General features: G+C 72.6%; 52 protein-coding genes, 3 tRNA genes and 1 other RNA gene (1 of these 56 only partly in view). 23 read left to right on the top strand and 33 right to left on the bottom strand.

Features of this window, described 5'->3' with window-relative positions:
- Positions 1-706, top strand: partial view of a penicillin-binding protein gene (locus tag ACIA5A_RS26250; RefSeq protein ID WP_396767100.1) — the 3' end only. It extends 1727 nt beyond the left edge of the window; 706 of the gene's 2433 nt are visible here — the last part of the coding sequence; the start codon falls outside the window, past its left edge; its stop codon occupies positions 704-706.
- Between the two features lie 66 nt (positions 707-772).
- Here ACIA5A_RS26250 and ACIA5A_RS26245 read toward each other — a convergent pair whose 3' ends face one another.
- Positions 773-1228, bottom strand: coding sequence for a GatB/YqeY domain-containing protein (locus tag ACIA5A_RS26245; protein ID WP_343444576.1), 456 nt, complete (start codon positions 1226-1228; stop codon positions 773-775).
- A 25-nt stretch (positions 1229-1253) separates the two neighbouring features.
- On the opposite strand from ACIA5A_RS26245, the gene ACIA5A_RS26240 reads away from it, so the two are divergent.
- From ACIA5A_RS26240 to ACIA5A_RS26230, 3 genes are all read left to right on the top strand, one after another.
- On the top strand, positions 1254-2144 hold the full coding sequence (locus ACIA5A_RS26240) for a metallophosphoesterase (protein ID WP_396767099.1): 891 nt from the start codon (positions 1254-1256) through the stop codon (positions 2142-2144).
- A gap of 75 nt (positions 2145-2219) precedes the next feature.
- Positions 2220-2293, top strand: a tRNA-Pro gene (locus ACIA5A_RS26235).
- A 176-nt stretch (positions 2294-2469) separates the two neighbouring features.
- Entirely contained in the window at positions 2470-3576 is a 1107-nt protein-coding gene (locus tag ACIA5A_RS26230) for a calcium:proton antiporter (RefSeq protein ID WP_396767098.1), read from the top strand.
- A gap of 22 nt (positions 3577-3598) precedes the next feature.
- On the opposite strand, the gene ACIA5A_RS26225 is transcribed toward ACIA5A_RS26230, so the two are convergent.
- Positions 3599-4072 (bottom strand): hypothetical protein, encoded by a 474-nt coding sequence (locus tag ACIA5A_RS26225; RefSeq protein WP_396767097.1) that lies wholly within the window; start codon positions 4070-4072, stop codon positions 3599-3601.
- Positions 4073-4181: 109 nt separating this feature from the next.
- Here ACIA5A_RS26225 and ACIA5A_RS26220 point away from each other — a divergent pair, with 109 nt between their 5' ends.
- A complete protein-coding gene (locus ACIA5A_RS26220) occupies positions 4182-5471 on the top strand; it encodes an MFS transporter (protein WP_396767096.1) in 1290 nt (429 codons plus the stop codon).
- A 97-nt stretch (positions 5472-5568) separates the two neighbouring features.
- Here the strand turns inward: ACIA5A_RS26220 and ACIA5A_RS26215 are convergent, their stop codons facing one another.
- The 3 genes from ACIA5A_RS26215 to ACIA5A_RS26205 form a co-directional block, all read right to left on the bottom strand.
- Complete coding sequence (locus ACIA5A_RS26215) at positions 5569-7311, bottom strand: bifunctional metallophosphatase/5'-nucleotidase (protein ID WP_396767095.1); 1743 nt, start codon at positions 7309-7311, stop codon at positions 5569-5571.
- Between the two features lie 310 nt (positions 7312-7621).
- Positions 7622-8392 (bottom strand): histone deacetylase, encoded by a 771-nt coding sequence (locus ACIA5A_RS26210; protein ID WP_396767094.1) that lies wholly within the window; start codon positions 8390-8392, stop codon positions 7622-7624.
- A 5-nt stretch (positions 8393-8397) separates the two neighbouring features.
- Positions 8398-9177: a metallophosphoesterase gene (locus ACIA5A_RS26205; protein ID WP_396767093.1), complete on the bottom strand. Its 780-nt coding sequence runs from the start codon at positions 9175-9177 to the stop codon at positions 8398-8400.
- A 142-nt stretch (positions 9178-9319) separates the two neighbouring features.
- Here ACIA5A_RS26205 and ACIA5A_RS26200 point away from each other — a divergent pair, with 142 nt between their 5' ends.
- Entirely contained in the window at positions 9320-10777 is a 1458-nt protein-coding gene (locus ACIA5A_RS26200; protein ID WP_396767092.1) for a diguanylate cyclase domain-containing protein, read from the top strand.
- Between the two features lie 131 nt (positions 10778-10908).
- Here ACIA5A_RS26200 and ACIA5A_RS26195 read toward each other — a convergent pair whose 3' ends face one another.
- Both ACIA5A_RS26195 and ACIA5A_RS26190 read right to left on the bottom strand, forming a co-directional pair.
- Complete coding sequence (locus ACIA5A_RS26195) at positions 10909-11967, bottom strand: aspartate-semialdehyde dehydrogenase (protein WP_396767091.1); 1059 nt, start codon at positions 11965-11967, stop codon at positions 10909-10911.
- Between the two features lie 5 nt (positions 11968-11972).
- On the bottom strand, positions 11973-13238 hold the full coding sequence (locus ACIA5A_RS26190) for an aspartate kinase (protein ID WP_396767090.1): 1266 nt from the start codon (positions 13236-13238) through the stop codon (positions 11973-11975).
- A gap of 207 nt (positions 13239-13445) precedes the next feature.
- Here ACIA5A_RS26190 and ACIA5A_RS26185 point away from each other — a divergent pair, with 207 nt between their 5' ends.
- Together ACIA5A_RS26185 and ACIA5A_RS26180 are read left to right on the top strand one after the other, a co-directional pair.
- The gene (locus tag ACIA5A_RS26185; protein ID WP_396767089.1) at positions 13446-14198 is read left to right on the top strand and encodes a hypothetical protein; all 753 of its coding nucleotides are present in this window, start codon (positions 13446-13448) and stop codon (positions 14196-14198) included.
- Positions 14199-14281: 83 nt separating this feature from the next.
- The gene (locus ACIA5A_RS26180) at positions 14282-14812 is read left to right on the top strand and encodes a nitroreductase family protein (RefSeq protein WP_396767088.1); all 531 of its coding nucleotides are present in this window, start codon (positions 14282-14284) and stop codon (positions 14810-14812) included.
- 58 nt (positions 14813-14870) lie between these two features.
- Here ACIA5A_RS26180 and ACIA5A_RS26175 read toward each other — a convergent pair whose 3' ends face one another.
- Positions 14871-15848, bottom strand: coding sequence for an ArsR family transcriptional regulator (locus ACIA5A_RS26175; RefSeq protein WP_396767087.1), 978 nt, complete (start codon positions 15846-15848; stop codon positions 14871-14873).
- An 86-nt stretch (positions 15849-15934) separates the two neighbouring features.
- Here ACIA5A_RS26175 and ACIA5A_RS26170 point away from each other — a divergent pair, with 86 nt between their 5' ends.
- Positions 15935-17209 carry an MFS transporter gene (locus ACIA5A_RS26170; protein WP_396767086.1) on the top strand — a complete coding sequence of 425 codons (1275 nt, stop codon included), beginning with the start codon at positions 15935-15937 and terminating at the stop codon, positions 17207-17209.
- Between the two features lie 237 nt (positions 17210-17446).
- A complete protein-coding gene (gene leuA, locus ACIA5A_RS26165; protein WP_396767085.1) occupies positions 17447-19189 on the top strand; it encodes a 2-isopropylmalate synthase in 1743 nt (580 codons plus the stop codon).
- Between the two features lie 143 nt (positions 19190-19332).
- Here leuA and ACIA5A_RS26160 read toward each other — a convergent pair whose 3' ends face one another.
- Entirely contained in the window at positions 19333-20784 is a 1452-nt protein-coding gene (locus ACIA5A_RS26160) for an MFS transporter (protein WP_396767084.1), read from the bottom strand.
- A gap of 102 nt (positions 20785-20886) precedes the next feature.
- Here ACIA5A_RS26160 and ACIA5A_RS26155 point away from each other — a divergent pair, with 102 nt between their 5' ends.
- Entirely contained in the window at positions 20887-21546 is a 660-nt protein-coding gene (locus ACIA5A_RS26155) for an HNH endonuclease family protein (protein ID WP_396767083.1), read from the top strand.
- Positions 21528-22007: a hypothetical protein gene (locus tag ACIA5A_RS26150; protein WP_396767082.1), complete on the top strand. Its 480-nt coding sequence runs from the start codon at positions 21528-21530 to the stop codon at positions 22005-22007. The genes ACIA5A_RS26155 and ACIA5A_RS26150 overlap by 19 nt, the downstream gene beginning before the upstream one ends.
- A gap of 46 nt (positions 22008-22053) precedes the next feature.
- Here ACIA5A_RS26150 and ACIA5A_RS26145 read toward each other — a convergent pair whose 3' ends face one another.
- The 10 genes from ACIA5A_RS26145 to ffs form a co-directional block, all read right to left on the bottom strand.
- Complete coding sequence (locus ACIA5A_RS26145) at positions 22054-23160, bottom strand: ABC transporter ATP-binding protein (RefSeq protein ID WP_396767081.1); 1107 nt, start codon at positions 23158-23160, stop codon at positions 22054-22056.
- Positions 23157-24143 (bottom strand): ABC transporter ATP-binding protein, encoded by a 987-nt coding sequence (locus ACIA5A_RS26140; RefSeq protein ID WP_396767080.1) that lies wholly within the window; start codon positions 24141-24143, stop codon positions 23157-23159. The genes ACIA5A_RS26145 and ACIA5A_RS26140 overlap by 4 nt, the downstream gene beginning before the upstream one ends.
- A 43-nt stretch (positions 24144-24186) precedes the next feature.
- Positions 24187-25227 (bottom strand): ABC transporter permease, encoded by a 1041-nt coding sequence (locus ACIA5A_RS26135; protein WP_220138738.1) that lies wholly within the window; start codon positions 25225-25227, stop codon positions 24187-24189.
- Positions 25224-26231, bottom strand: a complete 1008-nt coding sequence (locus ACIA5A_RS26130; protein ID WP_396767079.1) for an ABC transporter permease — start codon at positions 26229-26231, stop codon at positions 25224-25226. The genes ACIA5A_RS26135 and ACIA5A_RS26130 overlap by 4 nt, the downstream gene beginning before the upstream one ends.
- 103 nt (positions 26232-26334) lie before the next feature.
- A complete protein-coding gene (locus ACIA5A_RS26125; protein ID WP_396767078.1) occupies positions 26335-28005 on the bottom strand; it encodes an ABC transporter substrate-binding protein in 1671 nt (556 codons plus the stop codon).
- A 185-nt stretch (positions 28006-28190) separates the two neighbouring features.
- Positions 28191-28784, bottom strand: coding sequence for a recombination mediator RecR (gene recR / locus ACIA5A_RS26120; RefSeq protein WP_396767077.1), 594 nt, complete (start codon positions 28782-28784; stop codon positions 28191-28193).
- Positions 28785-28792: 8 nt separating this feature from the next.
- The gene (locus ACIA5A_RS26115; RefSeq protein WP_269694699.1) at positions 28793-29101 is read right to left on the bottom strand and encodes a YbaB/EbfC family nucleoid-associated protein; all 309 of its coding nucleotides are present in this window, start codon (positions 29099-29101) and stop codon (positions 28793-28795) included.
- A 151-nt stretch (positions 29102-29252) separates the two neighbouring features.
- Positions 29253-30380 carry a TolB family protein gene (locus tag ACIA5A_RS26110; RefSeq protein WP_396767076.1) on the bottom strand — a complete coding sequence of 376 codons (1128 nt, stop codon included), beginning with the start codon at positions 30378-30380 and terminating at the stop codon, positions 29253-29255.
- A 140-nt stretch (positions 30381-30520) separates the two neighbouring features.
- Entirely contained in the window at positions 30521-33259 is a 2739-nt protein-coding gene (locus ACIA5A_RS26105) for a DNA polymerase III subunit gamma and tau (RefSeq protein WP_396767075.1), read from the bottom strand.
- 107 nt (positions 33260-33366) lie between these two features.
- An RNA gene (ffs, locus tag ACIA5A_RS26100) (signal recognition particle sRNA small type) lies at positions 33367-33456 on the bottom strand.
- 81 nt (positions 33457-33537) lie between these two features.
- On the opposite strand from ffs, the gene ACIA5A_RS26095 reads away from it, so the two are divergent.
- Positions 33538-33622, top strand: a tRNA-Ser gene (locus tag ACIA5A_RS26095).
- Positions 33623-33859: 237 nt separating this feature from the next.
- Positions 33860-35629, top strand: coding sequence for a glycosyl hydrolase (locus ACIA5A_RS26090; RefSeq protein ID WP_396767074.1), 1770 nt, complete (start codon positions 33860-33862; stop codon positions 35627-35629).
- Between the two features lie 62 nt (positions 35630-35691).
- Here the strand turns inward: ACIA5A_RS26090 and ACIA5A_RS26085 are convergent, their stop codons facing one another.
- Genes ACIA5A_RS26085 through ACIA5A_RS26070 form a run of 4 tightly spaced genes read right to left on the bottom strand, consistent with a single transcriptional unit; the run spans position 35692 to position 39186 of the window.
- Positions 35692-36336, bottom strand: a complete 645-nt coding sequence (locus ACIA5A_RS26085) for a response regulator transcription factor (protein WP_396767073.1) — start codon at positions 36334-36336, stop codon at positions 35692-35694.
- Positions 36337-36350: 14 nt separating this feature from the next.
- Positions 36351-37676 carry a sensor domain-containing protein gene (locus tag ACIA5A_RS26080; RefSeq protein ID WP_396767072.1) on the bottom strand — a complete coding sequence of 442 codons (1326 nt, stop codon included), beginning with the start codon at positions 37674-37676 and terminating at the stop codon, positions 36351-36353.
- Positions 37677-37693: 17 nt separating this feature from the next.
- The gene (locus tag ACIA5A_RS26075; protein WP_396767071.1) at positions 37694-38464 is read right to left on the bottom strand and encodes an ABC transporter permease; all 771 of its coding nucleotides are present in this window, start codon (positions 38462-38464) and stop codon (positions 37694-37696) included.
- On the bottom strand, positions 38461-39186 hold the full coding sequence (locus ACIA5A_RS26070) for an ABC transporter ATP-binding protein (protein WP_396767070.1): 726 nt from the start codon (positions 39184-39186) through the stop codon (positions 38461-38463). Before ACIA5A_RS26070 ends, ACIA5A_RS26075 begins: the two co-directional genes overlap by 4 nt.
- A gap of 163 nt (positions 39187-39349) precedes the next feature.
- Between ACIA5A_RS26070 and ACIA5A_RS26065 the strand changes: the two genes are divergently transcribed.
- The 3 genes from ACIA5A_RS26065 (at position 39350) to ACIA5A_RS26055 (ending at position 41309) form a co-directional block, all read left to right on the top strand.
- Entirely contained in the window at positions 39350-39964 is a 615-nt protein-coding gene (locus ACIA5A_RS26065) for a hypothetical protein (protein WP_396767069.1), read from the top strand.
- Between the two features lie 32 nt (positions 39965-39996).
- A complete protein-coding gene (locus ACIA5A_RS26060; protein ID WP_396767112.1) occupies positions 39997-40491 on the top strand; it encodes a hypothetical protein in 495 nt (164 codons plus the stop codon).
- A gap of 89 nt (positions 40492-40580) precedes the next feature.
- The gene (locus ACIA5A_RS26055; protein ID WP_396767068.1) at positions 40581-41309 is read left to right on the top strand and encodes a hypothetical protein; all 729 of its coding nucleotides are present in this window, start codon (positions 40581-40583) and stop codon (positions 41307-41309) included.
- Positions 41310-41385: 76 nt separating this feature from the next.
- Here the strand turns inward: ACIA5A_RS26055 and ACIA5A_RS26050 are convergent.
- A tRNA-Ser gene (locus ACIA5A_RS26050) sits at positions 41386-41472 on the bottom strand.
- Between the two features lie 75 nt (positions 41473-41547).
- On the opposite strand from ACIA5A_RS26050, the gene deoD reads away from it, so the two are divergent.
- On the top strand, positions 41548-42255 hold the full coding sequence (gene deoD / locus ACIA5A_RS26045) for a purine-nucleoside phosphorylase (RefSeq protein ID WP_396767067.1): 708 nt from the start codon (positions 41548-41550) through the stop codon (positions 42253-42255).
- A 105-nt stretch (positions 42256-42360) separates the two neighbouring features.
- Here deoD and ACIA5A_RS26040 read toward each other — a convergent pair whose 3' ends face one another.
- The 4 genes from ACIA5A_RS26040 to ACIA5A_RS26025 all read right to left on the bottom strand — a co-directional run bounded on the left by ACIA5A_RS26040 (position 42361) and on the right by ACIA5A_RS26025 (position 44144).
- On the bottom strand, positions 42361-42804 hold the full coding sequence (locus tag ACIA5A_RS26040; RefSeq protein ID WP_396767111.1) for a nucleoside deaminase: 444 nt from the start codon (positions 42802-42804) through the stop codon (positions 42361-42363).
- A gap of 154 nt (positions 42805-42958) precedes the next feature.
- A complete protein-coding gene (locus ACIA5A_RS26035) occupies positions 42959-43483 on the bottom strand; it encodes a tRNA adenosine deaminase-associated protein (protein ID WP_181570823.1) in 525 nt (174 codons plus the stop codon).
- 121 nt (positions 43484-43604) lie between these two features.
- The gene (locus ACIA5A_RS26030; protein ID WP_175441502.1) at positions 43605-43775 is read right to left on the bottom strand and encodes a hypothetical protein; all 171 of its coding nucleotides are present in this window, start codon (positions 43773-43775) and stop codon (positions 43605-43607) included.
- 72 nt (positions 43776-43847) lie between these two features.
- A complete protein-coding gene (locus ACIA5A_RS26025; RefSeq protein ID WP_396767110.1) occupies positions 43848-44144 on the bottom strand; it encodes a hypothetical protein in 297 nt (98 codons plus the stop codon).
- 205 nt (positions 44145-44349) lie between these two features.
- On the opposite strand from ACIA5A_RS26025, the gene ACIA5A_RS26020 reads away from it, so the two are divergent.
- Complete coding sequence (locus ACIA5A_RS26020) at positions 44350-45105, top strand: M23 family metallopeptidase (protein WP_396767066.1); 756 nt, start codon at positions 44350-44352, stop codon at positions 45103-45105.
- A gap of 58 nt (positions 45106-45163) precedes the next feature.
- Positions 45164-46234: a PHP domain-containing protein gene (locus ACIA5A_RS26015; RefSeq protein WP_396767065.1), complete on the top strand. Its 1071-nt coding sequence runs from the start codon at positions 45164-45166 to the stop codon at positions 46232-46234.
- A 4-nt stretch (positions 46235-46238) separates the two neighbouring features.
- Here ACIA5A_RS26015 and ACIA5A_RS26010 read toward each other — a convergent pair whose 3' ends face one another.
- The gene (locus ACIA5A_RS26010) at positions 46239-47216 is read right to left on the bottom strand and encodes a DMT family transporter (protein ID WP_396767064.1); all 978 of its coding nucleotides are present in this window, start codon (positions 47214-47216) and stop codon (positions 46239-46241) included.
- Positions 47217-47333: 117 nt separating this feature from the next.
- Here ACIA5A_RS26010 and ACIA5A_RS26005 point away from each other — a divergent pair, with 117 nt between their 5' ends.
- Positions 47334-47930 (top strand): Uma2 family endonuclease, encoded by a 597-nt coding sequence (locus ACIA5A_RS26005; RefSeq protein ID WP_396767063.1) that lies wholly within the window; start codon positions 47334-47336, stop codon positions 47928-47930.
- Between the two features lie 52 nt (positions 47931-47982).
- Entirely contained in the window at positions 47983-49653 is a 1671-nt protein-coding gene (locus ACIA5A_RS26000) for a DUF885 domain-containing protein (RefSeq protein WP_396767062.1), read from the top strand.
- Between the two features lie 71 nt (positions 49654-49724).
- Here ACIA5A_RS26000 and ACIA5A_RS25995 read toward each other — a convergent pair whose 3' ends face one another.
- The 3 genes from ACIA5A_RS25995 to nudC all read right to left on the bottom strand — a co-directional run bounded on the left by ACIA5A_RS25995 (position 49725) and on the right by nudC (position 53240).
- On the bottom strand, positions 49725-51233 hold the full coding sequence (locus tag ACIA5A_RS25995) for a DUF6114 domain-containing protein (RefSeq protein ID WP_396767061.1): 1509 nt from the start codon (positions 51231-51233) through the stop codon (positions 49725-49727).
- Between the two features lie 80 nt (positions 51234-51313).
- On the bottom strand, positions 51314-51901 hold the full coding sequence (locus ACIA5A_RS25990) for a DUF6230 family protein (RefSeq protein ID WP_393523517.1): 588 nt from the start codon (positions 51899-51901) through the stop codon (positions 51314-51316).
- A 415-nt stretch (positions 51902-52316) separates the two neighbouring features.
- Positions 52317-53240, bottom strand: a complete 924-nt coding sequence (nudC, locus tag ACIA5A_RS25985; RefSeq protein WP_396767060.1) for an NAD(+) diphosphatase — start codon at positions 53238-53240, stop codon at positions 52317-52319.
- 185 nt (positions 53241-53425) lie between these two features.
- On the opposite strand from nudC, the gene ACIA5A_RS25980 reads away from it, so the two are divergent.
- Positions 53426-55240: a VanW family protein gene (locus ACIA5A_RS25980; RefSeq protein WP_396767059.1), complete on the top strand. Its 1815-nt coding sequence runs from the start codon at positions 53426-53428 to the stop codon at positions 55238-55240.
- A gap of 56 nt (positions 55241-55296) precedes the next feature.
- Here ACIA5A_RS25980 and ACIA5A_RS25975 read toward each other — a convergent pair whose 3' ends face one another.
- The gene (locus tag ACIA5A_RS25975) at positions 55297-55923 is read right to left on the bottom strand and encodes an NADPH-dependent F420 reductase (RefSeq protein ID WP_396767058.1); all 627 of its coding nucleotides are present in this window, start codon (positions 55921-55923) and stop codon (positions 55297-55299) included.
- Positions 55924-56181 lie beyond the last annotated feature (258 nt).

Genomic DNA, 56181 nt, shown 5'->3' with positions numbered 1-56181 from the left:
GGAGATCCGCGGGCCGGACGGCGACAAGCTCGACATCGCCAACCCGCACTGCGAGCAGCGCGTCAGCACCGAGGTGGCCCGGGCCGCCGTGGACGCGGCCCGCTGCCCGGTCGGCGACCGCTCCGCCACCTCGAAGTGCGGCACCGCCACCGCCGGCAACGTCCGCGGCATCGTCAAGGCGCCGGTGGCCGGCAAGTCCGGCACCACCGACTCGGAGAAGACGTCCGCCCTGGTCGCGATGACCAAGCAGTACGCGGTGGCCGGCATCATGGCCGACCCGGACTGGGCGCAGACCACCCAGAAGATGGGTCACGACGTCAAGGACGGCATCAACCCGGCGGTCTACGAGACGCTGCGCGACGCCATGAAGGGCAAGGAACGGAAGAACTTCACCCCGCCGGACGGCAAGATCGTCATGGGTGACCAGCGCTCGATCCCGGGCGTGAAGTGCCAGTCGGTGGACGCCGCCAAGTCGCGGATCAGCGGCGCCGGCTTCGAGCCGGTGGTGTCCAGCAACAAGGTGCCGTCGGAGTGCCCCGCCGGCACCGCGGCCGGCACCAGCCCGGACGGGCGCACCATCAAGGGCGGCGTGGTCCTGATCGAGGTCAGCTCCGGGCCGGGCGCGCCGAAGCCGGGCGACTCCACCGGGCCGGGCGGCCCGGCGGTGCCACCGAATCCCGGAAACGGCCGGCCGGGTCGCCGCTGACCGGCAACGACGACGACGGGCGGGCACCCCGGGGGGTGCCCGCCCGTTCCGTCTGCCGGCGTGCCGTCAGAGGCCGAGCTGGCGGCGTACCTCAGCAGCCACCCGGCCCCCCTCGGCCCGACCGGCCACCGCGGCCTGGGCCGCCTTCATGGCCGGGCCCATCTGCGCCTTGCCGGTGAAGCCGCCCGCGGCGAGCGCCCCCGAGACCAGCTCGGCCAGCTCGTCGTCGGGGAGCTGCTTCGGCAGGTAGCGCTCCAGCACCTCGCCCTCGGCGGTCTCCTTGCCGGCCTGCTCGGCGCGCCCGGCGTCGGCGAAGGCGGTGGCCGCCTCGCGGCGCTTCTTCGCCTCCTTGGTCAGCACCGCGAGCACCTCGTCGTCGCTGAGCTCGCGCTTCTCGCGGCCGGCCACCTCCGCGTTGCCGACGGCCGCGAGGGCCATCCGCAGTGTGGACGTGGTCAGCTCGTCGCGCGCCTTGAGTGCGGCGCGCATGTCGGTGGTGAGACGGTCCTTCAGCGTGCTCATGGACGGTGAAACTACCCTGAACAGCATGCGAAAGCGCACACTATTCCGGCTCGCGGCGGGGACCGTCGCCGCCGGCGCGGCGACCCTGGCCTACGCGTCGCTCATCGAGCGCAACCTGTTCACCCTCCGCCGCTACGACGTGCCGGTGCTCCCGACCGACGCCGAGCCGCTGCGGGTGCTCCACCTGTCGGACCTGCACATGATGCCCGACCAGCGGCGCAAGCAGGACTGGGTGGCGTCGCTGGCCGCGCTCGACCCGGACCTGGTGGTGGTCACCGGCGACAACATGGCCGACCCGGACGCGGTACCAGGCGTGCTGCGGGCCCTCCAGCCGCTGCTCGACCTGCCCGGCGCGTTCGTGTTCGGCTCCAACGACTACACCGGGCCGGTGCTGAAGAACCCGTTCACCTACTTCCTGCCCGACCGGGAGTACACCGAGGGCGTGCCCCTGCCGTACGAGGAACTGCGCGGCATCCTGACCGGCGCGGGCTGGGCGGACCTGAACAACGCCCGCACCACGATCAAGGCCGGCGGGCGGGCGATCGAACTGGCCGGTGTGGACGATCCACACGTCGAACGCGACGACTACGACGCGGTGGCCGGGCCGGTGGGCGACGCGGCCCTGTCGATCGCGCTCGCCCACTCCCCGGAGCCGGCCGTGCTGGACCGGATGGCCGCCGACGGCTTCGGGCTGCTGCTGGCCGGGCACACCCACGGCGGGCAGGTCTGCGTGCCCGGCTACGGCGCGCTGGTGACCAACTGCGGGCTGCCCCGGTCGATGGCGCGCGGCCTGCACCGCTGGCCGGGCTCGGACTCGTGGCTGCACGTCTCCGCCGGGCTGGGCACCCACCCGACCGCGCCGGTCCGCTTCGCGTGCCGGCCCGAGGCGAGCATCCTGACCCTGATCTCCCGCTGACGTGCCTCCCCGCACGGGGCGGGGGTACTGAATTTGATCCTGGAAGCGGGTGAGCTACTATTTGTCGGCACGCCTCGGGGTGTGGCGCAGCTTGGTAGCGCGCTTCGTTCGGGACGAAGAGGTCGTCGGTTCGAATCCGGCCACCCCGACCGAGATGGGCAAGGCCAGGTGAGAGGACATCTCACCTGGCCTTGTTTCGTGACATGGCGATCTGTTTCATCGGCCCGCGCCGCCGCTGCCTGGTCGCCGTTCTCTCTGGCACCGCTCGGGCGTCGGCTGCGGGCGGTTGATCGGTTCACCTGGCAAGGTAGGAGCCATGCCAGCGATGACGATCCGATCCCGCCTGACCGATTGGACCACCGTCGTCCCCGTGCTCGCCGTGCTCCTGCTCGTCTTCACCTGGGGCCGCGAGCTGCCCGGTCCGCTGATCTTCGTGGTGGCCGCCCTGCTCGCGGCCGCGGTCCTGGCCGCCGTCCACCACGCCGAGGTGGTCGCGCACAAGGTGGGTGAGCCGTACGGCTCGCTGGTGCTGGCCGTCGCGGTCACCGTGATCGAGGTCGGTCTGATCGTCACGCTGATGATCAGCGGCGGGGACAAGACGCAGGCGCTGGCCCGGGACACCGTCTTCGCCGCCGTGATGATCACCTGCAACGGCATCCTCGGCCTGTCCCTGCTGCTCGGCGCGCTGCGCCGGCAGGTGGCGGTGTTCAACCCCGAGGGCACCGGCGGGGCGCTGGCCACCGTGGCCACCCTGGCCACGCTGAGCATGGTGGTGCCGACGTTCACCACCAGCCGGCCCGGCCCGGAGTTCTCCCCGGCCCAGCTCGCCTTCGCGGCGGTCGCCTCGCTCGCCCTCTACCTGCTGTTCGTGATGGTGCAGACCGGCCGGCACCGTGACTACTTCCTCCCGGTGACCCAGGAGGGCAGCATCATGGCCGAGGACCGCGACGGCGACGGGCACGCCGAGCCGCCGTCCACGCGTACCGCGCTGGCCAGCCTGGCGCTGCTGGTGGTGGCGCTGGTGGCGGTGGTCGGCGACGCGAAGACCATCTCCCCGGCGATCGAGAGCGCCGTCCAGGCCGCCAACCTGCCGCAGGCGTTCGTCGGCGTGGTCATCGCGCTGCTGGTGCTGGCGCCGGAGACGCTCGCCGCCGCGCGGGCGGCCCGGCGGGACCGGGTCCAGATCAGCCTGAACCTCGCCCTCGGCTCGGCGATGGCAAGCATCGGGCTGACCATCCCGGCCATCGCGATCGCCTCGATCTGGCTGGACGGGCCGCTGCTGCTGGGCCTGGGCGGCACCCAGATGACGCTGCTCGCGCTGACCGCGGTGACCGCCGTGCTCACCGTGGTGCCCGGGCGGGCCACCGTGCTCCAGGGCGGCGTGCACCTGGTGTTGCTCGCCGCGTTCGTCTTCCTGGCCGCCAGCCCGTGACCGGCACCCCGGCCGGTGGCGGTCAGTCGTGCAGCTCGGTGCGGGCCACCTCGCCGAACGCCGCGGTCAGGTAGTCCGCGAACGGGCGGCCGGTGACCGTGAGCAGGTCGGCGACGAGCAGCGGGGCGTGCCGGGCCACGGCCGCCGGGTCGGGCGGGGCGTCGTCGTCGCCCGGGTCGTAGACGCCGAGCGCGCCGGCCAGCAGCACCAGCAGGACGTGCGGGTCGACGTCGGTCCACCACGTCGCGGCGCCCCGGACGCAGCGTTCCAGCACCTGGCGGACGTCGTCGCCGTCCAGCCCGTCCGGATGGCCCTCCTCCAGCAGCAGCCGGACCACGCCGCCGAGCACCAGCCCGGCCCGGTCGGCGGTGGCGAGCCGTTCCACGGCCGACCGGTACGCCTCGACGTCCCGGGCCCGCGCCGCGTCGACCGCGTCCGTGGCGGTCACGGCGATCTCGCGGGCCGGTGCGGGCAGATGACGCCAGGTCGTGGTCACCCGGCCAGCATGGCAGACCACGTGTGCTTGCTCACCTTCCGGCCCGGCGCCCGCGTCGGTAAGGGGTAAACGGGTCGCGGCTGTCGTACCGCCCGCGAAGAATCCAGCCATGCTGCGCCGCGCCCTGCCCGCCCGTCCGGAAGCCCGCCGGATCCTCGCCGGCACCCTGTTCTCCGCCGTCGGGCGCGGTCTCACGCTGCCGTTCCTGTTCATCTACCTCACCGACGTGCGGGGTCTCACCGACGCCCGCGCCGGCCTGGTGATCGGCTGGTTCGGCGCGGTGACGCTGGCGCTGTCCCCGCTGGGCGGCACGCTCATCGACCGGTTCGGTGCGCGGCGGGTGGTGCTGCCCTGCCTGGCCGTCGAGGCGGTCGGCACCGGCTCGCTGGCCCTGGTCGACTCGACCGCCTCGGCGTTCGGCGTGATGACGCTCATCGCGGTCGGCAGCTCGGCGATCTGGTCCGGGCAGAACACCATCCTCGCCTCGCTCACCGGCGCCGACGAGCGGCAGCGGGTCTTCGGGCTCAACTTCGCGCTGCTCAACCTGGGCATCGGCGCGGGCGGCCTGATCTCCGGCGCGGTGGTCGACGTGGCCCGCCCGGTGACCTTCCAGGCGGTCTACCTGCTGGACGCGGTGAGCTTCCTGATTCCGGCGCTGATCCTGCTGACGCTGCCGCACGTGGGGCGCCGTCCGGCCGCGGTGCCGCGTGACACCGGTGCCGCCCCGGCGACCGGCGGCTACCTGACGGTGCTGCGGGACCGGCCGTTCCGCCGGCTCGTCATCTTCGGCCTGGTGCTCACCACCTGCGGCTACGCACAGATCGAGGTGGGCTTCGCGGCGTACTCGGTGCGGGTGGTGGAGGTGACGCCGCGGGTGGTGGCCTGGGCGCTCGCCGCGAACACGGTGATGATCGTGCTCTCCCAACTGCTGGTGATCCGCCGGCTGGAGGGGCGCAGCCGCACCGGCGCGCTGGCCGCGGTGGGCGCCGTCTTCGCGACCGCCTGGCTGGTGCTCGGCGCGGCCGGCGTGGTCGGGGGCGGGAACGCGCTGCTCGCGGCGCTCGGCGTGGTGGCCTGCTCGGCGATCTTCGGGTTCGGCGAGACGATGCTGTCGCCGGTCATGCCCGCCCTGACCAACGCGCTGGCCACGGACGAGCTGCGCGGTCGCTACAACGCGATGAGTTCGATGATCTTCGGGATCAGCGGGGTGGTCGGCCCGGTCACCGCCGGGCCGCTCATCGGCGCGGCCGACGGGCGCGTGTGGGTGGCTGTCGTGGTGGGCGGCTGCCTGGTCGCCTCGCTCCTCGCGCTGTCCCTGCGCCCTTTGCTCACCCCGGCCCAGGACGGCCGTCCGGCGCCCGCCCCGGCGCCGGACCCCGAGCCCGCCCCGGCAGCCTGACCTCCCCCAGGCTGCTCGACCGGGACGTTCGCTCCCGGATCGGCGCGGACGGCGACGGGCCCCGGAGCAGCGCTCCGGGGCCCGTCGACGATGCGGGTCAGGCCGCGGGGACCTCCGCGGTGGTCCGGATCCGGTCCAGGGCCGGCGCGGACACCGGCGACTTCTCGGTCAGGTACGCGGTGAAGGCGTCCAGGTCGATCTGGCCGGTCACCGAGTTGGTGCCGCCGGTCAGGACGCTGAAGCCGTCGCCGCCACCGGCGAGGAAGTTGTTCACCGTGACCCGGTAGGTCGCGGCGTCGGTGACCGGGGTGCCGTTGATGGTGAGGCTGCCCCGGACCACCCGGGTGCCGGCGCAGGGCGTGCCGGCCGGTGCGGTGGTGCCGTTGACGTCGACCACGTAGTTGACCGTCGAGGACGCGTAGAGCACCCGGGCGACGGTGAACTGCTGCTCCAGCATGCAGTAGAGCTGCGCGCCGGTCAGGTCGAGCGTGACCAGGTTGTTGGCGAACGGCTGGACGGTGAACGCCTCGGCGTAGGTGACTGGGCCGGCGTCGACGTCGGCGCGGACCCCACCGGGGTTCATGAACGCGGCGACCGCGTTCTGCTCGTTGTCGGTCGCGGCGAGCTGCGCGTCGGCGATCAGGTTGCCCAGCGGCGACTCACCGGTCTGGTAGGTCGGCTTGCCGTTGGCGTCGACCCCGGTCTGGTAGAGGTTCTCCTGGGTCTTGGTGATCGCCTCGGTGGTCTCGCCGACCACCCGGTCGGCCACCGGGCCGAGCGCGGTCTTGTAGTGGTTGATCAGCTCGGTCGAGGCCGGGTCCTTGGCGACGTCCCGGGTGACCACCACGTTGTTCGCCGACGCGCTGACGACGTCCCGGGTACGCGGGTCGATCTTCAGGTTGATGTCGGTGACCAGGCGGCCGAACGAGCTGGCGCTGGTGACCAGCTTGCCGTTGATGTTGCAGTTGTACGCGGCGTGCGTGTGCCCGCTGACGATCACGTCGATGGACGGGTCCATCCGGTTGGCGATGTCGACGATCGGGCCGCTGAAGCCGGTGCAGTCGTTGATGCCGCCGCCGTTCTGCACGCCGCCCTCGTGCAGGAGCACGACGATGCTCTTGACGCCGAGCAGTCGCAGGATCTTGGCGTACTTGTTGGCGGTGTCGGCCTCGTCGGTGAAGCGCAGGCCGGCGACGCCCTGCTGGCTGACGATGTTCGGGGTGCCCTCCAGGGTCATCCCGATGAAGCCGATCGGCACGCCCTTGACGATCTTGATGCCGAACGGCTGCATCAGCGGAAGGCCGGTGGAGGTCTTGAACGCGTTCGCGGAGAGGTACTTGAACTTGGCGCCCTCGAACGGGGTGCCGTCGGCGCAGCCGTCCACCGGGTGGCAGCCGCCGCGCTGCATCCGCAGCAACTCCTTGGCGCCCTCGTCGAACTCGTGGTTGCCGACGCTGGCGAACTCCAGCCCGGCGAGGTTCATCTCCTCGATGGTGGGCTCGTCGTGGAACGCGGCGGAGAGCAGCGGCGAGGCGCCGATCAGGTCACCCGCGGCGACCGTGACGGTGCCCTTGCCCTGCGCCTGGGCCGCGGCGCGCATGGCCTTCAGGTGGCTGGCCAGGTATTCCGCGCCACCGGCGGTCTTGCCGTCGATGGTGCCGCTGGACCCGGTCGGCGGCTCCAGGTTGCCGTGGAAGTCGTTGATCGCGAGCAGCTGGACGTCGACCGGCTTCGAGTGGGCCTCGGCCTGGTCGGGGGTGACGGCGACCGCGGTGAACGCGGTCGCGGCGAGTGCGGCCAGGCCTACGGTGGCCCGGCGGCGCATCCCGGAGACGGACATGGAACTCCTCGTGAGATACCGGCGCGTGGTGGCCGGGCGATGGTTCGCCCGGTGACCCTGATCCGTGCCGTGACAGGGGTCGATCGCGGGAGGCGGCGCTCGGGGGACCGCCGCCCCGCCCGGGGTAGCTTCTCATCCACCGGGCCGCAGGTCGACCGGGGTGGCGTTCCGAATCCTCGGCGTACCCGGCGACAGGTACCGGTCTGCCCGACGAGTCCGACATGACGGTCAGGTGAATTTCGGCGCGGCGTACGCGGGAAGCTGAGGGTGCCGGCCCCCAGGGACCAGGAAGCCGGCACCGTCGCTCATGTCACGCGGAAAACCTTGCTCTGGCAACCTTCCTGTCCGGAAAAACGCCCGGCGGGCACCCGCTGCCGGCCGAACGGTCGTTCATGTCCACCGATCCGGCGGTCGGAGCGGACTGTCCGAACTCGACCGGAGCGCCGGAGGGCGGGGGCGGGGCCGTTGCGCCGACCAGTGCGCGCAGCGCGCGCCGGCTCCACCGCCCGGCCACCCCCGGCCGACCGGCGAGATAGTCGGCGGTCCGGGCGACGTCCCAGCCGTGCGCCTCCCGCAGCCCGCGTGCCAGCATGCCGAGGTAGACCGGGGCCGGACGGGTCCAGGGCACCCGCACCGCCCGGTGCGGCGCGGTGAAGGTGAGCATCGGCAGGCCGTCCCGCTCACCGACCCGCAGCAGCGTCTCGTAGCGGCCCGGACCGAGCGTGGCCCGGCCGGTCCCGACCGCCGCGCGGATTCCCGCCAGGTCGGCGCCGGGCGGCCGGTACATCTCCTGGGCCGCGATGTCGGCGAACTGCTCGACCGTCACCAGGTAACCGCGGACCGCCGCCCGGCCCGGCAGCTCCGGGTCGTAGAACGCCATGCCGCCGGTCCAGGCCCGGGACTCGCCGGCGAAGTAGATCCCGCCGGGGATCAGCGCCGGGACCGTCCGGCGCGGTGGCCGGCAGTCCCGACAACCGGGGTACGTGCGCAGCCCGCCCGGCGGCTGCCCACCGCGCAGGTACCACTCGAGCCGCGCGGCGTGCAGATTGGACCCGTAGGCCACGTACCAGAGGAGCGACACGGACTTCAGAACCAGCAGGTCCGCCCGCCCGCGTGACTGACCTGGACGGTGTGCGTGACGCAGCCGCCGTCGGCCACCCGGTGCAGCAGGAACGCGGTCGGCTCGGCGACCCAGCCGATCTCGTCCTCGTCGGCCATGGTCAGGCTCGCCTGCACCCAGGTGCTCGGCGCGGTGGTCAGCACCGTGCCGGCGAACGCGCTGGTCACCGGCCGGTGCAGGTGGCCCGCGGTGACGCGTACGACATGGGGGTGCCGCCCGATCACGGCGGCCAGCGCGTCGGCGTCGGCGAGCCCGACGGCGTCCGCGGCCGGGACGCCCACCGCGACCGGCGGATGGTGCAGGCACACGACGGCGGGGGCCTCCGGCCGGCCGGCGAGCACCCCGTCGAGCCAGTCGAGCTGCTCGTCGCCGAGCCGCCCGCCGGACCCGCCCGGGGCGAGCGAGTCGAGCACCACGAGCGTCGCGTCCGGATGGTCGACGTGGTAGTGCGCGGAGAAGCCGCCGGCCAGGTGGGGAGTGCCGCCGAAGGTGTCGAGCAACGACTCCCGGTCGTCGTGGTTGCCGGTGGCCAGGTGGATCGGCAGCGGGAAGCGACCGACGATCTCGCGGAGGGCCAGGTATTCGTCCGGCCGGCCGTTGGCGGTGAGGTCGCCGGTGACCACCACGCACTCCGGCCGGGGACGCAGGGCGAGCACGGTGCCCAACGCCCGGTGCAGTCCGGACGCCGGCTCGGCGGCGAGCGGACCGGTGGTCACGTGCGGGTCGCTGAGTTGGGCGATGAGCATCGGCGTCTCCTCGGGGCCCGGGATCTCCACCGTACCCACAGGCAGTGTCCACAGCCTGTGGATAGCACATGTGTACGAAGGTCGACGGTGCCCGCGCTGAGTACGCTTGATCGCGTCCATCCCCCCTCCCAGCAGGAACGACGTGGATCACGAGCGAGTCCTCCGCGACGTCACGGTGCGCCTCCCCACGGCGTCGACCGTGCCGGAGGCGTGCCAGTGGACCGTCGCCGCGCTCGCCCGGCACACCCCGGCGACCGCCACCGTCCTGCTCCGGGTCCACGACCGCCTGAGGTGCGTCGCGGCCACCGGCGCCTGGCAGGTCTTCTCGCACGTGCCGGCCACCGCCGACGGCGCCGGTCCGGCCCGGCTCCGGCCCGAGCCGTCGGTGGTGCGGCGGGTCTACGCCTCAGGTGAGAGCGCCGCCGTGCCCGACGTCAGCGTCGACCCCGACTACCTGCCGGTCCGGCCCGACGTGACAGCGGAGCTGTGCGTGCCGGTGCGCGACCCGGCCGGCCGGCCGATCGGCGTGCTCGACCTGCAGTGGAGCGACCCGGTGGCGCTGGCCCCGTGGCGGGAGACCGCCGAACGGCTGGCCGACCGGCTCGGCGCCCGGATCGCGGCGCTCGGCGGACCGCCGGCGGAGAGCCGCAGCGAGAAGCTGCTCCGGCACGCCGCCGCGTTCACCGCCGCGCCGACCGACTGGGACCTGATGACCGCCGCCATCACCGCGGCCCGGGACGTGTCCGCGCTCTCCGCGGCCGTGCTGGTGCTCACCGGCCGGCGCGGCCCCCGGCTGGGCGCGCCCACCGACACCCCGGGTGACCTGGAGGCACGGATCCGGGCCGAGCTGACCGAGGCCGGCCCGGTCGCGCTGGACCGGATGATCGACCGGGCCCACCGGTACGGCTCGGCGTACACGCTGGGCGAGGCGGGGCATCCGCCGACCGAGGAATATCTGCCGCTGACCCGCGCCGGCGCGCGCACGCTGGTGGCGGTGCCGGTCGGCGCGCCGACCGCCGGCGGCGTGCTACTGGTCGCCGACGAACGCTCGCTGCGCCCCGACCCGACCACTGTCAACCTGATCGAGTTGCTGGCCGGGCAGGCGTGGACCTGCCTCGACCGGCTGCGCACCCTGGCGCGCCTGCGCGAGCAGGCCAGCTCCGACCCGCTCACCGGGCTGCGGCACACCGGGCCGTTCGGGCAGCGGATCGCCAGCGCCACGCCGGGGCGTACCGCCCTGCTGGCGATAGACGTGGACGGCTTCAAGGACGTCAACGACACGTACGGCCACCAGGCCGGCGACCGCCTGCTGGTGGGGTTGGCCCGGGCGCTGGAGGGCGCGCTGCGTCAGGGTGACGAGCTGTACCGCACCGGCGGCGACGAGTTCGTCGCGGTGATCGAGGTGAGCCACCCGCAGGAGGCGGTGGGGATCGCCGAGCGGCTGACCGAGGCGGCCCGCCGCACCGGCCGGACGATAAGCGTCGGCATCGCGCTGCCCCGCCCCGGCGAGACCCCCGACCGGACCCTGCACCGAGCCGACCAGGCCCTCTACGCGGTCAAGCGCCAGGGCCGAGACGGAGTCCACCTCTCCGCCGCCTGACCCCCGCCCCACCCCCTCCCGCGTCGATCTTGCACTTTCGGCCCGGGTAATGCGGCACATGCACCGTTCGTCGGGGCGGAAACTGCAAGATCGCGGGGGTCAGGGGGTCAGGGGGTCAGGGGGTCAGGGGGTCAGGGGGTCAGTTCGCGGGCCAGGAGTTCGGCGATCTGGGCGGTGTTCAGGGCGGCGCCCTTGCGGAGGTTGTCGCCGGTGACGAAGAGGTCGAGGGCTCTCGGGTCGTCGACGGCGCGGCGGATCCGGCCCACCCAGGACGGGTCGGTGCCGACCGCGTCGATGGGCATCGGGAACTCACCGGCGCCCGGGTCGTCGACCAGGATCACGCCGGGCGCGTTGCGGAGCACCTCGCGGGCGCCCTCGGCGTCCACCTCGGTGGCGAAGACGGCGTGCACGGCGACCGAGTGACCGGTCACCACCGGCACCCGCACGCAGGTGGCCGAGACCTTCAGGTCGGGCAGCCCGAGGATCTTGCGCGACTCGTTGCGCAGCTTCAGCTCCTCGGAGGACCAGCCGGCGTCGGCCAGCGAGCCCGTCCAGGGCACCACGTTGAGCGCCAGCGGCGCCGGGAACGGGCCCAGCTCGTCGCCGACCGCCTGGCGTACGTCGCCGGCGCGGGAGCCGAGCACCCGGTCCCCGGCGATCTTGCCGAGCTGCAGGTGCAGGGCGTCCACCCCGGCCTGCCCCGCCCCGGAGGCCGCCTGGTAGGAGGCGAGGACGAGTTCGCGCAGGCCGTACTCGCGGTGCAGCGGGGCGACCGCCACGATCATCGCGAGCGTGGTGCAGTTGGCGTTGGCGACGATCCCCTTGGGGCGGCGGCGCACCTGGTCGGGGTTGATCTCGGGGACCACCAGCGGCACGTCGCGGTCCATCCGGAACGCGCCGGAGTTGTCCACCACCACCGCGCCGCGGGCCACCGCGACCGGCGCCCACTCGGCCGAGACGTCGTCGGGCACGTCGAACATCGCCACGTCGACGCCGTCGAACGCCTCGGGGCTGACGGCTTGGACGGTCAACTCCTCGCCCCGGCACCACACGCGACGGCCGGCCGAGCGCTCGGACGCGAGCAGCCGGATCTCGCCCCACACGTTGCGACGGGAGGAGAGGATCTGGCACATCACCGTGCCGACGGCACCTGTCGCCCCGACCACGGCGAGGGTGGGCAGCGGCGGCATCCGCGCTACCGCCCGGTGCCGGCGTAGACGACGGCTTCGGTGTCACCACCCAGTTCGAAGGCGTCGTGGATGGCCCGGACCGCCTTGTCGAGGTCGGTGTCGCGGCAGACCACGGAAACCCGGATCTCCGAGGTGGAGATCATTTCGATGTTCACGCCGGCGGTGCCGAGCGCGGCGAAGAAGCCGGCGGCGACGCCGGGGTGCGAGCGCATGCCGGCGCCGATCAGGGAGACCTTGCCGACGTGGTCGTCGTAGAGCAGGCCCTTGAACTTGACCGACTCCTGGATCTTGCTGAGCGCGGCCATCGCGGTCGGACCGTCGGTCTTGGGCAGCGTGAACGAGATGTCGGTGCGTCCGGTGCCCTCGGTGGACACGTTCTGCACGATCATGTCGATGTTGATCTCGGCGCCGGCGACGGTGTCGAAGATCCGCGCGGCGGCGCCCGGCTCGTCGGGCACCCCGACGATGGTGATCTTCGCCTCGCTGCGGTCGTGGGCGACCCCGGTGATCAGTGCCTGTTCCACAGGAAGGTCCTCCATCGATCCGGTGACCATCGTGCCGGTGTTGGTCGAGTATGACGAACGGACGTGGATCGGCAACCCCGCGCGCCGGGCGTACTCGACGCTGCGCAGGTGCAGCACCTTCGCGCCGCAGGCGGCCAGCTCCAGCGTCTCCTCGTAGGTGATCCGCGCGATGTGCCGGGCGTTCGGCACGATCCGCGGGTCGGCGGTGAAGATGCCGTCCACGTCGGTGTAGATCTCGCAGACGTCCGCCCGGAGCGCGGCGGCCAACGCCACCGCGGTGGTGTCCGAGCCGCCCCGGCCGAGCGTGGTCACGTCCTTGGTGTCCTGCGAGACGCCCTGGAAACCGGCGACGATGACCACGGCGCCCTCGTCCAGCGCGCCCTTGAGCCGTCCCGGCGTCACGTCGATGATCCGGGCCCGGCCGTGCACCGAGGTGGTGATCACACCGGCCTGCGAGCCGGTGAACGAGCGCGCCTCGTAGCCCAGGTTGTGGATGGCCATGGCCAGCAGCGCCATCGAGATCCGCTCGCCGGCGGTGAGCAGCATGTCCAGCTCGCGGCCGGGCGGCAGCGGGCTCACCTGGTTGGCCAGGTCGAGCAGCTCGTCGGTGGTGTCGCCCATGGCGGAGACCACCACCACCACGTCGTCGCCGGCCTTGCGGGCGGCCACGATGCGCTCGGCCACCCGCTTGATCCGCTCCGCGTTGGCGACGGAGGACCCGCCGTACTTCTGCACCACGAGTGCCACGACGGTGCGCTCCCCTCCCAGTGACTGCCCTGAGCGTGCCGACGCCGCCGGGTCTGAAAGGTCCGGCGGCGCGTGTCAGACGTCCTCAGGGTATCGGGCGGGCCGCGCGGCCGGAGCGGGTGATCCCACCATCCGGCCCGGGCCGGCCAACCGGTACAACCGTACGGTGGGCTGACCTCGACCCTCGCGACGTCGCAGAATGACCCGGTGCACGCTCACCGACGCGCGGCCCGGCCACTGACCGGCGTACTCGCGCTCACCCTGCCGGCGCTGCTGGCCTCCTGCGTCGCCGACCACCCCCGGACGACGCCCACCGACGGCGCCGATCCGGTGCCGGTACAGGTCGACGCCGCCCGCGACGAGCTGGCCGGGCTGGCCGCCGCCGCGCAGGACCGCCACTTCACCGCCACGTACGCCTTCGCGCCGCCCGCCGGGCCGTCCCGGACGGTCACGTGGACCAACGCCAACGACGGCGGCTGGCGGGTCGACCTGCCCGGCTGGGGGCGCGGCGGCACGGTGGACGTGTCGCTCGCCGGCACCTCGGACGGGCTGTTCCAGTGCGCCCTGCCCTCGACCGCCCGAGTGCGACAGGCCGGCTGCGTCCGCCTCGGCGACACCGACGACGCGGTGCCCCGCCGGCTGGATCCACGGGTGCAGCACCCGTTCACCGACTGGCTGGAGGTGCTCACCGACCGGGAGGCGCCGCTCGCGGTCTCCCCCGCCACGCCGCCGGCCGGCGTCACCGGCCGGTGCTACGCGGTCGACTCCACCGCCGCCTCGATGAACGCGCCGCTGGACGAGGGCGTCTACTGCTTCGGCGAGGACGGCACGCCGGTGGCGGTCCGCGCCACGCTCGGCAGCCTCACGTTGACCGGCCGACCCGGTCCGCCGCCGGCGACCGTCGAGCTGGCCGCCGCGGTGACCGAGGGCGAGCCGGTCGACCCGGACGGAACGTCCTAGCCTTTTGTCCGTTACGGGTGTCCTTGCCCACACTCGAACGATCTCCCTGACCCGGCAAAACGGTCATCGGGGACGCTGAGCCGATGACCGACCTGACCCCGCTGCTCGCCTTCCGGTGGAGCCCTCGCGCGTTCGACCCGGACGCGGAGCTGACCGCCGACGAGGTGGCCGCGCTGCTGGAGGCGGCCCGCTGGGCGCCCTCGGCCGGCAACGCCCAACCCTGGCGGTTCGCGCTCGGCCACCGACAGGACGAGACCTGGAAGCGGATCCTGGTCGGCCTGCCCGATCCCGACCAGGGCTGGGCCCGACACGCCGCCGCCCTGCTGCTCGCCGCGCACGCCGGCGGCGGGTCGGAACGGACCGCGTACGACCTCGGCCAGGCGGTCGCCCACCTCACCGTCCAGGCCACCGCGCTCGGCCTGCACGTACGCCAACTCACCCGGCTCGACCGCGCCCGCCTCACCACCGAACTGGACCTGCCCGACGACATCCGGCCGCTGGCGGTGGCCGCGATCGGCCGCCTCGGTGACCCGGCCACGCTCCCGCCCGACCTGTACGCCCGGGAGACCGCGCTCCGCCGCCGGCGGCCGGTCCCCGCCCTGCTCCTGAGCTGAGGCGTCACCGGACGCGCGACCTCGCCGGGATGCGTCGCTGCGGTTCGGTGGTGCGGCGTCAGGCGCCGCGCGCGGCCCTCAGCAGGGCGTCGCCGACCTCCGTGTTGCGGTAGAGCACGTGCCGCCCGGCCCGGGACCGCGCCACCAGCCCGGCCGCGTGCAGCGCGGTGAGGTGCTGGGAGACGTTCCCGGCCGACATCCCGGTGAGCCGGGCCAGGTCGGAAGTGGTCACCGCCGAGTCGAGCAGGCGCAGCAGCGCGGCCCGACCGGCGCCGACCACCCGGGCCAGCGGGTCGCCGGGCGGCGCCGGGGCCCGCTCCCAGAGCGTCCCGACCGCCCGGACCGGGTACGCCCCGGCCGGCAACGAGTCCTCCAGCAGGTTCCACAGCACCCGTCGGTCGGTGAACACGCTCGGGTTCAACGCCAGGCCCCGCCCGCGCAGGTCGAAGTCGCGCTCGAACGGGTCGTCACTGACCACCCGGTCACCGAGCCAGCGCAGGCTCGGGTGGAGCTGCTCGAACAGCCGACCCGCGCCACCCTCGGCGAGCTGGGCGGCCCGGTGCGCCACGTCGGCGTCGAGCAGCGCCCGCATGCGCGGCCAGTCCGGGGCGATGGCCTCGTCGTGCCAGATCCGCACGGCGTCCACGAGCCGCGGCAGCAGTCCGCGCGGATCGGCCAGCAATGCCGACCCGAACGGGCTCAGCGGCCGGCTCGGGAGGGTCGCCAGCAGGTCCTGGACCACCACGTCCGGCGGGGTCGCCGCGATCTGGTCGAGCTGCTCGGTGATCCCCGCGTCCGGCCGGGCGGCCGGGGTGAGGAAGTCCGGCAGCCAACGACGCGGCAGGGCCAGCTCCACCAGCGGGCGGACCCGGACCGCCACCTCCGGGCGGCGCAGCGTCGACCGGGCCCGGTCGATCCACGGCAGGTGCACCGCGTAGCGGACCGGCTGGGACAGCGCCCAGAGGCTCATCACCGTCTCGTTGACCGGCGACACCGCGAAGCGCACGCCCGCCACGTCGGCCAGATTGAACCGCAACTCGGACACCCGCACCCCCGCAGCCAGGATTCGACCCAGACTAAATTGTTCGACCGGAGCGCGGGGGCACGGTTGGCTCAACGGCCATGGGGGCCAGAGAGAGCATCCGCACCGCCGTCCGACACGTCGTACCGCCGGCCGGGCTGACCCGCGCCCTGGCCCTGCAGGCCATGGTGTTCGCCATCGGCCACGGCCTGTTCCAGGCCGGCAGCGCGGTCTTCTTCACCCGGGCGCTGGGGCTGAGCCCGGCCCAGGTCGGTCTCGGTCTTTCGCTGGCCGCCGGGGCGCTGCTGCTCGGCACCGTGCCACTGGGCGGCCTCACCGATCGGTACGGCCCGCAGCGGGTGTGGATCGTCTGCCTGCTGCTCGACGCGGCGCTGTTCGCGACGTACCCCCTCGTCACCGGCTTCGCCGGCTTCCTCGCCGTGGTGCTCGCGCTGGCCGTCACCGGCGCGGCGACCGGGGTGGCCCGCCAGGTCTACTCGATCAACGTGTTGCGGCCGGAGGAACGGGTCACCGCGATGGCCTACCAGCGGTCCTCGCTCAACGTCGGCTTCGGGCTGGGCGCGCTGATCAGCGGCCTGGTGCTGGCGATCGACACGATCTGGGCGTACCGGGGCATGGTCTGGTTCATCTCCGTGGTCTTCCTGGTGACCGCCGGCTTCGTGAACCGGCTCCCCCGGCTGCCGGAGGTGACCCGGCCGACCGAGCCGATGAGCCGGCTGGCGGTGCTGCGGGACCGCCCGTTCATGGCCGTCTCGCTGCTGTCCGGGCTGCTCACCGCGCACCAGACGCTCTATCTCACCGTGATGCCGCTGTGGATCCTCACCCACACGGACGCGCCGAAGACGATCATCGCCGCGCTGGTGCTGCTCAACACGGTCCTGATCGTGCTGCTCCAGGTGCGGGCCAGCCGGGGCGCGGACACCGCGTCGGGCGCGGCGCGGGCATCCCGCCGGGGCGCGCTGCTGATCGCCCTGTTCTGCGTGGTCCTGCCGATCTCCGCGCGGACCCGGGGCTGGCTGACGGTGGTGGCGCTGGTGGCCGCCGCGACGCTGCTCATCCTGGCCGAGCTGATCGAGTCGGCGGGCACCTGGGGGCTCACCGCCACGCTGCCGCCGGCCGCCCAGCGTGGCGCGTACGTGGGCGCGTTCGGGCTCGGCTCGCAACTCCAGTTCCTGATCGCCCCGGCGGGGCTGACCGCGCTCGGCGTGAGCACGAGCGGCTGGGGCTGGTACCCGGCGGCGGGAATCTTCGTGCTGGTCGGGCTGGCGATCGTGCCGGCGGTGGCCCGGGCCGAGCGGACGCCCCGGCTGGGCGAGGCGCCGGAGGCCACTCGCACGGTGACTCCGGTCCCATAGTCCGGACCGGCCTTCCCACCGCCCGTCCCACCACGTAGGGTGACTCTGTCATGTGGCAGGCGTCTCTTCTCCTTGGCTGCCGCGACGAGGCCTGACCGGCCGGCACCTCGTCGCGGAGTTGAACCGCGCCGTCCAGCACATCCGAACTTTCCCTCGGCACCGCCGCGCACCGTCGCCCGGCACCTCGCCGACACCTTCCGATCTGCTGACGCCACATGTTCCAGGGAGCACTCCGAGATGGCTCAACCCGTCACCGAGACCGACCCGTTCGCCCGGCAGCGCCCGAGCCGGATGCCGGTCCACCGCTACGTCCCGTACGACAGGCAGTTCCGCATCGACCTGCCGGACCGCTCCTGGCCCACCCGCCGCGTCGAGGCCGCGCCCCGCTGGTGCGCCGTCGACCTCCGCGACGGCAACCAGGCGCTGATCGACCCGATGTCGCCCGAGCGCAAGCGCCGGATGTTCCAGCTCCTGGTGCAGATGGGCTACAAGGAGATCGAGGTCGGTTTCCCGTCGGCCAGCCAGACCGACTTCGACTTCGTCCGCCAGCTGATCGAGCAGGACCTGATCCCGGAGGACGTCACCATCCAGGTGCTCACCCAGTGCCGGGAGCACCTGATCGAGCGGACGTTCGAGTCGCTGCGCGGCGCCCGGCGGGCCATCGTGCACTTCTACAACTCGACCTCGACGCTGCAACGGCGGGTGGTCTTCGGCCTGGACCGCGACGGCATCACCGACATCGCCACCCAGGGCGCCCGGCTCTGCCAGAAGTACGCGGAGATCCACACCCCGGACACCGACATCCACTACGAGTACTCGCCGGAGTCCTACACGGGCACCGAGCTGGAGTACGCGCTGGAGGTCTGCGCGGCGGTGATCGAGGTGATCGACCCGACGCCGGACCGGAAGCTGATCGTCAACCTGCCGGCCACCGTGGAGATGGCGACGCCGAACGTCTACGCCGACTCGATCGAGTGGATGCACCGGCACCTGCCCCGGCGGGACAGCCTGGTGCTCAGCCTGCACCCGCACAACGACCGGGGCACCGGCGTGGCCGCCGCCGAGCTGGGCCTGCTGGCCGGCGCCGACCGGATCGAGGGCTGCCTGTTCGGCAACGGCGAGCGCACCGGCAACGTCGACCTGGTGACGCTGGGCCTGAACCTCTTCTCGCAGGGCATCGACCCGATGATCGACTTCTCGAACATCGACGAGATCCGGCGCGCCGTCGAATACTGCAACCAGCTCCCGGTGCACGAGCGCCACCCGTACGCGGGCGACCTCGTCTACACCGCGTTCTCCGGCTCCCACCAGGACGCCATCAACAAGGGCTTCGCCGCGCTGCACGCCGACGCGGCGGCGGCCGGGGTGCCTGTCGACGAGTTCACCTGGGCCGTGCCCTACCTGCCGATCGACCCGAAGGACCTGGGCCGCACCTACGAGGCGGTCATCCGGGTCAACTCGCAGTCCGGCAAGGGCGGCGTCGCGTACATCATGAAGTCGGAGCACCAGCTCGACCTGCCGCGCCGCCTCCAGATCGAGTTCTCCGGCGTGGTGCAGGCCGTCACCGACCACGACGGCGGCGAGGTCGAGCCGGGCACCATGTGGGAGATCTTCGCCCGCAACTACCTGGTCGACCACCAGGTCGACCCGACGGTCACGCTGGCCGGCTACACCATCGGCACCGTCGACGGGAAGGTCGAGATCGACGCCCGGGTCGGCTTCGACGGCGAGACGCGGGCGCTGGCCGCGATCGGCAACGGCCCGATCGACGCGTACGTCAACGCGTTGCAGTCGCTGGGCGTGGCGGTACGGGTGCTCGACTACCACGAGCACGCGCTCTCCTCCGGCGGTGACGCGCAGGCGGCCGCGTACGTGGAGTGCGAGGTGGACGGCCGGACGGTGTGGGGCGTCGGGGTGGACGCCAACATCGTGACCGCCTCCATCAAGGCGGTCACCAGCGCCGTCAACCGCACCCGCTGAGGTGCAAGGCGGGGCCCCCTCTTAACGCTTCACGCATAAGAGGGGGCCCCGCTTAACATCTCCCACTCGCACCCGCGCGCCGCACGCGGCGGGGCGCGGCGCGGCGGGCGTGTTAACAAGGGGCCCCTCCTCTACCGGAGGCGTTAAGAGGGGGCCCCGCCTTTCTCCCGCGGGCGGTGGATGAGCACCGCGGCCAGCACGGCGCCGGCCAGCAGCAGCCCGGCGCACCACGCCAACGCCCCCCGGTAGGCGTCGGCCAGCGCGCCCTTCTGCTCGTACCCGGTGCCGGAGAGCCCGACCAGCAGCGGCAGCGCGGCCACCGCGAGCAGGCCGCCGGCCCGGGACGCGGCGTTGTTGAAGCCGCTCGCCACCCCGGCGAAGCGGTCCGACACGGCGCCGAGCACGGACGTGGTCAGCGGCGCCACCACGAGCGTGAGCCCGGCGCCGAACAGCACCACGCCGGGCAGCACGTCCACCCAGTACGAGGCGCCCGGCCCGACCCGGCGCAACAGCAGCAGGCCGGCCGCGGCGATCACCGGGCCGACGGCGAGCGGCAGCCGGGGGCCGATCCGGGCGGACAGCGCGCCGGCCCGGGGCGAGCCGACCAGCAGCAGCACCGTCATCGGCACCGTGGCCAGGCCGGTGAGCAGCGCCGACCAGCCGACCACGTTCTGCAGGTAGACGGCGAGGAAGAAGGTGAACCCGCCGAGTGCCGCGTACACCACCACGGTGAAGATGTTGAGCACCGAGAACAGCCGGCTGGAGAACAGTCCGGTGGGCAGCATCGCGGTGTCTCCGCGCCGCCGCTCGACCAGCACGAAGACCACCACGGCGGCCAGACCGGCCACCGCCGCGGCGAGCACCGCCGGGGAGGCGCCGTGCGCCGGGGCGTCGATGAGCGCGTACGTGACGCCGCCGAGCGCCAGCGCGCCGAGCAACGCGCCGGCCACGTCGAACCCGTGGTGCTCCCCACCGGTACGCGAGACCGTCTCGTCCCGGCTCTCCGGCACCCAGCGCATCGCGGCGAGCACCACGCCGACGGCCAGCGGCACGTTGACGAAGAAGATCCACCGCCAGGAGAGCGCGTCGATCAGCCAGCCGCCGACGAGCGGCCCGAGCGCGGTGGACACACCGGACAGGCCGGACCAGGTGCCGATCGCCCGGCCCCGGTCGTCCGGGTGGAAGCTGGCCTGGAGCACGGAGAGCGAGCCGGGGGTGAGCAGCGCCCCGCCCGCGCCCTGGAGGAACCGGGCGGCGATGAGCCAGCCGGTGCCCTGGGCCAGCCCGCAGAGGACCGACGCCGCCGCGAACCAGACCACCCCGAGCAGGAAGATCCGCCGCCGGCCGAACCGGTCGCCGAGCGCGCCGCCGAGCAGCACGAACGCGGCGAGCATCAGCAGGTAGCCGTTCACGGTCCACTGGAGACCTGCCACCGTGGCGTCCAGTTCCGCGCCGAGTCGGGGCAGCGCGACGTTGACCACGGTGCTGTCCAGGAACACGATGCCGGAGGCGAGGACCGCGGCGAGCAGCGTGCCGCGTCCGGCGGCGGTTCCGGTACGCAGGCGGGGCGCGGAAGCGGGTGACGTCACGTCCATCCACTCTGCCCTCGATCCACCACCGACGCCACGAATCAGAGAAACCGGCTCCGGGTACTGTGCGGACTCGCCCGGAGCCCGCAAGCTGGAGAGGTGTCGTCTGTGCGTACGAGTTCAGGAGTCCGAGCCGGGCTGACCGCCGCGCTCACCACGGTGCTGGCCCTCGGCGCGGCCGGTTGTGACCCCGCCGTCACCGAGCCGGACACGGCGCCGAGCGCCTCGGGAAACGTGAATCAGCAGCTCGGCCAGCTCACCGTGGCCACTGCCGGGTCGATGAAGGGTTACAGCCGCACGCGGTTCCCGCACTGGCGGGACACCGGCAAGAACTGCGACGTGCGGGACAGCGTCCTCCAGAAGGACGGTGAGGGGATCAAGCTCTCCGGCTGCAACGTGGTCGGTGGGCGGTGGGAGAGCGTCTACGACGGGGTCGAGCTGACCGACCCGGCGGACGTCGACATCGACCACACCGTGCCGCTGGCCAACGCCTGGCGCTCCGGCGCGGACGAGTGGGACGACTCGAAGCGGGGTGACTTCGCCAACGACCTGACCCGACCGCAGCTCATCGCGGTTTCCGCGCGCTCCAACCGGGCAAAGGGTGACCAGGATCCGTCGCAGTGGAAGCCGGCGAACCGGTCGTACTGGTGCCAGTACGCCGCCGACTGGGTGACGGTCAAGCACTACTGGCGGCTGACGGTCACCACTGCCGAGAAGGCCGCCCTCACCGACATGCTGGAGGGCTGCACATGGGCGAGCAAGCCGTGACCGGGGCGGGTGGCGCGCCGGCTCCGGAGAAGACGCCGGACGCCACCGGCGACGACGCCGCGGCGGCCGGCACCGGGTCGGCGCCGACCGGCGGTCCGGCTTCGGCCGGGATGACCGCGGACGGTCGACCGGCGGCGCCCGCCGACGTCTCCGGCGCGGGCATGTCCGCCGACGCGGCGCCGGGCGCGCCGACCGGTGGCGCGCCGGCCGGACCGGCGACCCGGACGGCCGACATCACGGCCGGTCCGGGCGGGGTGATGACCGACGAGGCCGGCGTGGTGACCGGTGAGCTGACGTTGCGCACCGAGCACGCCGACGGCACGGTGCGGCTGCGGGTGCAGTACAAGGACGCCGACGAGTGGTACGCGGTGACCGGTGGCAGCGCGCCGCTGGCCGACCCGGCCGCGTTGGACGCGGTGCACACGATCGCGGTGGGGCTGCTCAACCGCCCCGAGGGCTGAGTCGAGGCGACGCGTCGGCCCCGGGCGGGGCCGACGCGTCCTCGTGTCACGGGGTGGGGATGAGTTCCCCGGTCTCGCCCGGCGCCGCGCCGTCGTCCGGCCGGACCAGTTCCGGTTCCACCTCGTGCGGCCGGATCTTCCCGGCCGCGATGTCCTCGGCGTAGTGGCAGGCGACCCGGTGCCCGTCGAGCACCTCGCGCAGCGCGGGCCGCTCGTCGGCGCAGCGGGTGGGCTGGGCCCACGGGCAGCGGGTGTGGAACCGGCAGCCGGCCGGCGGGTTCGCCGGTGACGGCAGGTCTCCAGCGAGCAGGATCCGCTCCCGCCGGTCCTCGACCTGGGGGTCGGGCACCGGCACCGCCGACATGAGCGCCCTGGTGTACGGGTGCATCGGCTCCCGGTAGAGGTCGTCGCTGGACGCCTCCTCGACCAGGCCGCCGAGGTACATCACCCCGACCGTGTCGGCGATGTGCCGGACCACCGCCAGGTCGTGCGCGATGATCAGGTACGTGAGGCCGCGCTCCTCCTGCAACTCGTCGAGCAGGTTGAGCACCTGGGCCTGGATCGACACGTCGAGCGCGGAGACCGGCTCGTCGGCGACGATCAGGTCCGGATCGAGCACCAGCGCGCGGGCGATGCCGATGCGCTGGCGCTGGCCGCCGGAGAACTCGTGCGGATACTTGCTCAGCGCCGACGCGGGCAGGCCGACCGCGGCGAGCGCCTCGCGGAGCCGCTTGGCGACGGCCGCCTTGTCCTTCGCCAGGCCGTGCGCCTTGAGCCCTTCGACAAGCAGCGACTCCACCGACTGCCGCGGGTCGAGGCTGGACAGCGGGTCCTGGAAGATCATCTGGATCCGGCGACGGATCCGGCGCATCGGCTCGCCCTTGAGCGAGCGCAGGTCGGTGCCGTCGAAGACGATCTCGCCGTCGGTCGGCTCGACCAGCCGCAGCAGGCCGCGGCCCAGCGTGGACTTGCCGCAGCCCGACTCGCCCACCAGCCCGTACGTCTCGCCCCGGTTGATGGAGAGCGAGACGCCGTCGACGGCGTAGACGTGCCCGATCGTCCGGTCGACGAGCACGCCGCTCTTGATCGGGAAGTGGACCTTGACGTCACGCAGTTCGATGAGCGGTCCGGTCCGCTCGGTCGACTCGGTCACGGGACCGCCACCTCCTCGGAAACGGGGTTGTTGCAGCGCAGGTCGCCGCCGTTCGCGGTGGGCTCCAGCGGGGGCGTCCCGTCGAGGCAGGCGTCCACCACGTTGTCGCACCGGGGCGCGAACGCGCAGCCCTCGGCCCACGGGATGTTGTCGGCCACCGAGCCACGGATGGCGTGCAGCCGCTCGCCGCGCGGCGAGTCGAGCCGCGGCACGGAGTTGAGCAACCCGTGCGTGTACGGGTGCTCCGGCCGGGCGAACAGCTCGTGCCGCTCCGCCCGCTCCACGATCTTGCCGCCGTAGAGCACGTTCACCGTGTCGCAGAGCCCGGCCACCACGCCCAGGTCGTGCGTGATCATGATGAGCGCGGTGCCGGTCTCGTCGACGAGCTGCTTGAGCAGCGTGAGGATCTGCGCCTGGATGGTCACGTCCAGGGCGGTGGTCGGCTCGTCGGCGATCAGCAGCCGCGGCTTGCAGGCCAGCGCGATGGCGATCAGGGCGCGCTGCCGCATCCCGCCGGAGATCTGGTGCGGATACTCCTTCAGCCGCCGCATCGGGTCCGGGATGCCGACCGCGTCGAGCAGTTCCCGGGCCTCCTTCAGCGCCGCCTTGTGGTCCATGCCCCGGTGCCGTTCGAGCACCTCGGCCACCTGGGTGCCGATCGGGATGACCGGGTTCAGCGAGGAGAGCGGGTCCTGGAAGATCATGCCGATGTCCCGGCCGCGCCGGTCCCGCAGGTCCTCCGGGCGCAGCTTCAGCAGGTCGGCGCCGTCGAAGTTGACCTCGCCGGTGACCCTGTTGCCGCGCCGCGGCAGCAGACCCATGATCGCCAGGCTGGTGACGCTCTTGCCGCAGCCGGACTCGCCGACCAGGCCGACCGTCTGCCCCGGCTCCACACTGAAGCTGACCTCGTCGACCGCGGTGAACGGTCGCTCACCCTTGCGCTGGAACACGACGCTCAGGTCGCGTACGTCGAGCAGGCTCATCGGGTCACGTCCTCATCGTGCTGGTCGTTGGTCCGCACCGGGGTCACCGCCGGCTCTTCGGGTCGATGGCCTCGCGCATGCCCTCGCCGAGCAGGGTGAAGCCGAGCGCGACCACGATGATCGCGGCGGCCGGGAAGTAGGCCAGTTCCGGCCGGACCTCGAAGTAACGCTGACCGTCCACGCCGAGCATCAGGCCCCACTCGGCGCGGTTGATGTCCGGGTCGCCGAGACCGAGGAAGGACAGCGACGCGGCCTCCAGGATGGCGGTGGAGAGCGTCAGCGTCGCCTGCACGATCACCGCGGTCATCGCATTGGGCAGCATGTGCCGCAGCACGATCGCCCCCCGCTTGACGCCGAGCGCCCGGGCGGCCAGCACGTGGTCGCTCTCCCGCTGGGCGAGCATCGAGCCGCGCAGCAGCCGGGCGAAGATCGGTACGTTCACGATGGCCACCGCGAGGATGACCGTCCACTGGCTGGACCGGCTGGCCAGGGCGACCAGGCTGATCGCCAGCAGCAGCGCCGGCAGGGCCAGCATCACGTCGGTGAAGCGCATCAGGATGTTGTCGACCCAGCCGCCGAACGCGCCGGCGAGCGCGCCCACCAGCACGCCCAGCGCCAGCCCGATCAGCGTGGCGAGCACGCCGACGAACAGGGTCTGCCGGCTGCCGTGGATCATCCGGGACAGGAAGTCGCGGCCGAGCGGGTCGGAGCCGAGCGGGAATCCGCTGCTCGCGCCCGGGATGTTGTCGACAGTCAGGTTCTTCGTCAGCTCGTCGAAGCGCTGCGCGGGGTCGTGCGGCGCGAGCAGCGGCGCGAAGATCGCGACCAGCACGAACAGCGCCACGATCGCCGCGCCTACCATCGCGGTCGGGTTGCGCCGCAGCCGGCGGAACGCGTCCCGGACCAGGCTGACGCCGCCCTTGTCGGCGGTGGCCTGGGCCAACTGCTCCAACCGGGCGCGCTTGCGCTCGCCGAGCCGGTCCAGACCGCGGGGCAGGCTGCCCTCGCGCTTCTCGGTGACGGCCGACGGGTCCACGCTCTCGCGCGGCGTGCCCACGGTGGGCCGGGTGATGGGATCGCTCATCGCACACGCACCCTCGGGTCGATGAAGGCGTAGGAGAGGTCGACCAGGAGGTTGACCAGCACGAAGACCAGCGCGGCCAGCAGGATCAACGCCTGGAGCACCGGGTAGTCCCGTCCGCCGCTGATCGAGTCGTAGATCAGCGTGCCGAGGCCGCCCCAGTTGTAGACCCGCTCGGTGAGCACCGCGCCGGAGAGCAGCGCGCCGGTCTGCAGGCCGATGGTGGTGACCACCGGCAGCAGCGCGTTGCGCAGGATGTGCCGGCCCCGGATCGTCTTGTGCCGCAGGCCCTTCGCCTCGGCGGTGCGGACGTAGTCCTCGTTGAGCACGTCGAGCACGCTGGCCCGGGTGATCCGGACGACGACCGCCAGCGGGATGGTGGCCAGCGTGACCGCCGGCAGGATCAGGTGCCAGAGCGCGTCGCCGGTGGCGTCGAACTCCCGGGTGAGCAGCCCGTCCAGCACGAAGAAGCCGGTGACGTCGGTGTTGTCCAGCCCGGTGCTGATCCGGCCGGACGGCGGGAACAGGTGCATGTTCTGGGTGAACACGTCCTTGAGCAGGTAGCCCAGGAAGAAGATCGGGATCGAGATGCCGAGCAGCGTGCCGCCGATGCTCAGGTTGTCGAGCAGCCGGCCCCGGTGTCGGGCGGCCAGGTAGCCGAGCGGCACACCGAGCCCGATCGCAATGATCATGGCGGCGGCGCCCAGCTCCACGGTGGCCGGAAAGGCTCGACCGATCACCTCGGTGACCGGGTCACCGCTCCGGATCGAGTTGCCGAAGTCGCCGGTCAGCAGCCGCTGCATGAACTTCGCGTACTGCACCAGGATCGGTTGGTCGTAGCCGAGCGCCTTGACCAGCAACGCCCGCCGCTCCGGCGTGGCCCGCTCGCCGAGCAGCGCCTCGATCGGGCCGCCGGGCAGGTTGCGCAGCCAGACGAAGACCAGCGCGGACAGCCCTATCAGGGTCACCACCAGCTGCAGCAGGCGGCGAACTATGACTCGCAACATCTCTCACACACCAGATTCTCGGTTGAACAGCGGGTCGGCCCGGGCCGGGAGCGAGTGCCCGGCCCGGGCCGATTCCGCGTGTGGCGTCAGCGGTGGAGCCGCCTCAGCCGACGCTGACGGTGTTGAACCGCTCGTCGGTCAGCGGGCTGGCGACGAGACCCTTGACGTCCTTGGTGACCACGATGGCCGGCGGGGCGTGCCAGACCGGCACGGCCGGCAGCCACTTGGCGGCGATGTCGCGATTGACCTGCTCCCAGGCGGCCTTCTTGCCGGCCTCGTCGACCGTGCCGTCGGCCTTGGCGATGGCGTCGAACATCTCGGTCATGCCCTGGTCGCCGAACTCGACCTTCCCGCGGCCGAAGAACGTGCCGACGAAGTTGCCCGGGTCGTTGTAGTCACCGGTCCAGCCGAGCAGGTGCAGGTCGTGCTTGCCGAACTGCTGCACGTCGTCCTTGTAGCCACCGTTCCACGGGCGGGCCACACCGTTGACCGTGATGCCGACGGCCTTCAGGTCGTTGGCGAGGACGGTGAAGATCTCCTGCGGGTTCGGCATGTACGGCCGGGACACGTCGGTGGGGTAGAAGAAGTTGAGGGTCAACTTCTCCGCGCCCGCCTCCTTGAGCAGCTGCTTGGCCTTCTCCGGGTTGTAGTCGTACTTCTGCACGTCCGGCGCGTAGCCGAGCACGGTGTCCGGCATGAACTGGTCGGCGACCTTGGTGCCACCCGGGCCCTTGGTCTGGACGAGCTGCTGGCGGTTGAGCGCGTACGCGATCGCCTGCCGGACCTTCAGGTCCTTCAGCTTCGGGTTCTTCTGGTTGATGCCCAGGTAGAGGATGTTGAACGCCGGGCGGTCGAGGACCTGGAAGCCCTCGCCGGCGAGCGCCTTCCGGTCGGCCGGGGCCGGGAAGTCGATGCCCTGGACGGTGCCCGCCTTCAGTTCCTGCTTGCGGGTGTTCTCGTCCTTGATGATCTTGATGATCAGCTTGTCGACCTTGGCCTTCTCGCCCCAGTAGTCGGGGTTCCGGTCCAGGGTGATCTCACCCTTGGCCTTGTCCCAACCCGCGAACTTGAACGGGCCGGTGCCCACCGGGTGCTCGTTGGCGAACGCGCTGTACTCGAACGAGTCGCCGTTCTGCTTCACCGAGTCGGCGTCGTACTTCTTCAGCGCCTCGGGGCTGGCGATCGACAGCGCGGTCAGCGCGAAGGCACCCGGGAAGGCGCCCTTGTACTGGTTCATCGTGACGACGGCGGTGCCGTCGTCCTTCGCCTCGCACTTGTTGTAGACCGGCTGGCCGACGCCCTCGGCCTCGTTCTTGGCGAAGCCGCCGAACGTGTCCGAGTAGTAGATCATCTGCGACTGGGCGGCGGCGCCCTTCATGTTGAACCAGCGGTCGAAGTTGAAGCAGACCGCGGCGGCGTTGAAGTCGGTGCCGTCGTGGAACTTCACGCCCTTGCGGAGCTTGAAGGTCCAGACCTTGCCGTCCGGGTCGTGCTCCCAGCTCTCCGCCAGGGCACCCTGCAGCTCGGCGGTGCCGGGCTTGTTCTGCACGAGGGTGTCGTACATCTGGCGAATCGGCCGGAACGACTCACCGTCGTCGTTGAAGATCGGGTCGAAGTTCTTCGGGTCCCCGGCTCCGGCGAAGACGAAGGTGCCGCCGGTCTTGGCGTCACCGCCGCCCTCTTCGCGGTCGCTCTTCGCGCAACCGGACGCACCGACCGCCAGGGCGGCCGCGGCCGCGAGGGCCATGGCCGTTTTCAGCCTGCTCGCCTGCATCTCTCACCTCTGTCATGCACATGTGTCCACGCCGAGCTGTGACTCAGTCCGTGAGCGGGAGGTTATGGCATGTCACACAGAAGAGGAACGGGCGAAGGGCAATCGCTATCAAGCCGACACCTTCCGAGGCCGGCTCGCACAACGGTCCGGTGGTGGGTACGCCGCCCACCACCGGACCGGGGATCTCAGACCGCCCGACGCCCCTCGAAGGCGCGGCCCAGCGTGATCTCGTCGGCGTACTCCAGGTCGCCGCCGACCGGCAGGCCACTGGCCAGCCGGGTCACCGCGATCCCCATCGGCTTGACCATCAGCGCCAGATAGGTCGCGGTCGCCTCGCCCTCGGTGTTCGGATCGGTGGCGAGGATCAGCTCGCGAACCTCGCCACCGCTCAACCGGGTCATCAGCTCACGGATCCGCAGGTTGTCCGGGCCGATGCCCTCCAGCGGATTGATCGCGCCGCCGAGCACGTGGTAGCGCCCACGGAACTCGCCGGTCCGCTCGATCGCCACCACGTCCTTCGGCTCCTCGACCACGCAGAGCACCTCGTCGGTACGCCGCGGGTCGCGGCAGATCCGGCAGTGCTCGGACTCGGCCACGTTGTAGCAGGTCGTGCAGAACCGGACCAGGTCCTTGACCTTGCGCAGCGCGCCGGCCAGCCGGTTGACGTCGGCGGGATCCGCCGACAGGACGTGGAACGCGATCCGCTGGGCGCTCTTCGGGCCCACGCCCGGCAGCCGACCCAGCTCGTCGATCAGGTCCTGGATGGCACCCTCGTACATCTGCCGGCTCAGAAACCGGGCAGGCCGAGGCCGCCCATCCCGCCCGCGACCGGGCCCATCTTCTTCTCGGTCAACTCCCGGGCCGCCTCGGCGGCGTTGTGCACGGCCGCGACGACCAGGTCCTCCAGGGTCTCCACGTCCTCCGGGTCGACCGCCTTCGGGTCGATCTTGATCGCCTTCAGCTCACCGGTGCCGGCGACGGTGGCCGTCACCAGGCCACCGCCCGCGGTCCCGGTCAGCTCCGCCTCGGCCAGCTCGGCCTGGGCGTTGGCGATCTGCTGCTGCATCTTCTGCGCCTGCTTCAGCATCTGCTGCATGTTGGGCTGTCCACCTGGGCGCACGGGCCGCTCCTTATCGCACTCGTCTGCTCGGCCGCCGCTCAGCCTATCCGCTGTGAGCAGCCGGTCCCGCACGGCAGCCCACCCGCCGGTGCGCGCCGCGACCACCAGGACGACGGGCGACCCCGGCTCAGCCGGCGTCGGCGACGAAGACGTCGAGCATGTCGTTGGTGTCGCCGGGCACCAGGTTCGACGCGTACGAGGTGAACGACACGTACCGCCCTCGGTGGTCGATCGAGGGGTCGTTGCTGAAGCTGTCGGCCTGGGCACCCTCGGCCGAGACGCTCAGCCGGGTGGTCGTCCCGGTCGACCACCGGGTCAGGAAGACGTCCTCGGTCCCGTTGGTGTCCCCCGGCACCAGGTTGGTGGACCCCGAGACGAACGCGACCCGCCTCCCGTCGCCGCTGATCGCGGGCTGGCTGCTGCCGCGGTTGGCCTGGACGCCACCGGCGGCAACGCTCACCCGGCGGGTCACGCCGGCGGCCAGGTCCCGGACGAAGACGTCGTCGACGCCGTTGGTGTCGCCCGGCACCAGGTTCGACGACCAGGAACTGAACGCGGCGTACCGGCCGTCGGCGCTGATCGCCGGATCACTGCTGACGCCGTAGCCCTGCGCTCCGGTGGAGGAGACGCTGACCCGGGAGGTGACCGCGCGCCTCAGGTCGCGCAGGAAGACGTCCGGCGCGTCGTTGGTGTCGCCGGGCACCAGGTTGGACGCCGTCGACTCGAAGATCACCCACCGACCGTCGCCGCTGATCGTCGACGACGAGAAGCCGCTCGGACCGTTGTCCTGGCCGCCCGTGGCGGGGACGCTGACCCGGCTGGTGGTGCCGCGCAGCAGGTCCCGGACGAACAGGTCGGGGAACCCGTTGGTGTCCCCGGGCACCAGGTTGCTGGCGAACGAGCTGAAGGCGACGTACCTGCCGTCCTGGCTGATGCTCGGCACGGTGCTGTCGCCGTTGCCCTGCCCACCGCCGGCGGGCACGCTCACCCGGACGATCGTGGCCGCGACCCGGTCCCGGACGAAGACGTCGACCACGCCGTTGGTGTCCCCCGGCACCAGGTTCGACGCGCGGGAGGCGAAGGAGACCCAGCGGCCGGTGCGCGACGAGCTGCTGCTGGAGCTGCGCTCGTTCGCCTGGGCCCGGTCGCTGGAGACGCTGATCCGGGTCGTCGCCGGATCGGGTTGGCGCGCCGGGGCGGCGCCCGCCGGCGCCGGCACCGCGGTCAGGGACAGGGCGGTCCCGAGAACCACCACCGCAGGAACAATTCCCACTTTGCTCACCGAAACCTCCGAACGGCATCAAACCGACATCGATGGTCGCCGAGCAATCGTCCCAGCGTCAAGGCTCTGAGCAGGGAGAACGTCTTTTGAACAGGGTGCGGTGCGGAAAGTGACTACCGCGCGTCCACCTCGCCGATCTGCTCCGCGCCGAACGTCTCGCGGAGCAGCCGTACCGCCTGCTCCTGACTGGACTCGCGCGCGGTCCGCTCGTCGATGACCTCGTCCAGCGGCTCGTCACCCGGGTCGAAGCCCTCGAAGTTCGCCGCCGGGGCAGCGCCGGGGCGTCCCGCGCCGCCGCGCACCGGGCCGTCGAAATCCGGATCGTACGGCGGCTCGCCGGCCCAGTCGGCGTCCGCCGTCTTGCGAACCCCCGCCCCGGTACGCGGACCCCGTCCCGCCGCGGCCGCCCGTGCCGCCGCGATGGCACTGCTCACCGGCGGACCGGTGGGTGCGGGCGTCGGTGACGCGCCCGGCTGGGCCGTGGTCGCCCGCGGCCCGGCGCCTGCCGCCGCCGACGAGCCGCCCGCGGACGAGCCGTTCACCGACGAGCCGTCAGACGTGCCGTTCACCGGGGCGACGGCTGCGGATGCGCCGTTCCCGGACGCACCACCCGGGCGGGCCGCCTCCGGCCACTCGTCCGCGTTCACCGCGCCACCAGGTCGAGCCGACTCCGGCCGCTGGTCCGCCGTCGCGCCCCCCGGGCGGGCCGGCTCGGGCCAGTCCTCGGCCTCGTCGGCGTAGGGCGCCGCACCCGTCCCCGACGCATCGGGTCCGGACGCTGGCCGACCCGGGCCACCCTGGCCACGTGACCCACCCTGATCGCCGCGTGCGGCGCGGGCCGGGTCGGTCGGGCCGGTCCGGTCCGGACGGGTGGGCGGGTCCGCCGGCGGGGCGGCCGGCCGGGTCGCGGCACGCGGCGGGCCGCCGAGCGACGCGCCGCCCCGCTCGCCGGCCACCTCGCAGCGGATCTGCCAGCGACCGCCCAACTCCTCGTAGAGCGCGTCGGTCAGCACTGCGGCGTGGTCCGCCATCATCTTCGCCAGCACCGTCGACTTCACGGTCAGCACCAGCGTGTCACCGTCCAGGTCGCGGACCACGGCGTCGCGCATCAGCGCGGCGATCCGCTTGTTACTCCGGTTGACCTTGCCCACCACCTCCGGCCAGACCCGGCGCACCGCGACCGCGTCCAGCGCGCCCGGGTTCGCCGCGCCCGGGCGGGGCGGCTCGGGCGTGGCCGGGTCGGGCATCACCACCGGTGCGGGGCGGCGGACCGGGGGTGATGGCGCCGGACCGTCGGCCGGGCCGGCCGGGACCACACCGGAGGCGTCCGACGCGGGACCGACACCGCCGGCGGAAGCACCGGCAACCGAGCCGGCACCTTCGACGGGAGCGCCCGGAACAGGGGCCGGGCTGGTGTCGGCGCCGGCCGGGCCGGTGTCCGCGTCGGAGGTCGGTGAGGCAGCGGGACCGGGCCGGTCGGCAGCCACCGGGCCGGGCCGGGGACCGGACCCGGGGGCACCACGGGACCCGGTCGCCGCCGCCGCGGCGGCCCGGGCGGCGGCGGCACCGGTCGGGGCGCCGGCAGCCGCCGGCGTGCCGGCGGTCTCCGGGTCGATCGCGGCGGCAGCCGCGCCCGGGGCGGGAGCCGCTGGGCGTACCCCCTGGTCGGGAGCGGCGGGCGGCGGCTCGGCGCCGCCGAGGGTGAGTCGGCGCTCCATCCGCTCCAGGCGCTGGAGCAGGCCGCCGGACGAGTCGTCGGGCAGGAGCATCCGGGCGCAGATCAACTCCAGCAGCAGGCGGGGCGCGGTGGTGCCGCGCATCTCCACCAGGCCGTTGTGCACGATGTCGGCGCAGCGCGACAGCGTCGCCGGGCCGAGGCGCTGGGCCTGGGCGGCCATCCGCTCGATCTGGTCGGCCGGGCCGTCGATCAGGCCCTTGGCGGCGGCGTCCGGCACCTGCTGGAGCACGATCAGGTCGCGCAGCCGCTCCAGCAGGTCGGAGGCGAACCGGCGCGGGTCGTGGCCGGCCTCGGCGACCCGGTCGACTGTCGCGTACGCGGCCGCGCCGTCCCCGGCCGCGAGCGCGTCGCACATCTCGTCGATCAGCGCGGAGTCGGTGACGCCGAGCAGCGCGGCGGCCCGGGCGTAGCCGACCCCCTCCGGGCCGGCGCCGGCGATGAGCTGGTCGAGCACGGAGAGGCTGTCCCGCGCGCTGCCGCCACCGGCGCGCACCACAAGCGGGAAGACCGCCGGCTCGACCTTGACGCCCTCGGCCTCGCAGAGCTGCTCCAGGTAGGGGCGGAGCACCTTGGGCGGCATCAGCCGGAACGGGTAATGGTGGGTCCGCGACCTGATCGTGCCGAGGACCTTCTCCGGCTCGGTGGTGGCGAAGATGAACTTGACGTATTCCGGGGGCTCCTCGACCAGCTTGAGCAGGGCGTTGAAGCCGGCCGACGAGACCATGTGCGCCTCGTCGATGACATAGATCTTGAAGCGGCTGCGGGCCGGCGCGAAGAACGCCTTCTCACGCAGCTCGCGGGCGTCGTCGACACCGCCGTGGCTGGCCGCGTCGATCTCGATGACGTCGATCGAGCCGGAGCCGTCGTTGGCCAGCGAGCGGCAGGACTCGCACTGCCCGCACGGCTCGGGCGTCGGCCCCTGCTCGCAGTTGAGCGAGCGGGCCAGGATCCGGGCGCTTGAGGTCTTGCCGCAGCCGCGCGGGCCGGAGAAGAGGTACGCGTGGTTGAGCCGCCCGCTGCGCAGCGCCTGCGACAACGGCTCGGTGACGTGCTCCTGGCCGATGACCTCGGCGAACGTACGGGGCCGGTACTTGCGGTAAAGGGCCAGTGCCACCCGTCCCGCCTCCTCTCGACCGAGCCATTCTGCGCCGGTCGGCCACCGGTGACCACCCACCACCCCGTGACCCGACCCACGGCGACGCTACCCGGCCCCGGAGACAGAAAGGCCTCCCGTGCACCCGGCAGAGCTCGCTTATCCTTGCTGCCTTCCGGCCCTGGGGAGGTTCACGAGATACCGCCGCACGGGAGGTGACGCCAAGCCTACCCGAAGCCGAGTGGATCTTCCGGGAGGGTGGGGTGGCCCGCCGTCGAGGGACCTGTATCCTGGCTCGCGGAGGATTCGCCTAGAGGCCTAGGGCGCACGCTTGGAAAGCGTGTTGGGTTTACACCCTCACGAGTTCGAATCTCGTATCCTCCGCAGTCGAAGAAGGGCCGGCACCTAGCGTGCCGGCCCTTCTTCGTTCCCGTAGCCCCTCTTGACCGGTTCACAAACCTTCCCGTTCGACAGGTGTTCGACGGGGATTGACAAAGTTAACCGGTTAAGAAGGCCATCATGGATATCTTCGCCGGGTCGGCCGTCGGAAGGGCAACCGACGGCCCGACCCGTCCGGGCGGCGAGGGCTCCCCGCAACCATCACCCGTACGGGAGTTCCTCATGATCCAGCGCACCCGCACGCGGGCGTGCCTGGCCGGGGCGGCGGCAGCCGTCACCGCGCTGGCCACCGCCCTCGTCACCACGCCACCCGCCCAGGCCGCCGCCGGGGCATGCTCGGTGACCTGGCAGGTCACCAACGAATGGAGCGGCGGCGCCACCACGAACGTCACCATCACCAACACCGGCGCCGCCGTGAACGGCTGGACGCTGGGCTGGGCCTTCCCCGGCAACCAGGTGATCGGCGACATGTGGAACGCGACCAGGACCCAGTCCGGCGCGAACGCCACCGCCACGAACGTCTCCTACAACGCGGGCCTCCCGGCCGGCGGCACGGTCAGCTTCGGCTTCAACGTCACCTACACCGGGTCGAACGCGGCCCCGAGCGCGTTCACGCTGAACGGCGCGAGCTGCGGCGACACGACGCCGCCCAGCCCGACCGGCAGCCCCACGCCCAGCCCCACCGCCAGCCCGAGCCCGACGGCGAGCCCCGACCCGACCACCACCCCCAGCGGCAACCTCGCGCTCAACCGGCCGGTCACCGCGTCGTCCACGGAGAGCCCGAACGCCGCCGCCCAGGCGGTCGACGGCAACGGCGGTACGCGCTGGTCCAGCCTCTACGCCGACCCGCAGTGGATCCAGGTCGACCTCGGCGCCACGTACCCGATCAACACGGTGCGGCTGCGCTGGGAGGCCGCGTACGGCAAGGCGTACCAGATCCAGACCTCGACGGACGGCACCACCTGGACCCCGGTGTTCAGCACCACCACCGGCGACGGCGGCACCGACGACGTGACGCCGGCCGGCGCGAGCGGCCGGTACGTGCGGATGTCCGGCACCGCGCGCGGCACCGCCTGGGGCTACTCGCTCTACGAGTTCGAGGTGTACGCGGTGAAGCCGCCCACCCCGCCCGGCCCGGACTGCGGCCAGGCCCCGGCCGACCCGCAGGCGAACTCGAAGGCCCGCAACCTGATCTGCTACCTGCGCACGCACACCTACGTCAGCGGCCAGACCGACCTGCCGGACGCGGACAAGGTGCAGCAGTTGACCGGCCGCTACCCGGCGATCGTGGCGTTCGACTTCATGGAGTACACCCGGGGCAGCATCCAGACCCAGCAGGTCATCGACTGGGCCAAGGCGCGCAACGGCATCGTCGCGTTCCAGTGGCACTGGTACTGCCCGCGCGGGGGCAACTACTCCGCGCCCTGCGACTTCCAACCCGACCTGAACAACCCGTCGTCCAAGCTCTACCAGGACATCGACCTGGTGGTGCGGGAGCTGAAGAAGATGGGCGACGCCGGCGTGCCGGTGCTGTTCCGCCCGCTGCACGAGGCGAACAACAACTACATGTGGTGGGCGAAGAAGGGCCAGGACGCCTACAAGCAGCTCTGGCGGCTGATCTACCAGCGGGCCCAGCTCGCCGGCGCGCACAACATCGTCTGGGTGTTCAACGGCATGGCCAGCGGCCAGGGCACCTCGCTCGCGTCCTGGTACCCGGGCGACGGCTACGTCGACCTGGTCACCTCGGACTACTTCCAGAGCAGCAGCGACTTCGCCACCACCAAGGCGGTCAGCGGCGCCAAGACCACAGGCGTGGCGGAGACGTTCAGCCCGCTCAACCCCAACTCCGACCCGGCCTGGCCGTACTTCGTGGTCTGGGCGTCGCGCGACTGGAACGGCAGCGGCAAGGACGTGGCCGGGCTGTGGCGTACCGCGATGGCCAACCCGAGGACCATCTCGATCGACCAACTGCCCGACATGTCCGCGTGGTGACGACCTGATCGTCAGGGGGCCGGCCCGCCGAGGGCCGGCCCCCTTCCCGCGTACGCCTGACGTCAGCCGCGGAGGTGGCGCAGGACGGCCAGGACGCGGCGGTTGTCGGTGTCCGACGACGGCAGGCCCAGCTTGGCGAAGATGTTCGCCACGTGTTTCTCCACCACCCCGGGCGTGATGACCAGCGCCGCCGCGATCCCGCTGTTGGACCGCCCCTCGGCCATCAGCGACAGCACCTCGCGCTCCCGCGGCGTCAACGACGCCACCCCGGTGGTGCGCTGCCCGGCGCGCATCAGGTGGCCGACCACCTCCGGGTCCAGCGCGGTGCCGCCGGACGCCACCCGGGTCAGCGCGTCCACGAAGTCGGCGACGTCGGCGACCCGGTCCTTGAGCAGGTAGCCGACGCCTGTCGGCCGGTCGGCGAGCAGCCGGGTCGCGTAGCGGGTCTCCACGTACTGGGAGAAGACCAGCACACCGACGCCGGGATGGTCGCGCCGGATGTCGATCGCGGCGCGCAGCCCCTCGTCGGTGTGTGTCGGGGGCATCCGGATGTCGACCACCGTCACGTCCGGCAGGTGGGCGGCGGTCGCGGACCGCAGCGCGTCGGCGTCGGCCACCGCCGCGCACACCTCGAAGCCACGGTCGGTGAGCAGCCGGACCAGCCCTTCGCGCATCATCGCGGCGTCCTCCGCGATCACCACCCGCATACCGTCGCCTCCGTTCACGCGTGCGTGGGCAGGTCGATCTCGACCCGGGTCGGGCCGCCGGCCGGGCTGTGCACGCGCATCCACCCGTCCACCACGCCGACGCGTCGGGCCAGGCCGGCCAGGCCGGGGCCGTCCGGGTCCGCGCCGCCGGCGCCGTCGTCGGTGACGGTGAGCGTCAGTCGCTCGCCGGAGCCGACGACGTCGAGCCCGATCCGCGTCGCGCGGCTGTGCTTGGCCGCGTTGGTGAGCAGTTCGGCGGCGCAGAAGTAGGCGATGGTCTCGATCGCGGGCGCCGGCCGGTCGGGCAGGTCGACGGTCACCGTCACACCGACGGCGCTGCCGGTGGCGAGCGTCGCCAGCGCGTCACCGAGCCCGTTGTCGAGGACCGGTGGGTGGATCCCGCGCACCAGGTCGCGCAGGTCGGCGAGCGCGTCCTTCGCGCCCCGGTGGGCGAGCGCGACCAGCTCGCGGGCCTGCGCGAGGTCGGGCGGCGGGCCGTCGGCGCCGAGCTTCTCGGTGGCCATGCCGAGGTTCATCGCGAGCGTGGCCAGCCGGATCTGCGCGCCGTCGTGCAGGTCCCGTTCCAGCCGGCGCATCATGGTGGCCGCGTCGTCGATCGCCCGGGCGCGACTGGCCTGGAGTTCGCGTACCCGTTGGGCGAGCCGGCGCGGTCCGAGCAGCCGCCGCATCGCGGCCAGGTCCGGTGCCGTGCCGGCGCGCATCAGCCACGGCGCGACCAGCAGCATGGCCAGCCCGGCGGCGGCGATGACGAACGTGCCGGCGAACGTCCGCGCGCCGAGGAGACCGAACGGCGTCAGCGCCCACACCGGGCCGAGGCGGGTGCCGGGCGGGTGGTTGCGGAACAGCGGCCACCACAGCGGATAGCTGAGGTTGACCGGGCCGAGCAGGTAGCAGAACAGGCCGTAGCCCTGCGGGATGGCCAATGGCACCTTGAGCAGGCCGTATCCGACCGCGCGCCAGCCCGGACCGTCGGCGACCAGGGCGCCGAGCCGGTTCGACGGCCGCGGTGGCGGGGCGTCCACCTGTACGCCGAGCAGCCGGCCGGCGAGCCGGCGGTGCACGCCGCCGGTCGCGCGCCCGAGCGGGGCGGCCAGCACGACGAGCAGCGCGACGGTGAGCGGGAACAGCACCAGGAAGATCGGTGCGACGGCCGGCGCGGGTTGCCGGGACGTGCCTCCGGTGGCCCAGAGGATGACGGCGCCCAGGGCCGGCACCAGCGCCGGCACGGCCAGGATCGCTCCCGCGCTCACCACGCCGACCAGGCAGAACGCCGCCCGGCGCAGCGTCGACGCGGTGAACGGGGCGCGCAGCGCGGTCATCGGCCCATTGTCGCGTCTCACGCGTCGCGCCGACGGAGCAGGAGGCCGCCGCCGAGGATCGTCAGGGCCGCGTACCCGCACATCAGCAGCACGCTGATCCAGCCGACGAACAGCCCGGGGGTCGGCTGGATCACCGCGACGGAGTTGAGCAGCATCAGCAGCGGGACGAAGCGGCCGACCGCGATGCCGTCCGCACCGAACAGGCCGATCGCGAACGACGGGACGAACACCAGCGCGAACAGCGTGCCGATCGCGGCGCCGGAGTGCCGTACGACAGTCCCGACGCCCACCCCGATCAGCGCGGTGGCGGCCAGGTAGCAGCCGGTCAGCAGCACCGCCCGCAGGATCCGCGGGTCGCCGAGGGAGGCGGTCGGGATGGCGGTGCCACGGATCGCGAGCTGCCCGCCCAGGTAGCCGGCGAAGCTGGCGAGCAGGCCGACGACGAGCGCCGCGCCGCCGCCGACGGCGACCTTCGCGGCCAGGACGGTCCGGCGGCGGGGGACGGCGGCGAACGTCGAACGGATCATCCCGGTGCCGTACTCGCCGGTCACGGTGAGGACGCCGAGCGCGCCGAGCAGGAGTTGGGCCAGGATGGCGCCGCTCAGGCTGTTGTTCAGGATCTGGGCGGTGGTGGCCACCGGCGTGTGCGAGCGATAGCCGAGACCCACCCCGACGCCTGTTGCCGCCATCGACGCCACCGCCGCGCCGGCCAGCCACCACGTCGACCGGACGCTGGTCAGCTTGATCCGTTCCATCCGGGCCGCGTGCCGGAATCCGTAGCCGCTCATCGCACGTCCGTTCCGCGGTAGTCGGTGGCCGGCGAGGTGAGCCGGAAGAAGGCGTCCTCCAGGGTGTCGTCGCCGGCGGCGAGTTCGGCGACGGTCGTCTCGGCCAGCAGCCGGCCCCGGCCGATCACCACCAGCCGGTCCGCGGTCAGCGCCGTCTCGGCGATCAGGTGGCTGGACACGAACACGGTCCGGCCCTCGGCGGCGAGCCCGCGCAGCAGGTCCCGGATCCACCGGATGCCCTCCGGGTCCAACCCGTTGACCGGCTCGTCGAGCAGGAGGACGGCCGGGTCGCCGAGCAGCGCCACCGCGACCCCGAGCCGCTGGCGCATGCCGAGCGAGTAGGTGCCGGCGCGACGCGACGCGGCGTCGGCCAGGCCGACCACGCGCAGCACCCGCTCGACCCGGGCACCGGGGATGTCGTTGCTCAGGGCCAGCGCGGACAGGTGCGCGCGGGCGCTGCGGCCGGGGTGGAACGCCCCGGTGTCGAGCAGCGCGCCGACGGTCCGCAGCGGCCAGGTCAGGTCCCGGTAAGGGACGCCACCGACAAGCGCCTCGCCGTGGTCCGGTGCGTCCAGGCCGAGGATCATCCGCATGGTGGTGGACTTGCCGGATCCGTTCGGGCCGAGGAAGCCGGTCACCACGCCAGGCCGGACCCGGACGGTGAGCCTGTCCACGGCGGTCCGGTTCCCGTAGCGTTTGGTCAACTCACGTAGTTCGATCACGGGATCGACGCTAGGCATCGCGTTCGGCAGCGGTAAGCCGGAAACCATCCGACCTGGTCCGGGGGTTTCCACCCCCAAGGGCGGGCTACCGTTCCAGGGCGACAGCGGGATCCGCCGTCGTACACATGTTCCATCCACAGGCTGTGGACGCCGAGAGGACCGGATGAGTTACCAGCTCAGCGCCGTGGTCGCCGACGTCGAGCTGCTCCGCGAGCAGACCGCCGACCTGGACCACGCGGTGCTCGCCGCGCTTCGGCAGGACTTCGCGCTGCTGCCGGTCACCCCGCAGCTCGTGCAGGAGCTGACCGGCCGGCCGCCGGACTTCGCCTCCGACGAGCCGTGCGCCGAGCGCCCGTTCGAACTGGTCCTGTCGCCGCCACTGGCGGAGCTGCTGGCCCGCTGGTCGAGGGGCGGGCCGGTGGCCTACCTGGAGGCGGAGTTCGCCGGCGGCCTCGGGCACCAGTCGGCGGTGGTGTGGCTGGGCGGCGACGTGAGCTGGGGGCCGCGCTACGACGACGCGCTGGACCGGCCGCGCGCCGAGTGGCCGATCAACAGGGCGCTGACCCGGCTGGGCGTCGAGCCGGGCGCGTGGATCGACCCGTTCGCCGAGCTGGGCCTGCACCTGGAGCGCGACACGGACGGCTGGCTGGCGCACGGCCGGCGCGGGTTGTCCGCCGACTACTGGGACGAGCTGGCCGACGAGTGGGAACTGCGCCAATCCGGCCCGCACCAGCAACCTCTTCGGCCCGGTCCCGTTGGGGACTGGGGGATTGCATGAAATTACGACAATTCGGCTTTATAGCCGCACTGCTGGCTGCCGCTTCCGCCGCCGGGAGCGGCGTCCGTCCACAAGGGCCCGACATCGCGGCCCGCCCGGTCGGGTCCGCAGAGGTGGTCAGCCTGGACGGCCTGCGCAACGCGGAGTTCGGCGCCACCGAGGAGGATCTGACCCGGCGTGGCCTGCTGCGCACCGACGAGGCGGCCTGCGGGCCCACCCTGGCCGGGCACGGCTCGGTCAGCCCGATCTTCGTCGACGACCGGCTCGTCCTGCTCTGGCTCGACGACCCGATGACCACCCCGGAGGGCATCGGCGCCGGCACGCCGGTCGGCGAGGTGCGCGCCGCGTACCCCGGGGCCGCCGTGCTGCCGGCGCCGCCCGGCAGCCACCGCTTCGCCGGGCTGCTCGCCCGCGACGGCGACCGCGCCTATCTCTTTCTGCACGACGGCGTCACCGTCCGCAAGGTCATCGCCGGGTACGCGGACTGGGCCCGCCGCCTCTTCGACGAGGGCGACGGCCCCTGCTGACCGTTCGCCCCGCACCATGTCCGGAACTCGACTGCGCTCGGCCGCCACACCGACGACCATCGGCCGAACCCGTCGACTGGAGGCAGAAGTTGGGCGTCCCGGACCCGTCCCGGCAGGTATTCGCCCAGATCGAATCCGCCCGGAAGCACATCTTCGAGCCACAACTCGCGGCGCTGGGCCTGTCCGCGGAGAGCATCCGTGACCAGACCGTCGAGCAGTTGGAGGAGTCGCTGGAGAAGATCAACCAGCTCATCGCCAACCCGAGCGCCGTGGGCAAGACGTCGATCAAGGTAGGCGCCCGCGGCCAGGTCATCGTCTCGGCGCCGTCGGAGGGACAGGTGGAGATCGGGCCGCTCCCGCTTCTCCTGGACCGGAAGGCCAAGATTCTCGAGCGCCTCAAGGTGCTGAAGCCCGCCGAGCAACTCGACAACCTGCGAACGGCAGTCGAGAGCGTGGATCAGCAGCCGGTGCGCGAGCGGATCGAGGCGCTGCTCGACGACATCCAGGAGCAGGCGAGGAACCTGGCGAACCAGGCCCGCGAGACGGAGGCGAGCAGCCGCGAGGCGGCCGCCAGCGAGGCGATCAAGCTGGAACAGTTCGAACGACGCGCAAAGGTCTGGCAGTCGTTCCTGGAACGGGAGTCCGTGGCGACAATCGTCGGCGCGATCATCCTGCTGGCCCTCACCGTCACCCTGGTGATCGCCATGTTCGTGAAGGTCACGCCCGCCGACGTGCTCAGCAACGCGTTCCTCATCATCCTCGGCTACTTCTTCGGGCAGTCCGTGGGACGATCCCGCTCCGGCGGGGAACCACAGTGATCCCGGCCTGGCCGGAAGCGGAGAACGCCCGGTGTGATCCGTACAGATCACACCGGGCGTTCTCGCATCTCACGAGCGGTGGCGGCGGGATTTGAACCCGCGGAGGGCGTAAACCCTCACACGCTTTCGAGGCGTGCTCCTTAGGCCACTCGGACACGCCACCGCCGACGAGGGTACAGGACCACCGGTACGGACGCCGAACCGGTATGCCGCCTGCCGGCCTGGCAGGATCTTTGCCATGAGTACGCACATCGGCGCTGAGCCGGGAGAGATCGCCGAGCGGGTCCTGATGCCGGGCGACCCGCTGCGGGCCAAGTGGATCGCGGAGACCTATCTCGAGGAGGCCCGCTGCTACACGACGGTGCGCGGCATGCTGGGCTTCACCGGGCGGTGGAACGGCGTCGACGTCTCCGTCCAGGGCTCCGGCATGGGCATGCCGTCCGCCTCCATCTACGCCCACGAGCTGATCAACGACTACGGCGTGAAGACGCTGATCCGGGTCGGCTCGTGTGGCGCCCTGACCGAGGACCTGCAACTGCGGGACGTGGTGGCGGCCATCGGCTCGTCCACCGACTCGAACATGAACCGGATGCGGTTCGACGGGCTGATCGACTACGCCCCGGTGGCCGACTTCGGCCTGCTGCGTACCTCGGTCGAGGTGGCCGAGCGGCGCGGCATCACCATGCGGGTCGGGCCGATCCTGGCCGCGGACGCCTTCTACACCGACCGGCCGGACCTGTACGACACGCTCGCCGACTACGGCGTGCTGGCGGTGGAGATGGAGTCGGCGGCGCTCTACACCATCGCGGCCCGGTTCAAGGCCCGCGCGCTGACCGTGCTGACCGTCAGCGACCACATCAAGACCGGCGAGAAGACCACGTCGCAGGAGCGTGAGCAGACCTTCGGCCAGATGGTCGAGATCGCCCTCGACACGATCGTCGCCTGACCTGTCGTTCCCGTCCGCCCGTCCCGCCACCGCCCGGTGCCGGGGCGGGCGGCTTGTTAAGAGGGGGCCCCGCCTCTGCCGAATCCGTTAACAAGGGGCCCCTCCTTACCGGAAGAACGCGCGCAGCAGCGCCGCGCTCTCCGCTTCCAGGACGCCGCCGTACACCTCCGGCCGGTGCGGGAGGCGGCGGTCGCGCAGCACGTCCCAGAGCGAGCCCACCGCGCCGGTCTTCGGCTCCCACGCCCCGAACACCACGGTCGGCACCCGGGCCAGCGCGATCGCCCCGGCGCACATGGTGCACGGCTCCAGCGTCACCACAAGCGTGCAGTCGTCCAGCCGCCATCGGCCCAGCCGGCGCGCGGCGCGGCGCAGCGCCAGCACTTCGGCGTGCGCGGTGGGGTCGCCGGTCAGTTCCCGCTCGTTGCGCCCGACGGCCAGCTCGACGCCGTCGGGGCCGTAGAGCACCGCGCCGACCGGCACGTCGTCGACGCCCTCGGCGGGCGGTCCGCCGTCCGGGCCGGTCACCGCGACCTGAAGCGCACGGCGCATCCACAGCTCGTGCCGCTGCCGGCGGCCCAGCGCGCCCGGGTCGGCCAGCCCTTCGGCGGCGCCGGGACCGACGTGCGGCGACCCGGCGGTGTCCAGCGCCGGGTCGGTCGCGTCGGCCGGTTCGGCGACGCCGGATGCCACGGACTCGCCGGGCTCAGACCTCACGCAGTTCCTCGACCTCGTCCACGCAGCCGAGCACCTGGCAGATCTCGGCGGTCACGTCGGCCGGCATGTTGCCGTCGTGGGCGCAGAGGGCGAGCAGCTTCTGGGCCGGGATGCCCAGGTCGGTGAGGAGGTCGGCGTCACCCACCGGGTCGGCCTCCGGGTCGACGGCCGGCTGCTCGTTCTCGTCGTCGCCGCCGGACGGCCGGGGCTCGTCGACGTCCTCCAGCCCGGTGACCGAGGTCTTCAGGTCACCCACCAGCAGCGCGCCCAGCCGGGACTCCTCCGCGTACGCCGAGTCGGAGCCGAAGACCCGCAGGTCCTCCCCCTCGTCCAGGCGCAGCACCACGAGGTAGGTGTCGTCGGCCTCGACGAACATCAGGGAGAGGTCGGCGTCCGGCTCGACGTCGCGCAGCCGGTCGGCGACCTCCTCGATGTCGGTGACACCCCGCAGGCTCACCTCGCCGGCGGTCCAGCCGCCGTCGACGCGCGCCACGGCAGCAGCGAAGTACGACACGGTCCCCCCAAATTGGCCTCGGCAGCACGCCGACACGTCACGCGATGCACGTTAACCGGTCGGGTCGGCAGGCGACCGGTCAACGCCCCGTAAGGGGCCGGCCGTTCCTGGAGAAAGTCGGTCAGCCGGCGACGCGCCGGCGGGTGGCGATCAGTTGGCGCAGACGTTCGCTGCGCGCCCGCTGCGGCCGTTCGCGCTGCTGTACCGCTCGGGCGCCGGCCAACTCGGCGAGGAGTTGCAGGCGGCGGCGGCTCCGATCGGGGTCGAGCCGCGGCGGTGTGGTCCAGGCCATACGGCGAGCGTGAACCGTCACCGCCCGTACGTCAAGATGGTCTTCGCTACGCAGCGAAACCGGCACCCAAGGTCACCAGAGCGGCCAGTCGCCGGCCTGCGCCCACCGCACCACGACGATCGCCGCGGCGATGCTCCAGCCGCCGGCGGTGACGATCGCCACCCCCGTCGCCACCCCCCGGTCGCCGTGTCGGACGAGCACGGCGGCGGCCACCCAGGCGAGCCAGCCGGCGAGCAGCGTCCACCAGGCGTAGCCGGGCACGTCCCGGCCGACCAGCCCGAACAGCAGCAGCCACGCGAACGTGACCACCGCCCCGATCGCGACGCCGGCGCCGGTGACCGGGTTCGGCTCGCGGTAGCTGGGCCGCATCGGCCCGCCGGACGGGAAGAGCCCCGACGGGGTACGCGGCGGCGGCAACGCCCCCGCGCCGGGCCCGTCGGGTCGGCCGTGCCACCCGTTCGTCACCGCTGCTCCCTTCCCCCCGGACCACCCACCGACATCACACACAGTGACCGAGCGGTGCGGACCGGTCTCGGTCTTCGCCCCCACGGTAGTGGTCTGCCAGGATGACCGGATGCGCTCACCATCGACCGGACGCCGCGCGCGTCCGGCGTACCCGGTCCTGCTGCTCGTGGTGGCGCTGGCCGGCGGGTGCGGCCGTCCCGCCGCGCCGGCCGACGCGTGGCAGGACCCGAGTCCGATGGCGACCGCGGCGCAGCCGCCGGCGCCCACGGCGAGCCCGGCCCCGTCCGTGGTCTCCTCCGCCGCGCCGACCCCGACGCCGACGCGCGCGGCGGCGCGGCGGGTCTTCCCGGTGCGCGCCGGCAACGTCGACTACCACCCGACGCACGGCGGCTACCCGGGCACGGACCTCTTCGCCGACTGCGGCGAGCCGGTCGTGGCGGTCACCGACGGGGTGGTCTTGGAGGTGAACCGGGTGGACCGGTTCGACAAACGCGGGCCGCTCGGGCCGAACAACGGCGGGCTGTCGGTCTCGCTGCTCGGCGACGACGGGGTCCGCTACTACGGCTCGCACCTGAGCGCGATCGCGGCCGGCGTCGACGCCGGCGTCCGCGTCCGCGCCGGTCAGCAGCTCGGCAAGGTGGGCCGCACCGGCAACGCCAACAACGTGTGCCATCTGCACTTCGGGCTCTCTCCGAAGTGCATCGGCCACGACGACTGGTGGATCCGCCGTGGTGTGGTCTGGCCGGCGCCCTACCTGAACTCCTGGCGCAAGGGCGGCAACCGTTCCCCGGTCGCCGAGGTGACCGCATGGCAGCGCGGGCACGGCTGCCCGAAGTCGCCGGGCGGTTCCGCCGCCGGCGGCTGACCCGACGCGCGCGCCCACCGGCTCCCGACGGGCCGCCGGAGCGCGTAGGTTCCAGGACATGACTGCCCGGGATCCCCTCGCCGACCTGCGCCGGATCGCGTTCCTGCTGGAACGGGCGAACGAGGCCACCTATCGGGTCCGGGCGTTCCGGTCGGCGGCGAACGCGCTGGGCGCGCTCCCGGCCGGCGAGGTGGCCGAGCGGGCCCGCACCGGAAAGCTGACCGAGCTGGCCGGCGTCGGTGACGTCACCGCCCGCTGCGTGGTCGAGTCGCTGGCCGGCGAGGAGCCGGTCTACCTGCGCCGGCTGCTCGCGACCGAGGGCGCCGACCTGGACGAGGCGGCGGCGAAGCTGCGGGACGCGCTGCGCGGCGACTGCCACAGCCACTCGGACTGGTCCGACGGCGGCTCGCCGATCGAGGAGATGGCGCTGGCCGCGGTCGAGTTGGGCCACGAATACCTGGTGCTCACCGACCACTCGCCGCGACTCAAGGTGGCCCGTGGCCTCACCGCGGATCGGCTGCGCCGGCAGCTCGACCACGTGGCCGCGGTCAACGAGGCGCTGCCGACGGGCTTCCGCATCCTCACCGGCATCGAGGTGGACATCCTCGCCGACGGTTCGCTCGACCAGGACGACGAGCTGCTGGCCCGGCTGGACGTGGTGGTCGGCTCGGTGCACAGCGGCCTGAGCGACGACCGGGCGAAGATGACCCGCCGGATGCTGGCCGCGATCGCCAACCCGCACCTGGACATCCTCGGGCACTGCACCGGCCGGATGGTGTCGTCCCGGCCGGCCGGGGTGACCGGGCCGGGCGACAGGGGGCACCGGGCGCGCACCCGCAAGGAGAGCGACTTCGACGCGGACGCGGTCTTCGCCGCCTGCGCGGAGCACGACGTGGCCGTCGAGATCAACTCGCGGCCGGAGCGGCAGGACCCGCCGAAGCGGTTGATCCGCCGCGCCCTGGAGGCCGGCTGCCGGTTCGCCATCGACACCGACGCGCACGCTCCCGGTCAGCTCGACTGGCAGCGGTTCGGCTGCGAGCGGGCGGCCCGCTGCGGCGTACCGGCCGACCGGGTGGTCAACACCTGGACGGCCGACCGCCTGGTGAAGTGGACGGCGGGCCGGGGCTGAGCGGTCAGCCCCGGGCGGCCGGCTCGACCGTGCGGGTGGCGGCCGGCGCCGGCGCCGGCGCGCTGCGCCGCCGGCCGAACAGGCCCTGCGCGACCGCCACGCCGACGAGCACCACGAGCGCGCCCACCGGCTGGTGCCAGTTCATCCGCTCGCCGAGCACCACGGCGCCGACAAGCACCGCGAAGACCGGGATCAGGTAGGTCACGGTGGACGCCGTGCTCGCGCCGGCCAGCCGGATGTTGCGCATGTTGATCACGAAGGCCAGCCCGGTGCCGAGCGCGCCGAGCGCGAGCACGCAGGCCACCACCCGCGCCGAGAGGCCGGTCGGCGCCGGCGGCGCGCCGGCCATCAGCGGCGCGACAAGCGCGAGCTGCGCGGTCGCCACGAGCAACTGCGCCGCCGAGAGCGACAGCCCGGAGTACGCGCTGCCCGCGATGAACTTCTTCTGGTAGGGAATCGCCACGCCGTAGCAGGCCGCCGCGCCGAAGCACATGAGCTGTCCGGTGAAGTGGGCCCCGCCGACGCCCTCCCAGACGCCGAGCACCACGAGCACCCCGGCGAAGCCCAGGGCCAGCCCGATCGCCCGGCGCGCGGTCAGCCGCTCGGTGCGGAACACCAGCACCGCCAGCGGCAGCACGATCAGCGGCGTGGTGGCGTTCCAGATGCCGGCGAGCATCGACTCGACCCGCTGCTCGCCGAAGCCGAACAGCGTGAACGGCAGCGCGACGCCGAACGCGGCCACCACCAGCAGGTGCGCCCAGACGCGGGGCTCGCGGGGCAGCCGGTCGCGCAGCACGGCCAGCACCACGAGCAGCGTGGCCGCGCCGGTGGCGACCCGGTAGAGGGTGAGGTGCACCGGGTGCAGCTCGGTCACCCCCACCTTGATGAAGAGGAAGCTGGAACCCCAGATCGCGGCCAGTGCGACGAAGCCCGGCAGCCAACTGCGCAGCGGGGCCCGGTCAGGAGCGGTGTCGACGTTCACCCCTGACACTCTGCTCTCCGGGTACGACGATGTCGCGCGAAATTCGGCCGCGGTGTCGACCGCCACAGCAACCGACTTACAGTGGAGACGTTGACCGGTCGAGGAGGTGACACGTCGATGGCCGCGCCCCTGCGTTTCGATCCGCTCGTCGATTTCGACGGCATGTGGACCACCCGGCTCGCCGACCGTTACCTCCCGTTGCGCGAGCTGCCCCATGCGCGCTACGAGTGCATCGACGGCAGGCTGGTCATGACCCCCGCCGAGACCGGCACCAACAGCTATGCCGAGGGTGAGCTGAGCCACCTGCTCAAGCCGGCGGCGAAGGAGGCCGGCTTCTACGTCTTCGGGCAGGTGAACCTGACCTTCACCCCCGACCGCTGGATCAAGCCCGACCTCACGATCCTGCACACCCTGCCCGCGAGCGACCAGGAGGATCGCTGGATCCCGGTACGGCTGTGCACGATGGCGGTCGAGTTCGTGTCGCCGGGAAGCCGGCGGCAGGACTTCGTGGACAAGCCGCGCCTCTGCGCCGAGGCCGGGGTGCCGTATTTCATGCGGGTGCAGATCGCCCGGCAGATCCGGCACGTCGGCGTCGAGTTCCTCACGCTCGACAACGGCAGCTACCTCAGTACGGCCCAGGCGGTCAGCGGTCAACGGCTCAAGGTCGGACTGCCCTTCCCGATCGACTTCGACCCGGCTGATCTGCTGCCCTGAACACGGCAAACATGGTCGACACCGGGGTGCCCCGGTCACGTAGTCTCGCGCGGTGGGACGAATCGATGACCTCGCCAACCGGTACGTGGACCAGTGGGCTCCGCTGAGCCCGACCGGCGCCACCTACGTCGGCATCGCCGGCTACGACGACCAGCTCGACGACCTCTCGCCCGACGGCTACGCGGCCCGCGCCGACCTGGTCCGGCGCACGCTCACCGAGCTCGACGTGGCCGAGCCGGAGACCGAGGCGGAGCGGACCGCCCAGGAGGCGATGCAGGAACGCCTCGGCCTCGAACTCGCCCGCTACGACAGCGGCGAGACCACCAGCGAGGTCAGCGTGATCGAGAGCGGCCTGCACGAGCTGCGGATGGTCTTCGACCTGATGCCGACCGACGGCGAGGAGGCCAAGGCCAACGTGGCCACCCGGCTCAACCGCTTCGCGTCGGCGCTTGACGCCTACAAGCGCACCCTGCGCGAGGCGGCCGCCAACGGCCGGGTCAGTTCGCAGGTGCAGCTCGTCGAGGTCGCCAAGCAGTGCGACACCTGGGTCGACCCGGACGGCGACAACTTCTTCCACGGCCTGGTCGAACGCCTCGACGCGGACGGCACGCTCGGCGCGGAGCTGCGCAAGGGCGCCGCCGCCGCGACCGCGGCCACCGCCGAGTTCGGGCAGTTCCTCCGCACCGAGCTGGCCCCGGTGGGGCGGCAGAAGCAGGCCGCCGGCCGGGAACGCTACGAACTGGCCTCGCAGTACTTCCTCGGCGCGAAGGTCGACCTGGACGAGACGTACGCCTGGGGGTTCGCGGAGCTGGCCCGGCTGGAGGCCGACATGCGGACGGTGTCCGGCCGGATCGCCGGTCCCGGCGCCACCATCGACGACGCGGTACGCGCGCTCGACGCCGACCCGGCGCGCACGGTCCGGGGCAAGGAGGCGTTCCGCGACTGGATGCAGGCGCTCGCCGACCGGGCGATCAGCGAGCTGGACGGCACCCACTTCGACATCCCGGAGCAGGTCCGCCGGATCGAGTGCCGCCTCGCGCCGACGAGCGACGGGGCGATCTACTACACCGGTCCGAGCGAGGACTTCTCCCGTCCAGGGCGGATGTGGTGGGCGGTGCCGCAGGGCATCACCGAGTTCTCCACCTGGCGCGAGGTGACCACGGTCTACCACGAGGGCGTGCCGGGTCACCACCTGCAGGTCGCGCAGACCGCCGTCCGGGCCGACCTGCTCAACCGCTGGCAGCGGCTGCTCTGCTGGGTGTCCGGGCACGGCGAGGGCTGGGCGCTCTACTCCGAGCGGCTGATGGACGAGCTGGGCTACCTGGAGGACCCGGGTGACCGGCTGGGCATGCTCGACGGGCAGGCGCTGCGTGCCGCCCGGGTGATCGTCGACATCGGCATGCACCTGGAGCTGGAGATCCCGGCGGACAACCCGTTCGGCTTCCACCCGGGCGAGCGCTGGACGCCGGAACTGGGGTGGGAGTTCATGCGGGCGCACTGCCGGGTGCCGGACGAGAACCTGCGCTTCGAGCTGAACCGCTATCTCGGCTGGCCGGGTCAGGCCCCCTCGTACAAGGTGGGCGAGCGGATCTGGTTGCAGGCGCGCGAGGAGGCGAAGGCCCGCAAGGGCGCCGACTTCGACCTGAAGGAGTTCCACCGCCAGGCGCTCGACCTGGGCGCGCTGGGGCTGGACCCGCTGCGCCGGGCGCTGGCCCGCCTCTGAGTTTCTGGCGACGGCGACGGCCGGGAGCCGGAGGAATCACCCTCCGACTCCCGGCCGTTTCGTCGTGCCGGTCAGGCCAGGTCGAGCCGGAGCACCGGCTCGGCGGTGAGCGACTTCGAGTGCTCGTAGGCCAGCTCGATCACCGGGTCGTCGAAGCTGATCGGGATCGGCGAGGTGATCGGGATGCCGTCCGGGAACGGCAGGTCCGGCGTCAGCGTGATCTTGATGCCGAGCAGGTGCCCGACGAACCGGGTGGCGTAGAAGGCGACGTCGCCCTCGACGGTGAGCCGGTCCGTGACGTACCGCTGCTTCTTGCCGGCCGGGCCGCTGGCCAGCAGCGTGAAGTCGTCCGTGACGGCCTTCTTCATGGTGAACTTCAGGCACTTGAGCTTGCCGTCGTGGGTGGGCAGCTCGACGATCCCCTCGAAGCGCAGCCCGGTCATGGTCACCTTGGAGCCGGTGAGCCGCGACGGCGGGTCGGCGACGATCGGCTGGTCGGGGTCGGCGGCGAGCTTGGGCAGCGGCTTGCCCTCCTCGACCGGCTTCGGCTTGGTCGGGGCCGGCTCGGCGCAGTCGTCGCCGGACGTCGCCGGGGCGGACGGCTTGGCGCTGCCGCTGGGCTTCGGCGTGGCGCTGCCGCTCGGGGACGCGGCGGCGGCCGCCGCCGTCGAGGGTGACGGGGACGGCGACGCCTCGGTCTTGTCGTTCCTGCCGGTGAACAGGCCGGTGATGCCGTCGACCAGGTCGGTCAGCAGGTTGCCGTCCGACTCCGGGGCCGGCTCGGCCGGCGGGGTGGTGCTCGGGCTCGCCGACGGGGAGGCCGGGGCGGTCTTCGAGGCGGTCGGCTTCGGCGCGGGCGCCGTCGTGGTCGGGCAGGCCGCCGGCGCGGCGAGCGCGGGTCGCTCGTCGCGGACCGCGAGCAGTCCGGCCGCGGAGACCGCCAGGACCAGCAGGATCGCGTACGCCCGGGGCGGGTGCCCCGGGCCGCGCGGCGCGTCCGGCCCGGCCGGTTCGACGGGCGACGCCTCACGCAGCGGGTTACGGGGCTCCGGCAGCGTGTCGGTGAGGACGCCCGTGGTCTCGTCCTCCCGCTGCCGGGGCAGCAGTTCGTCCACCAGGGCCGGCTCCGGCTCGTCGACCGGCTCCGCCACCGGCTCGTCGGCCGGCTCCGCCGGCGTCACGTGGGCGTCCTTGCGGGGCACCCAGGCGAAGCCGAGCGCGCTGCCGATCATGCCGAGCAGCAGGCCGATGAAGAACCCGCCGAGGTTGACCCCGATCAGCGAGTAGAGCGCGGTGATCGCCGCGACCACCGAGTAGAACATCCGCTGGGCCGGGCTGAACCAGAGCAGCATGCCGCAGGTCACGAGGATGGTCGGGACGAGCCAGGACAGGAAGCCGGTGGGCCCCATCTGGAACGTGAGGCCGTTGAGGCTCATCTGGGTGGTGGCGAAGATCTCCAGGCCGGCCAGGGCGGTGAGGAGACCGCCCCAGAACGGCCGTGCCCGGCGCCACCGGCGGAAGCCACGCCACGCCTGGCCGAGCCGACCGGGCCGGGCCTGCTGCGTTTCGGCGGTTGTCACGTACTCCTCCTGGCGGTGCTGACGGGGTGCGACGTGGTCGAGGCCCGCGGAGGGCGCCCTCCGCGGGCCTCGCCATCAGATCAGAAGCATTCCTTGGCGTCCTTGCCCACGTTGACCTTCAGCTTCAGGCCGTTGAGGGTGAAGACGCCGGCGCTGGTGGAGCGGGCCACCTGCTCCAGCTTCGTGATGGTCACCGAGTCGGCGCTCTGCCCGAACGCGCCGGGCTGACCCTTCGTCTTGTTCAGGTCGTTGGCGTCGCGGCCGATCTGGATGTTCTCGAAGGTGGCGTCACCCTCGAGCGACTCCATGTCGATCAGCAGGTTAGTGGCCGTGGCCGGCTTGCCGCCGCCACCGGCGTTGATGGTCAGCACGATCGGCACGCCGGGGATGCTGGCGTTCACCGACTGGCAGAGGTCGTAGAGCTTCGCGTCGGCGATCTCGGAGACGGCGACCGGGTGCTGGGTGCCGTTCTTCTCCTGGACCAGGCCGCCGTACTGCTTGAAGCCGTTGCCCTCCAGCTTGGAGGCGCCGACCTTGAAGGTCTGGCCCGACACCGCGAACGACGCCGCGATCGCGCCGTTGGCCATGCCGAGCACGATGCCGCCGGCCACGACGGTCGCCGGGACCATCATCGCGGCGAAGCGCCGCCAGCGGGTGCCACCACTCATCTGGCGGTTCTCCGATTCACTCACAAGGTCCTCCTCGACGGGGGTGCGTCTCCGGACGCGGGACGCGACGCGGGACGGGAAAGCTGCGGGGCGGCGCGGGAGGCCGTTGTGCCGAACGGGCCGCGCGGTTCGCGGATTGGATGCTCTCGCGAAGCGACAGACCTCACAAGTCCCTTGCTACTGACGGGTAACACAGTTGTGGTATCAAGATCGCCTACGGTTACCAACGGTTAACGTCCCGGCAACAAGGAGGCCCGGACAAACCGCCGCCATTACGACACGATGGCGGACAGGTTTCACCTGTGGTAGCCGTCACGACGAAACATCACAGTTCGATAACGGCGAGCTGACAAGCCGCTGAGGGTGAGGCGCCGATCACCCGTCCGGTCAGGCCCGGACGCCGACCGGAGCCGGCTCAGCCCCGCCCGTCCAACCACGACCTCAGCAGGTGGCGATCGATCGAGTCGATCCGGCCGAGCGGACGCCCGGCCGCGACCCGGTCGCGCAACTCCGCCCGGGTGAACCAGCGCGCCTCCACCACCTCGTCGCCGTCGACCCGCACCCGGGTCGACACCGCGGTCGCCCGGAAACCGACCATCAGCCCGGCCGGGAACGGCCACGCCTGCGAGCCCTGGTAGGTCACCTCGCCCACGGCCACGCCGGCCTCCTCGGACACCTCCCGCCGGACCGCGTCCTCCAGGCTCTCGCCGATCTCCACGAACCCGGCAAGCGTCGACCAGGAGTCCTCCGCCGCGCCGCGGTGCCGGGCCAGCAGGCAGCGCCCCGGCTCACCGGGCGCCTCGACGAGCATGATGACCGCCGGCTCGATCCGGGGGAACAGCAGGCGGCCACACCCCGAGCCGGCGCAGGAGCGGGTCTGGCCACCCGGGCCGGCCACCGTTGCCGCGCCGCAGGCACCGCAGAACCGCTGGCCGCGGTGCCAGTGCAGCAACCCCTTCGCGTACGCCTGGACGGCCGCCTCGGCCGGCTCCAGCCCGCCCACCAGTGCCCGGACGTCCACCGCCTCGGCCGCGTCGGCCAGCGCGCACGCCTCGTCGCCGTCGAGGCCGGAGAGGTCGGCGGCGAACACCGCCCGCCCCGCGTCCAGCCCGAGGAAGACCGTCCCGTCGGCGGCGGCGAGCAGCTCGACCGCGTCGACAGCCGGCCGGCGCACCGGCGCCCGCGCCGAGTCGACCAGGCACCGGTCCCGCCACAGCGGCAGCACCACGCTCGCCGGGTCGCTCAACCGCTCGGCGAGCCACCCGGGGTCACCGCGCAGCGCCGCCGCCCGGTCCAGCCACCCACCGCCGTACGCCACCACCCGGTCGTCCGTCCGCACCCGCCCACCGTGTCACGACCAGGGCCGGAACGGGGACCCGAAACGGGTGATCGGTGCGACACCTCCGCGCGCCCGACACGACCTCCCGGCCGGAGACTCCCGACCGGCCCGAGCGTTGGTTACCGTAGGTGTCTCCCGCGGGAAGCAGTCCCCGCACGCGTATTCCGATCGAGGTTGCAGTGACGATGAGCGGCGAGAAGATGCCGGCTGCCGACGACCGGCCCACCGTCAAGGTAGCGGCGGTGAGCTGGCCCGGAGTCGAGCTGGAGCCGGTCGCCACACCGCCCGCCCCCGCCGGCGGCGAGCCGGCCCGCTCCCGGCGCCCCCGGCTGCTGCTGGCCGGCGGGCTCGTCGCCGCGCTGCTCGCCGGCGGCATCGGCCTCGGCGCCTACGCGTACGCCGGTGACGTGCCGCGCGGCACCGAGGTGCTCGGCACCGAGCTGGGCGGGCGGAGCCGGGCGGACGCCGCCCGGGCGCTCCGCGCCGAGCTGGAACGCCGGGCCGACGCGCTGAACGCGCCGCTCACCGTGACGGTGGGCGAGAAGAAGGCCGAGCTGAAGCCGGCCGACGTCGGGCTCGCCATCGACGTGGACGCCACCGTGGCGGCGGCCGCCGCCGCCGACGCGCACGCGGTGAGCCGGCTGGTCGGCTCCCGCACGGTCGAGCCGGTGGTGACCGTCGACGCCGAGCGGCTGGGCGCCGCCCTGCGCAAGGCGATGGGCAACCAGGGTCGCGAGATGACCATGCCGGCCGTCATCTGGACCGGCACCACCCCGAAGCCGGTCTACCCGAAGCCGGCGTTGACCGTGGACACGGCCGGCGCGACCCGGACGGTCACCGCGGCGTGGCTGGCCGCCCAGCCGGTCACCGTGCCGCTGGTGGAGAAGTGGCCGGCGACCACCCGGGAGGAACTCGACCGGCTCGTCGCCGAGCTGGCCCGGCCGGCCGTCGCCGCGCCGGTCACGCTCACCACCGACGGTGGCTCGGTCACCATCCCGCCCGCCGCCATCGCGCGGGCGCTGCGTTTCTCCACCGACGACGACGGCACGGTCACCCCGAGGGTCGACGTCAAGCGGCTGCGCGCCGCGCTCGGCGGCAAGCTGGCCACGCTCGAGGTGGAGCCGCGCGACGCCGGGTTGACCATCGCCGGCGGCAAGCCGAAGGTGGTGCCCAGCCGCGCGGGCCGCCAGGTCGACGCGGCCGCGCTGGGCCCCGCCCTGCTCGCGGTGCTGCCGAAGTCGACCGACCGCACGGTCACCGCCGAGCTGAAGCCGGCCACGCCGGAGCTGACCGAGGCGAAGCTGGCCGAGCTGGGCATCAAGGAGCGGGTCTCCACCTTCACCACCCGGTTCACCGGCGGTCTCTCCTCCCCGCGCAGCCAGAACATCGTGCAGGCGGCCAAGGACGTGGACGGCACCATCGTGAAGCCGGGGGAGACGTTCTCGCTCAACGCCCACACCGGTGAGCGCGGCTACGACCAGGGCTACCAGGACGCGCCGACGATCGTGAACGGCAAGCTGGTGCCGGGCGTGGGCGGTGGCGTCTCGCAGTTCACCACCACGCTGTTCAACGCCACCTACTACGCCGGGATGCAGGACGTCGAGCACAAGCCGCACTCGTTCTACTTCAGCCGCTACCCGGCCGTGATCGAGTCGACCATCTACTGGCCGCAGCTCGACTTCAAGTTCCGCAACGACACGCCGCACGGCGTCCTCATCGACACCTCGTACACCGGTAGCTCGATCACCGTGTCGATCTGGAGCACCAAGATCTACGACAGCGTGAAGACCGAGTACGGCCCGCGCCGGAACGTCACCCAGCCGAAGACCGTCTACCTCAAGCCCGGCCCGGACTGTATCTCGGCGGCCGGCGGCGTCGGGTTCGCCCAGGACGCGTTCCGGGTCATCAAGAAGGACGGCAAGGTCGTCAAGCGGGAGAAGTTCAGCTGGCGCTACGACGCCGAGCCGCGCTTCATCTGCGCCCCGGAGCCCGGTGCCTGACACGTGACACGCGAGAAGGCCCCGCCTCGGCGGGGCCTTCTTCGTCGTGTGCGTCGTCAGGGCCGTGCCGCGGCCAGTCCCTCCCGGACGCCGTCCGCGTCGCGGTCGGTGCCGTAGACCGGAGTGTCCGGCTGCTGCCGCCAGCTCTCGTCCAGGGTGCCCGCGTCGACCGGGTCGAAGCCCAGCTCGTCCACCAGCCCCATGACGACCTGCTTGGCGTCCGCGTCGTCGCCGGCGACCGGCAGGGCGATGCGACCAGCGGTGCCCGCCGGCTTGCCCTCGTCCATCAGGTGCGCCGCCTGGATGTTGTTGAACGCCTTCACCACCCGGGCGCTCTTGAGGTGGTCGGCGGTCCACCGGCTGGAACTGAGGCTGCGGTCGAGCAGCTCGGCGACGTCGCCGTCGCGCTGCGGGTAGTAGTTGTTCGCGTCGACGACCAGCTTGCCGTCGAAGAGCGCGGCCGGAAGCTGCGGGACGGCCTTCAGCGGGATCGCGACGACCACCACCTCCGCACCCTGGACCACCTCCTCCAGGGTGCCCGCCCGCGCGCCGGTCTCGCCGGCGAGGTCGGTCAGGCTCTCCGGGCCGCGGGAGTTGGTTACCGCGACGTCGTGGCCGAGTGAACTCAGACGACGGGTGAGGGTGCCCCCGATGTGCCCCGACCCGATGATTCCGATCTCCATGACCACTCCTGTACCCCGGCCGGTCCGTTCCGTGCACGAACCCGGCCGTACGCGATGTCACGTTTTCTGGATCCGCCAGGCCGGCGGGGGACGCGTGGGGCGGTCCCGGCTCGACGGTACGAGACGCGGCGGGTCGGCCGTGGCGATTCCCGGCGGAAACGCGATGAGGGCCACCCCGTCGGGGGTGGCCCTCATTGAAAGATTGTCCGGCGGTGTCCTACTCTCCCACACCCTCCCGAGTGCAGTACCATCGGCGCT

Origin of the sequence: Micromonospora sp. NPDC051300, from assembly GCF_044455315.1 — a bacterium.
Taxonomy (GTDB): domain Bacteria; phylum Actinomycetota; class Actinomycetes; order Mycobacteriales; family Micromonosporaceae; genus Micromonospora; species Micromonospora robiginosa.
The sequence above is the reverse complement of the archived record's forward strand: the minus strand, read 5'-3'. Positions and strand labels throughout refer to the sequence as shown.

What these genes read in the sequence shown, in the direction of transcription:
- ACIA5A_RS26220 (WP_396767096.1), top strand. Translation starts at nt 4,182, where the DNA reads ATGCTGCGCCGCGCCCTGCCCGCCCGTCCGGAAGCCCGCCGGATCCTC.
- ACIA5A_RS26245 (WP_343444576.1), bottom strand. Translation starts at nt 1,228, where the DNA reads ATGAGCACGCTGAAGGACCGTCTCACCACCGACATGCGCGCCGCACTC.
- ACIA5A_RS26020 (WP_396767066.1), top strand. Translation starts at nt 44,350, where the DNA reads ATGCGCTCACCATCGACCGGACGCCGCGCGCGTCCGGCGTACCCGGTC.
- ACIA5A_RS26030 (WP_175441502.1), bottom strand. Translation starts at nt 43,775, where the DNA reads ATGGCCTGGACCACACCGCCGCGGCTCGACCCCGATCGGAGCCGCCGC.
- ACIA5A_RS26170 (WP_396767086.1), top strand. Translation starts at nt 15,935, where the DNA reads ATGGGGGCCAGAGAGAGCATCCGCACCGCCGTCCGACACGTCGTACCG.
- ACIA5A_RS26230 (WP_396767098.1), top strand. Translation starts at nt 2,470, where the DNA reads ATGACGATCCGATCCCGCCTGACCGATTGGACCACCGTCGTCCCCGTG.
- ACIA5A_RS26240 (WP_396767099.1), top strand. Translation starts at nt 1,254, where the DNA reads ATGCGAAAGCGCACACTATTCCGGCTCGCGGCGGGGACCGTCGCCGCC.
- ACIA5A_RS25990 (WP_393523517.1), bottom strand. Translation starts at nt 51,901, where the DNA reads ATGAGTGGTGGCACCCGCTGGCGGCGCTTCGCCGCGATGATGGTCCCG.
- ACIA5A_RS26150 (WP_396767082.1), top strand. Translation starts at nt 21,528, where the DNA reads ATGGGCGAGCAAGCCGTGACCGGGGCGGGTGGCGCGCCGGCTCCGGAG.
- ACIA5A_RS26075 (WP_396767071.1), bottom strand. Translation starts at nt 38,464, where the DNA reads ATGAGCGGCTACGGATTCCGGCACGCGGCCCGGATGGAACGGATCAAG.
- deoD (WP_396767067.1), top strand. Translation starts at nt 41,548, where the DNA reads ATGAGTACGCACATCGGCGCTGAGCCGGGAGAGATCGCCGAGCGGGTC.
- ACIA5A_RS26025 (WP_396767110.1), bottom strand. Translation starts at nt 44,144, where the DNA reads ATGCGGCCCAGCTACCGCGAGCCGAACCCGGTCACCGGCGCCGGCGTC.
- ACIA5A_RS26090 (WP_396767074.1), top strand. Translation starts at nt 33,860, where the DNA reads ATGATCCAGCGCACCCGCACGCGGGCGTGCCTGGCCGGGGCGGCGGCA.
- ACIA5A_RS25980 (WP_396767059.1), top strand. Translation starts at nt 53,426, where the DNA reads ATGAGCGGCGAGAAGATGCCGGCTGCCGACGACCGGCCCACCGTCAAG.
- ACIA5A_RS26085 (WP_396767073.1), bottom strand. Translation starts at nt 36,336, where the DNA reads ATGCGGGTGGTGATCGCGGAGGACGCCGCGATGATGCGCGAAGGGCTG.
- ACIA5A_RS26040 (WP_396767111.1), bottom strand. Translation starts at nt 42,804, where the DNA reads ATGCGCCGTGCGCTTCAGGTCGCGGTGACCGGCCCGGACGGCGGACCG.
- leuA (WP_396767085.1), top strand. Translation starts at nt 17,447, where the DNA reads ATGGCTCAACCCGTCACCGAGACCGACCCGTTCGCCCGGCAGCGCCCG.
- ACIA5A_RS26195 (WP_396767091.1), bottom strand. Translation starts at nt 11,967, where the DNA reads ATGCCGCCGCTGCCCACCCTCGCCGTGGTCGGGGCGACAGGTGCCGTC.
- ACIA5A_RS26005 (WP_396767063.1), top strand. Translation starts at nt 47,334, where the DNA reads ATGGCCGCGCCCCTGCGTTTCGATCCGCTCGTCGATTTCGACGGCATG.
- ACIA5A_RS26135 (WP_220138738.1), bottom strand. Translation starts at nt 25,227, where the DNA reads ATGAGCGATCCCATCACCCGGCCCACCGTGGGCACGCCGCGCGAGAGC.
- ACIA5A_RS26205 (WP_396767093.1), bottom strand. Translation starts at nt 9,177, where the DNA reads ATGCTCATCGCCCAACTCAGCGACCCGCACGTGACCACCGGTCCGCTC.
- ACIA5A_RS26160 (WP_396767084.1), bottom strand. Translation starts at nt 20,784, where the DNA reads ATGGACGTGACGTCACCCGCTTCCGCGCCCCGCCTGCGTACCGGAACC.
- ACIA5A_RS26215 (WP_396767095.1), bottom strand. Translation starts at nt 7,311, where the DNA reads ATGTCCGTCTCCGGGATGCGCCGCCGGGCCACCGTAGGCCTGGCCGCA.
- ACIA5A_RS26065 (WP_396767069.1), top strand. Translation starts at nt 39,350, where the DNA reads ATGAGTTACCAGCTCAGCGCCGTGGTCGCCGACGTCGAGCTGCTCCGC.
- ACIA5A_RS26125 (WP_396767078.1), bottom strand. Translation starts at nt 28,005, where the DNA reads ATGCAGGCGAGCAGGCTGAAAACGGCCATGGCCCTCGCGGCCGCGGCC.
- ACIA5A_RS26180 (WP_396767088.1), top strand. Translation starts at nt 14,282, where the DNA reads ATGACCGACCTGACCCCGCTGCTCGCCTTCCGGTGGAGCCCTCGCGCG.
- ACIA5A_RS26130 (WP_396767079.1), bottom strand. Translation starts at nt 26,231, where the DNA reads ATGTTGCGAGTCATAGTTCGCCGCCTGCTGCAGCTGGTGGTGACCCTG.
- ACIA5A_RS25975 (WP_396767058.1), bottom strand. Translation starts at nt 55,923, where the DNA reads ATGGAGATCGGAATCATCGGGTCGGGGCACATCGGGGGCACCCTCACC.
- ACIA5A_RS26080 (WP_396767072.1), bottom strand. Translation starts at nt 37,676, where the DNA reads ATGACCGCGCTGCGCGCCCCGTTCACCGCGTCGACGCTGCGCCGGGCG.
- ACIA5A_RS26115 (WP_269694699.1), bottom strand. Translation starts at nt 29,101, where the DNA reads ATGCAGCAGATGCTGAAGCAGGCGCAGAAGATGCAGCAGCAGATCGCC.
- recR (WP_396767077.1), bottom strand. Translation starts at nt 28,784, where the DNA reads ATGTACGAGGGTGCCATCCAGGACCTGATCGACGAGCTGGGTCGGCTG.
- ACIA5A_RS26140 (WP_396767080.1), bottom strand. Translation starts at nt 24,143, where the DNA reads ATGAGCCTGCTCGACGTACGCGACCTGAGCGTCGTGTTCCAGCGCAAG.
- ACIA5A_RS26015 (WP_396767065.1), top strand. Translation starts at nt 45,164, where the DNA reads ATGACTGCCCGGGATCCCCTCGCCGACCTGCGCCGGATCGCGTTCCTG.